The sequence below is a fragment of the Pseudomonas sp. S2_E01 genome, from assembly GCF_054668365.1.
In genome coordinates this window covers 5,311,390-5,368,854 of the sequence record NZ_CP162762.1, presented here as the reverse complement: position 1 = coordinate 5,368,854, position 57,465 = coordinate 5,311,390, and the positions used below count along the sequence as shown (strand labels likewise).

Below are 57,465 nucleotides of genomic sequence, written 5' to 3'. Positions count from 1 at the left end.
CGGCCCGCATCGCCGTTCTCAGGCTCTGCCAGTATTGACAGGTAGGGTATCCCTTCCTCGCTCCGCAGAACGTCTTTGGCGGCGAGCTGGGCGATCTCCTCGCGGCGTGCGCCCGTGTAGTACATCAACAATGGAGCCCAGTACCACGCCTTGCCGAAATTACGGCGGGGAGGGTTCCAGCCCTCCTGAGTAAATGCTTTGCTGTGAAAGATGGTTTTCAGCTCGGCCTGAGTGTAATCCTTTCGACGGCGTGAGCCTTTACCCGTAGCTGACTTACTGGCTGCTTTGGCGATGCCGGATGCTTCGACTGGATTCTCACTAATCCAACCAAGGCGAACGGCGTATCCAAGCACTGCCGAGAGCGCCCGCAGGCGATTTCGAATTGTGGCAGGGGCCAAGCGTTGGAGGCTTTTCGCGTCTGCATTGGCAATCAGTTCCGGGGCTGTCATGTTTCCAGCCCCCTTGGTTTTGACTGGGAGTAGGGCAAGCTTTGCCCGGTACTCCTGCACTTTTCCCCTGCTGATTGTCGAGGTTGGCAGGTCACCGAACAGCTCTATGAATCGTTTGATTGTGCTGCGGAATTCTTCGATGGTTTTTTTGGTGCTGCGTGTGTCCCCATCATCCAGGATTTTGGATTTTGCATAGGCTTCAAAAGCCTCTAGAACGGTTGGGGTTTTGGGTGTCGCATTCTGTTGAGCTGCAAGCGGCTCATGACTCAAGATCTCGACCTTTGCCAGCCAGTCGCCATCGGCACGTTGCTTGGCAAGATTCGAAAGCTTCAGCAGGTGGGTGTAAAACGCCAATTCCAAATCGTCGAGTGTTTTCGATCCCTTGGGAGGCATGGGAATACCCTCAGCTTTGAGCGACCTACGAATATTTACTCTGGCTGTAGCATGCCAATCTGTCTCGTCACCTTCCTCAATGCCCTGCTGAATGCTGAGCATTTCTTGATGCTCCTCCCATCCATAGCGTGTTTCCCAGCCGCTTATGCTTCCCGGTACGAGGTATGTGTTGAATTCACCTGTCCGCTCCATTTCGTCAAGTTGCGATCTGAACCAGCGGGCTGCGAGCTGCTGGACGTCACGAGCACTGAGCCCCTCCACTCCTGAAAGCCGGGCGCGAGCTGCTGAGAAGGCCTCTTCGCTTTTACTCCACTCCGAGGCAAAGCGAGCTTTCGCTTCGTTTGGATCGCGGGTGCTTAAGGAGCGTTTGTATTCCCTGCCAAGTGCTGGGCGCAGTTCGTCAGGGACACGGCGTCGTAGATAGAAAACGCCACTGGTTGGATGCTTGAAGGGTTGAGCCATAAAGGATCGAGGGCGACGTTGGGATGATCGGCTGATCATACCGCTGGAATGTGCCATGTGTACCCACCTTGTGTACCTGTTGGGTGGGCCTAGCAATGTTGCGGAAAACAAAAAACCCCTGACTTCTTTCGAAATCAAGGGTTTAGATGTTTTGGTGCCCAGAGACGGAATCGAACCGCCGACACGGGGATTTTCAATCCCCTGCTCTACCGACTGAGCTATCTGGGCAACGGGGCGCATTAAACGGGTTTTTCAGGGGGTCGTCAAGCAAGTTTTCAAAAAAAATTTAATTATTACCGTCGCTTACGTTCCGACCCCGATGCAATGGGGTTATTCAGCTGGCGGCACGTAGCCTTCAGCCTTGGCGTAATCTTCGCCCGAGAAGTACTTGTCCATTTCGCCCTGCAGGTATTTGCGATCCTCGGCGTTCATCATGTTCAGGCGCTTTTCGTTGATCAGCAGGGTCTGGTGTTTCTGCCAGTCGGCCCAGGCCTTGGCCGAGACGTGGTCGAAAATATCCTGGCCCTTGGCGCCCGGGAATGGAGCGCGCTCCAGGGCGGGCAATTCTTCTTTGTACTTGCGGCACATGATGGTGCGGGTCATGAGGACTCTCCTGCGTTCAATACGGCGGCCGCGCGTTCGAGCAAGGTTTTGACCGGGGCCGCAAGGCCCAGGCGCGGCGGGGTGGCGAGGTTATACCAGAGCCAGTCGGCCTCGGCCACGTGATGGCCGGCTTCCTGGACCTGGACCAGCCAGGGTTCGATGGACAACTGAAAGTGGCTGAAGGTGTGCACCAGGCTGGGCAGCGCCTGTTGCGCACCCAGTTCCAGCGAATGCTGCGAAGCCAGGTGCGGCAGGTCGTCGAGGTCATCGAGTTCCGGCAGGCTCCAGAGCCCGCCCCACAAGCCCGTGGAAGGGCGACGATAAAGCAGGATCGCGCCTTCTTCGTTGGCGAGCATCGGCATCAACGTGCGCTTCTGTGGCACGGCTTTGCGCGGCTTGGGGATGGGGTAACGGGTTTCGAGGCCAAGCATATGCGCTTCGCAGCCCTTCTCCAGCGGGCACAGCAGGCAACTGGGCTTGCTGCGGGTGCAGAGCGTGGCGCCCAGGTCCATCATCGCCTGGGTATAGGCATTGACGCGATCCTGGGGCGTGAAGCGCTCGGCGGCGGCCCACAGTTGTTTCGCGACCTTCGGCTCGCCAGGGTAGCCTTCCTGGGCGGTAAAGCGCGCCAGCACTCGCTTGACGTTTCCGTCGAGGATCGGCGCACGCAGTCCCATGCTGATGCTGGCAATGGCGCCGGCGGTCGACAGGCCAATCCCCGGCAGCTCGACCAGTTTTTCCACATCACGCGGAAATTCGCCGCCGTACTCGGCAACGACGATCTTCGCGGTCTTCTGCAAATTGCGCGCGCGGGTGTAGTAACCCAGGCCGGTCCACAGGTGCAGCACTTCGTCTTCCGGCGCGGCGGCCAGGGCTTCGACGGTCGGCAAGGACGCCATGAACCGGTCGAAGTAATTCAGTACCGTGCTGACCTGGGTTTGCTGCAGCATGATTTCCGAGACCCACACCCGATACGGTGTGATGCCCTGTTGCCAGGGCAGGTCATGGCGACCGTGGCGGTCGAACCAGTCCAGCACCGCCGTTGAAAACTGCTCGGCTCTCATCGCTTGAACAGCCCCTTCAGTGCGTTTTTCAGTTCAGGGCTGACTTTGTCGCCAAGTTTCTCGTCGATTTTTTCGCTGATCTTGTCGCCAGCCAGTTTGCTCGCAACCTGTCCCATGCGTTCGTTATCAAGACGGCAGGCCTTGGCCCCCAGCTCCAGCGGGCCACGGCAACGCAGCGGCCACTCGATGCCGACAAACTTGTCGCCGACCTGGCAGGCGGGATCCGGCATGGCACTGGTGTCGCCCTCGACGACGATGCCGACCCGGTAATCCATGCCCAGGACGCGCAGGTCAATGTCACCGTCGCCGTTAACCGTCATGCCCGGGATGCGCACCTTCAGGTCCGGGTTGCTGGCCACGCCATTACGGAAGGTCAGGTTGCCCTTGAGTTCCTGGAAGGGTGTGTCCTTGCCGCGTGGTTCGCCGCTGAGGGACTTGCGGTTGAGGGTGGCGATGCCTTTGCACAGTTGCTGTTCCAGGTTGGCATTGAGTAGCACGCCGTTATTGATGACGAAACTGGCGTTGCCATTGAGGGTGTCGATCAGTGCTTTCTGGCTGTTACCGGTGCCGGTCACATTGCTGTTGAGCGTGACCAGGCCCTTGACTGGCGGGTTCTTGCCCTGGCTTTCGAGGATTTTTTCCGCTGGTACTCTGCTGATGTTGGTCTGCAAGTTCAGGGTCGGCACGTCAGGGCGCACATCGAGGATGCCCTTGGCCTCAAAGTTGCCGTCGTACAGGTCGCCGCGCAGGTTTTGCAGGGTCAAAAGTCCTTCTTTGCCATTGGCCTTGAGCACGGCGTTCTGGATTGGCAGCTTTTCCAGGGTGAGTTGGCCAAACGTCAGGTCGGCGTCAACGTCGAGTTTGCGCAGGCGCTCAACCGGTAGCAGTCGATCCGTGCTCCAGGCTTGCTTGGTGGGTTTGTCCGGCAGTGGTGTGCTGCCGCTGCCGGCGAGGGCATCGGCTTCGGTGCTGGCCACTTCGGCCTGGCGCACTTGCTTGGCGCTGTTGGCTTCAGCGGATTTTGGCGGCAGATAGCGGTCGACGTTGAACGTGTCGGCCTTGAGCACTGCGCGCAGCGATTGCTTGGCGAAATCCTCGACGGCAATGCGCCCGCTGAAGGTGCTGTCGTCGATTTTCAGGTTGATGTTGTCCAGCGACAGGCTGGTCGGCGTGGCGGCGACTCGGCTTACCAGTTCGACTTTGCTCAGGCTGCCCTCGGCCATGGCCGGCAGTTGCTGGCCAATGCTGTCGACGAACTTCGCCAGGTCCAGTTGCGCAATCGAAATGCCGCCATTGATTTGCGGGGTCTTGTCGAGGTCATTGACCTTCAGCTCCCCCAGGGCGCGCAGCTGATTGGCGGAAATCTTGATGCCTGTCCATTCGGCGACGTTCGCTGCTTTATCCAGCAGCAATTGCCCTTGGGCGGCGAAGGTCACGGTCTTGCCCTGTAGCGGGTCGCCAGCGACTTCGCCGGACAGCTTCATGTCTTCGAATTTGTAGCGTTGCAGCGCGCGTTCAAAGCGCAGCTCGCCATTGAGTTCTGTGCGCACCCGCAGAACGGGTTGATTGCTGCCGAGGAAGGCGGTGAGCTTGACCGGAATATTGGTGGAGTCATGAACGGGGCCGGTGCTCAGCTGGATGCTTTCGGCGCTGAACTGCTTGCCGGTCTGTTCGTCGCTGTATTCGACGCGGGCGTTGTTGACGGTCAGGCTGTCGATGTCCAGGCGAATCGGCTGCGCCGGTTTTTCCGCTTGGGCCGTGGTCGGTTGCGCGGGTGGAGTTTCGCCCGTAGGTGCGGCAGGCGTGGTCGTACTGGCGGTTGCCGGGACCTTGCCGATGTCTTCCCAGTTGCCGTGGCCGTCCTTGTCGCGGTTCAGGCGCAGGTTCAGGCCTTCGACCCGCACGTCACTCATCTGCACTTCACGACGCAGCAACGGCAAGACGCGCACCGACAGGCCGAGCATCTGCAGGTCGGCGAAAGGCTCGGTGGGTTTGGCCAGGGTTGCGACGCTGGCATCGTGCAATTCCAGGCCAAGCCAAGGGAACAGACTCCAGCCAATGTCGCCATTGAGCGTCAGCTCGATGTGGGCCTTGTTGCGGGCAATCTGGCGAATTTCGTCTTTATAGTCGTTGGGATCGAAGAGGTGGGTCAGGGCAAAGCCCAGCGCCACAATGATCAGCAACAGCCCGAGAAGTACCAGACCCAGGATTTTGCCGAACGCTTTCATGGGCGAGTCCTTGTATTAGTCGAATTCGAATTTAGCCGGGGAGTATAGCGCTCCAAAGTGGACGACCGGTCATCGATCAATCCGGCGACACATCCAGCGGCACTTTCAGTTTGGCAGCCAGCGCCTGGGCTTCAAGGTGCCCGGCGGGTGCCAGCAGGCGTAATGCCGCACCCGATTGCGACGCCATTTTCTGCGCTTCGTTCACCAGTCGTTCGGCCACTCCGCGGCGGCGGGTCACTTTTCGCACGCAAAGTTGTGAGAGCTTCCAGACCTCCCCATGTCTCTGCAGGCGTGCCGCGCCCAACAGTCGGTCGTTGAAACGACCGCCGATCAGCGAGCCGTCCTTGAGGCAGCTTTCGATGAGTTGCACATCATCGGCAAACGGGGCGAACAGCCACTCTGGCGCGTCGCGATAGATCTTCTGCAGATCCTGCTGATCCTGGGCGGTGGCCTGTTTCAGCGACTCGATGATGATCGGCATGACGGTTCCTTGAGAGGTACGAAAACAGATGACTTTGCAAAAGTGATATCAGATTGCTTTTTCTGTCACGCGCAAATGTTACCCTCTGCGGGTTCGTCCGTCCTTCTGCGACCCCATGTCGCACCAAAATGGAGCTTCACCCCGCAAAATAACAGTCATGCGTGCGCATAAAGGCTGGGGGTGAGGAGTGGCTGGCGAACCATTCTAATAATTGGGGGATACCTAATGAGCACTAGCACCACGGCGGACGGCTATAGCGCCGACAAGCCCTCGTTCCTGTCCAAGGAACGCATTATCGCCAAGCCCGGTTTCAACCGTTGGCTGGTACCACCGGCCGCTCTGGCCATCCACCTTTGCATCGGCATGGCCTATGGTTTCTCGGTGTTTTGGCTGCCGCTGTCCAAAGCACTGGGCGTCACCAAGGCTGTAGCCTGCGAACCTGACATGAGCTTCATCGCGCAGGTTTTCTCTTCGCAATGCGACTGGCCGATCTCGATGCTCGGCTGGATCTACACCCTGTTCTTCATCTTCCTGGGCTGCTCTGCAGCGATCTGGGGTGGCTGGCTGGAGCACGCCGGTCCACGCAAGGCGGGCGTTGTTTCCGCACTGTGCTGGTGCGGCGGCCTGCTGATTTCGGCGCTGGGCGTATACACGCACCAGATCTGGCTGATGTGGATCGGTTCCGGGGTCATTGGTGGTATCGGTCTGGGCCTGGGCTACATCTCGCCGGTGTCGACCCTGATCAAGTGGTTCCCGGACAAACGAGGCATGGCGACCGGTATGGCCATCATGGGCTTCGGTGGTGGTGCGATGGTCGGTGCGCCACTGGCTGCCGCCCTGATGGGCCACTTCGCTTCGCCAACCAGCGTGGGCGTGTGGCAGAGCTTTTTGGTGATGGCTGCGATCTACTTCGTGTTCATGATCGGTGGCGCGCTGTCCTATCGAGTTCCGCCAACCGGCTGGAAGCCTGAGGGCTGGACCGCGCCGGCAAAAAAAGCCTCGAACGCGATGATCACCCATCGTCACGTGCACGTGAATGTGGCGTGGAAAACCCCGCAATTCCGTCTGGTCTGGCTGGTGCTGTGCCTGAACGTTTCGGCGGGTATCGGCATCCTGGGCATGGCGTCGCCACTGTTGCAGGAAGTGTTCGGCGGCAAGCTGCTAGGCAATGACCTGCCGTTCGGCCAACTGGACGCGGGTCAACTGGCCTCGATCGCGGCCATCGCTGCCGGTTTCACGGGTCTGCTGAGCCTGTTCAACATCGGCGGCCGCTTCTTCTGGGCATCGTTCTCGGACTACCTGGGTCGCAAAAACACCTACTTCGTGTTCTTCGCATTGGGTTTTGCCCTGTACGCGCTGATTCCGAACCTGGGTCACCTGGGCAACGTCGCGCTGTTCGTGGCGGCGTTCTGCATCATCCTGTCGATGTACGGCGGTGGTTTCGCTACCGTTCCAGCCTATCTGGCGGACCTGTTCGGTACGCAAATGGTTGGCGCAATCCACGGTCGACTGCTGACTGCCTGGGCGGCGGCGGGCGTACTGGGTCCGGTGCTGGTGAACTACCTGCGTGAGTATCAGTTGAGCATCGGCGTTGAACGCGCCGCCGCCTATGACATCACCTTGTACATCCTCGCCGGCCTGCTGGTGCTGGGCTTCATCTGCAACATGCTGGTGCGTCCGGTAGCCGACAAGTACTTCATGACCGACGCTGAACTGGCGGCCGAACAGGCGCTGGGCCACGACAAGGGTGCTGACGCCAGCACCGTGCTGGAGTGGAAAGCAGCGCCTGGCACCAAGCCGTTGGCGATCGCTGCCTGGCTGGTGGTGGGCATTCCGTTGGCATGGGGCATCTGGGTGACCCTGCAGAAAACGGCGGTGCTGTTCCACTAAGCGATTTGGCCCGGGCCTTATGGGGTTCGGGCCAGTCCTGTGAACCAAAACCTGTAGGAGCGGGCCTGCCCGCGATAGCGGTCTGACAGTCAAAGAAGAGTTGACTGAAACACCGCTATCGCGGGCAAGCCCGCTCCTACAGTGGTTTTCACATCCCCGGTTCGCAGCTTGTACGCACATGTACATCCCCGACCGACGGGATTTCTATCCGTCAGTGATATCACCTCCCGTGTATCTGTTTGCCGCCCGCGCGCCTATAATGGTTGCCTTTTTCGCCCAATGATTTTGCGGAGCTGGTGATGGCCGAACGTAAGGCGTCTGTCGAGCGCGACACTCTGGAAACCCAGATCAAAGCCTCGATCAACCTGGATGGCACCGGCAAGGCCCGGTTTGACATCGGTGTTCCTTTTCTTGAGCACATGCTCGACCAGATCGCCCGTCACGGGCTGATCGACCTGGATATCGTCAGCAAGGGCGACCTGCATATCGACGACCACCACACCGTGGAAGACGTCGGTATCACCCTGGGCCAGGCGTTCACACAGGCTATCGGTGACAAGAAAGGCATTCGTCGCTACGGCCACGCCTACGTGCCGCTCGATGAAGCGCTGTCGCGCGTGGTCATCGACTTCTCTGGCCGTCCGGGCCTGCAGATGCATGTTCCGTATACCCGTGCCACCGTCGGCGGTTTCGACGTTGACCTGTTCCAGGAGTTTTTCCAGGGCTTCGTCAACCACGCCAACGTCACGCTGCACATCGACAACCTGCGCGGCCACAACACCCACCACCAGATCGAAACCGTGTTCAAGGCCTTTGGCCGCGCCCTGCGCATGGCCGTCGAGCTCGATGACCGCATGGCCGGTCAGATGCCATCGACCAAGGGCGTCCTGTAATGCAGACGGTTGCGGTAATCGATTACGGCATGGGTAACCTGCACTCGGTGGCCAAGGCCCTCGAGCACGTGGGTGCCGGCAAGGTGCTGATCACCAGCGATGCCAACGTCATTCGCGAAGCCGACCGGGTAGTGTTCCCGGGTGTTGGCGCAATTCGCGATTGCATGGCGGAGATTCGTCGCCTGGGCTTCGATACGCTGGTGCGTGAAGTCAGCCAGGACCGCCCGTTCCTCGGTATCTGCGTGGGCATGCAAGCCTTGCTCGACAGCAGCGAAGAAAACGGCGGCGTCGACTGCATCGGTCTGTTTCCCGGTGAAGTGAAGTTCTTCGGCAAGGACCTGCACGAAGACGGCGAGCACCTCAAAGTGCCACACATGGGCTGGAACCAGGTCAAGCAGGCGGTCAATCACCCGCTGTGGCATGACATTCCAGACATGGCGCGGTTCTACTTCGTGCACAGCTATTACATCGCCGCCGCCAACGCGCGTCAGGTGGTGGGCAGCGGTCACTACGGTGTCGATTTCGCCGCCGCGCTGGCCGATGGCTCGCGTTTCGCGGTGCAGTTCCACCCCGAGAAAAGCCATACCCATGGCCTGCAATTGCTGCAGAACTTCGCGGCGTGGGACGGGCGCTGGTAAATGGCCGTCAAGAAGAAGCCGCCGATCCTGACCCTCACGCCCGAACAGGAGCGTGAGGCCAATCAAAAGATCCAGCGCTTCATGGAGGATCGCTTCGAACTGGACCTGGGTTCGTTCGAAGCGGCCGAAATCCTTGAGCTGTTTACCCGTGAAATTGCTCCGCATTATTACAACAGGGCGATTTTCGATGTGCAGGCGAACCTCAAGGAGAGGTTCGAAAGCATCGAAAGCGACTTGTGGGCGCTTGAAAAGAATTAGCAGCTGCAAGCCGCAAGCTTCAAGCTGCAAGAACTTGTGTGCCGCTCGCTTGCAGCTTATGGCTTGCAGCTAGCAGCTCTTTTGACGAAGGAAAAAGCATGCTCATTATTCCCGCTATCGATCTTAAAGACGGTGCCTGTGTTCGTCTGCGCCAGGGCCGCATGGAAGATTCCACGGTGTTCTCCGATGACCCGGTGAGCATGGCTGCCAAGTGGGTGGAGGGCGGTTGCCGCCGTCTGCATCTGGTCGACCTGAACGGCGCCTTCGAAGGTCAGCCGGTCAACGGTGAGGTGGTCACGGCCATCGCCAAGCGCTACCCGAATCTGCCGATCCAGATTGGTGGGGGCATCCGTTCCCTGGAAACCATCGAGCACTACGTCAAGGCAGGCGTGAGCTACGTGATCATCGGCACCAAGGCCGTGAAAGACCCGGCCTTCGTTACCGAAGCCTGCCGTGCGTTCCCGGGCAAGGTGATCGTCGGCCTCGACGCCAAGGACGGTTTCGTCGCCACCGACGGCTGGGCTGAAATCAGCACCGTTCAGGTGATCGACCTGGCCAAGCAGTTCGAAGCCGATGGCGTGTCCGCCATTGTTTACACCGACATTGCCAAAGACGGCATGATGCAGGGCTGCAACGTACCGTTCACCGCCGCGCTGGCCGCTGCCACGAAGATCCCGGTGATTGCGTCCGGTGGCATCCACAACCTGGGTGACATCAAGTCGCTGCTCGACGCCCGCGCACCCGGCATCATCGGCGCGATTACAGGCCGCGCGATTTACGAGGGCACTCTGGATGTCGCTGAGGCTCAAGCGTTCTGTGATGGCTACGCGGCCAGCTCCAAGCTGTAAGCTCCAAGCTGCAAGTTGGAGGCGCGACGCGATCCGCTTCTACTTGTAGCTTGTAGCTTGAAGCTTGCAACTCTTAATCGGAGATTAAGCCTATGGCTTTAGCCAAGCGCATCATCCCCTGCCTGGACGTAGACAACGGCCGGGTCGTCAAAGGTGTGAAGTTCGAGAACATCCGCGATGCCGGCGATCCGGTGGAAATCGCCCGTCGTTATGACGAGCAGGGTGCCGACGAGATTACCTTTCTCGACATCACTGCCAGCGTCGATGGCCGGGACACCACGCTGCACACTGTCGAGCGCATGGCCAGCCAGGTGTTCATCCCGCTGACCGTCGGCGGTGGTGTGCGCACCGTGCAGGACATCCGTAATTTGCTCAATGCGGGCGCGGACAAGGTCTCGATCAACACCGCCGCAGTATTCAACCCGGAGTTCGTCGGCGAAGCGGCGCAGCATTTTGGTTCGCAGTGCATCGTCGTGGCCATCGACGCAAAAAAGGTATCCGGGCCAGGCGAAACGCCGCGCTGGGAGATCTTCACCCACGGCGGCCGCAAGCCGACCGGTCTCGACGCCGTCGAATGGGCGAAAAAGATGGAAGGCCTGGGAGCCGGTGAAATCCTCCTGACCAGCATGGACCAGGACGGCATGAAAAACGGTTTCGACTTGGGCGTAACCCGTGCGATCAGCGATGCGCTGGGTATTCCGGTGATCGCTTCCGGTGGTGTCGGCAACCTGCAACACCTGGCCGACGGTATTCTCGAAGGCCATGCCAGTGCGGTATTGGCGGCCAGCATTTTCCACTTCGGTGAATACACCGTGCAGGAAGCCAAGGCCTATATGGCCCATCGCGGTATCGTCATGCGCTGACTGCCGAAGCCTCGGAACACGATGTTCCGAGGCTTTGCTGTGCAATGAGATCAAAAGGCCAGTAGACAGCGCCACACGCTCAGGGCACTCTTGGGTACGCCATGGATTTCGGTAGCCTGACATGATCAAACGCCTGCTTCTTGCTCTCGCCAGCGTTTCCCTCCTGTTCGTCAATGGAGCTCACTCGGCAGGGAATCCCGATGCCGACCTCGTGTTGCTCACGGAAAACTTCCCGCCCTACAACATGGCCAAAAACGGCAAGAACTTTGCCCAGGACGAGAACATCAACGGCATCGCCGTCGACATCGTTCGCGAGATCTTCAAGCGCGCCGAAATTTCCTACAGTCTGACGCTGCGATTCCCTTGGGAGCGCATCTACAAGCTTGCCCTCGAGAAGCCGGGTTATGGCGTGTTCGTGATGGCGCGGCTGCCCGACCGCGAGAAGCTGTTCAAGTGGGTCGGCCCGATTGGTCCGGACGACTGGATCATGCTGGCCAAGGCAGACAGCAAGATCACCCTGGAAACCCTGGACGATGCGCGCAAGTACAAGATCGGTGCGTACAAAGGTGATGCGATCGCCGAGACCCTGGCCAAGCAGGGACTGAAACCGATTGTCGTACTGCGCGATCAGGACAACGCGAAGAAACTCACCAGCGGCCAGATCGATCTGTGGGCGACCGGTGACCCGGCGGGGCGCTACCTGGCGCGCCAGGACGGCGTGACGGGGCTCAAGACGGTATTGCGCTTCAACAGTGCCGAGTTGTACCTGGCGCTTAACAAGGACGTGCCGGACGAAACCGTCGCCAAGCTACAGGCTGCGCTGGATCAGTTGCGCAAGGATGGCGGCGTCGACGAGATCATGGCGCGGTATCTCTGATTAACTCTGTTCCCTGTGGGAGCGGCGGTGCGACGACTCGACTTGCCCGCTCCCACCTGAAAACAGTATCAAGTAGTCAGCGATAAACCCCATCCTTCCCATGCCCCGCCATTGCCTTGTTGCTGCGTACGCTGATCATCAACTTGATGTCGATCCAGTCAATGCCCTGCGCCTTGAGCTTGGGCAGTTCACGCTCCAGCACCGTCAATGTCTGCGGATAAGGGTGGCCGATCATCACCGCCGAACCCTGCTTGCGCGCCAGACTTATCGCGGTCTGTAGCTGGGTGAAAATCGCCGCCTCGGTGCGTTCATCGTCCAGGAACACATCCCGTGAAACGCTCGCCAGGCCAATCTTCTGCGCCTGGGCCGCCGCCACCGTTTGAGCACTGGTACGGCTGTCGACGAAGAACTTGTGCCGTTGCTGCAAATCCGCCATCAACCAGGCCATGGCCGCAGGTTGTGCAGTCATGCGGCTGCCCATGTGGTTATTGATGCCTGCGGTATAGGGCACCCTCTTGAACGCCGCGTTCAGGCGTTTTTCCAGTTCTTCGATAGGTAACTCGGGATGCCACGCGAACGGGCCGGTGGCTGGGTCCATGGGCATGTGCAGGATGACGGTTTTGCCGGCGCGATGAGCTTCGCGGGCGAATTCGGTGGCATGGGGCGTGTCGGGCATGATCGCCGCCGTCACTGGACCGGGCAGGGCCAGCACACGGCGATCCCGGGGCAGGCTCTGCCCCAGGTCATCGATGATCAGGCTCAGGTAGGCCTTTTGCGGGGTTGGGGTGGCGGGCGTTGCATGGGCAACACCCGCCAGGCAGGCCAACAGGCCGAGGAGCAACTGCAGGCGCATCTCAGCGGCCGGAAGTGATGCTCAGACCTTTGAGCAGGCTCAAGGCCTGTGCCAGCTGGTAATCATCATCCTGCGGCATGGCCTTGGCTTTGCTGCTCGAACCACTTGGCTTGTCCGCGCCGCCGTTGCCATTGCCCAGGTGACCTTGCAGGTCGGCTTCCTTGAAGTACTCGCTGTCCTGCTCGCTGGTGATCTTGGCCTTGCGCACTTCGATGTCTGGCACGATGCCCTGGGCCTGGATCGAGCGACCATTTGGTGTGTAGTACAGTGCCGTGGTGATCTTCAAGGCGCGGTCGTTGTTGAGTGGCAACACGGTTTGTACCGAGCCCTTGCCGAAGCTGTTGGTGCCCATGACCACCGCGCGTTTCTGGTCCTGCAGGGCGCCGGCGACGATTTCCGACGCCGAGGCGCTGCCGCCGTTGATCAGTACCACCATCGGCACTGCTTCGCTTTCGTCTTTGCCGGTGGCGGAGAAGCGCAGTTCGGAGTTGGCGATACGGCCCTTGGTGTAGACGATCAGGCCCTTGGTGATGAAGTGGTCGACGACTTCCACCGCCGCCTGCAGCACGCCGCCCGGGTTGTTGCGCAGGTCCAGGATGATGCCATTGAGCTTCTTGCCGTTGTCCTTGCGCAGCTTGGCCAGGGCCTTGGAGACTTCCTCGCCGGTCTTGACCTGGAACTGGGTGATGCGGATGTAGCCGTAGCCGGACTCCAGCAACTGCGCCTTCACGCTTTTCACCTGGATAATGGCGCGGGTCAGGGTCACGTCGAACGGGGTGCCGCCATCGCGGACCAGGGTCAGGGTGATCTTCTGGCCGATCTTGCCGCGCATCTTGTCCACGGCTTCGGTCATGCTCTGGCCGCGAGTAGGCTGGCCGTTGATCTTGACGATGAAGTCGCCAGCCTGGATGCCCGCTTTGGAAGCTGGGGTGTCATCGATCGGCGAGACCACCTTGATAAAGCCGTCTTCGGCGCCGACTTCGATGCCCAGGCCTCCGAATTCGCCGCTGGTGCTTTCCTGCAATTCAGCGAAGTCTTCCGGGCCCAGGTAGGCGGAGTGTGGGTCTAGATTGCTGAGCATGCCCTTGATGGCGTTTTCCAGCAGTGTCTTGTCGTCCACCGGTTCGACATAGGCCGCCTTGATCCGGTCCATGACCTCGGCAAAGGTGCGCAACTCATCCAGCGGCAATGGCGCTTTGGTGGTTGCAGCAGTGCCTGCAGGCGCGACCGCCGCAGCCGGTTGAGCAGCGAACGCCAGGGGCGCGCCGATCACCAGGGCGATCGTCAGGGCCAGCGAGGTAAGGCGAGACAAATGCAGCATGTCGAACAAACTCCTGAATTAGGCGGCACGCTTATCCTTGCGTGCGGCACCATTGGGCCGGATCACTGGGGTGACCCTGCTGACGAATTGCGAAATACAGCGCTGGTGTGTCCTGCCCGCCACTGTTGCCGACAGTGGAGATGGACTCACCGGCTTTTACCACGTCACCCGCAGACTTGAGCAGCGTCTGGTTGTGACCGTAAAGACTCAAAAAACCATTGCCATGATCCAGGATCACCAGCAGGCCGGCGCCGCGCAACCAGTCGGCGAACACCACCCGCCCGCCGTGTACGGCGTGCACCTGGCTGCCGGCGGAGGCGCTGATCATCACACCATCCCACTTGGTGCGCGAGTCGTCGCCACGGGTTTCACCAAAACGTGCCAGCAATCGACCATCAACTGGCCATGGAAGTTTGCCGCGAGTTGACGCAAAGGGGCCGCCGAAGGTTTCACCTGAACTGGAAACCAGCGCGCCGGGTGTCGATTTGGTTGTTTTGCGTGGGGCGTCGCTGGCATCTGCGTCAGCCTGAGCCTCACGTAAACGCTTTTTTTCGGCTTCCTGCTGGGCGATCAGCGCTTTTTGTCGCGCTTCTTCTGCCTCACGAGCCTGGCGAGCCAGGGTTTCCTCGATGGTTTTAAGGACTTTAGACAGGTCTGCCTGATCCTGCTCGCGGGCAGCGAGTTTCTGGTCTCGCGCCTTTACATCGTCGTTGAGTTTGGCCAGGACTTGCTGGCGCTCCTTGCGGACTTTCTCGAGTTCATCGCGCTGGGTGTCGAGGCTGCTCTTCTGCACCAGCAATTGCGCCTGTTGCAGGCCGATGTCTTTTTCGACATTGGCCAGTTGGCGCAGGGTTTCGTTGAAGTTCTTCAACTGCTCCAGGCGGGCCTGGCTCAGGTAATCGTAATAGGTGAGGGTGCGGGCGAATTTTTCCGGATTTTGCTGGTTGAGCAGCAGTTTCAGGTACTCCTGACGGCCATTCTGGTAGGCCGCGCGGGCCTGGATGGCGATCAGTCGTTGCTGTTCAGTGCGCGCGCTCTGGAGTTTTTTTCTCCGCATCGAGCCGTTGCAGCTCGGTTTCGCTTTTTTTCAGCTCTTTCTGCAAGGTTTCGACCTGCTTCTCGAGCTTGCCCATCTCGGTTTCGGTGCCCTTGAGGTCCTTCTGGACGCCGGACTTTTCTTCCTGCAGCTTGCCCAGCAGTTTTTTCAGCTCGGCAATGTCCTGACGCGTGGCGTCCAACTGTTGTTGGGTTTGCGCGCGCTCGTCGGCGAAAGCCGGTTGGAGCAGGCAAGTCAGAGCAAGAGCTATCAGGACGCGAAGCATAGAGACAGGCGGCACCAGGGTTAGGGACGGCCTAGTATGCCCGCCATACGCTGCAAAAAAAACGCCCAAATGGGGCTGTGTGATAACTGGCCCGAAAAACCCGGAAAACTTTTGCGGAACACCCTGTGGAAGCGGCGGTGCGACGACTCGACTTGCTCGCACCGCCGCTCCCACAAAGTCAGACGAGGATCGAAGTCCCGGTCATTTCCGCCGGTTTTTCCAGGCCCAGCAGTTTGAGCATGGTGGGCGCCACGTCCGCCAGCACGCCACCTTCGCGGACCTTGAGGTCACGCTTGCCGACATAGATGAACGGCACCGGCTCGGTGGTGTGGGCGGTGTGGGCCTGACCAGTGGATTCGTCGGCCATTTGCTCGACGTTACCGTGGTCGGCAGTGATCAACGCTTCGCCGCCGACTTTCTCCAGGGCATCGACGATGCGACCGACGCATTGATCCAGGCACTCGACGGCTTTGACGGCCGCTTCGAACACGCCGCTGTGGCCGACCATGTCACCGTTGGCGTAGTTGACCACGATCACGTCATAACGCTGGTTTTCAATGGCGTCGACGATGCGGTCGGTGACTTCCGGTGCGCTCATTTCAGGCTGCAGGTCGTAGGTGGCGACTTTTGGCGACGGGATCAGGATGCGTTCCTCACCCGGGAACGGTTCTTCGCGCCCGCCGGAGAAGAAGAAGGTGACGTGCGCATACTTCTCGGTTTCGGCAATGCGCAGCTGGGTCTTGCCATTTTTTGCCAGGTAGTCGCCCAGCACGTTATCCAGACTGCCGGCGGCGAAGGCCGATGGCGCAGGAATGCTGGCGGCGTATTGGGTCAGCATGACGAAACCGGCCAGTTTCGGCTGGCGGCTGCGCTCGAATTCCTTGAAATCGTCCTCGACGAACACGCGGGTCAGTTCACGGGCACGGTCGGCGCGGAAGTTCATGAACACCACGGCGTCGCCGTCTTCGACCTTCACCGGTTCTCCGATGGAGGTGGCTTTGACGAATTCGTCGCTCTCGCCTCGTTCGTAGGCCGCCTTCAGGCCGTCCTGGGCGGTGGCAGCGTGGTATTCGCCTTTGCCGTCGGCAATCAGGTTGTAGGCCTGGGCCACGCGATCCCAACGGTTGTCACGGTCCATGGCGAAGTAACGACCAATGATGCTGGCGATGCGGCCCTTGCCGAGGGCCTGGAACGTCGCGTCGAGCAGTTCGATGGACGACTCGGCGCTTTTAGGCGGTGTGTCGCGACCATCGAGGAAGGCATGCAGATAGATTTTCTCGGCGCCACGCTTGAACGCGAGTTCGGCCATGGCCACCAGGTGATCCTGATGGCTGTGCACACCGCCGTCGGACAGCAGGCCCATGAAGTGCACAGCCTTGCCGGCAGCCACGGCCTTGTCCACGGCGGCACAGATGGTCGGGTTCTCGAAGAACTCGCCGTCGCGGATCGATTTGGTCACGCGAGTGAAGTCCTGGTACACCACGCGGCCAGCGCCGAGGTTCATGTGGCCGACTTCGGAGTTGCCCATCTGGCCGTCCGGCAGGCCGACATCCATGCCGCTGCCCGAGATCAGGCCGTTCGGTACCGTAGCCCACAGGCGGTCCAGTACAGGTTTCTTCGCCGCGAACACGGCGTTGGACTCTGGGCTGTCGCTGTGACCGAAGCCGTCGAGAATGATCAGGACCAAAGGTTTAGGCGTGGTAGTCATGGATTCGACTCGTGGCTGAATAAAAGAGGGCGATGCAAAGGAGTCGCAGTTTAAAACGAAGTTCCGGCCGCGTCACCGCCGGACGGGGTTTGGCCCACCATAGTGGCTGTGTATACTGGCCGACATTTTAACGCCCTGGAACCTCCTTCGATGGTTGCTCACCTGATTGAATTTGCCACTAACCACTTCCTGCTCGTCGGTCTTTTCGTCATCCTGCTGGCAGCGCTGATCGCTTATCAGATGCAAGGCGGCGGCCGCAGCCTGAGCACCGCTGAATTGACCGGCCTGGTCAACAAGGACGCCGGCGTCGTCATCGACATCCGTGCCGCCAAGGACTACGCCGCCGGTCACATCGTTGGCGCGCTGAACATTCCCCACGACAAGCTGACCGCACGCATTGGCGAACTGGAAAAGCACAAGGCCAAAACCATCATCCTGGTCGACGCCATGGGCCAGACCGCAGGCACCCATGCCCGCGAGTTGATGAAGTCCGGTTTCACCGCCGCCAAGCTGTCCGGCGGCATCTCCAGCTGGAAAGGCGACAACCTGCCGCTGGTGAAGTGACATGAGCAACGTCGTCGTCTACTCCAGCGATTACTGCCCTTACTGCTCGCGAGCCAAGTACCTGCTCGAGAATAAAGGCGTGGCCTTCGAAGAGATCAAGGTCGATGGCAAGCCACAGGTGCGCGCCGCCATGGCCCAGAAGGCCGGACGTACTTCCGTGCCGCAAATCTGGATAGGCGAGCGACACGTGGGTGGCTGCGATGATTTGTTTGCCCTTGAGCGCGCCGGCAAGCTCGACGCGCTGCTCAAGGCCTGAGTGTTTCCCCTACTAGACCCCGAGATCAGAAAGGATCTGAGATGACTGACCAACAGAACACTGCAGCTGCCGAAGACGATAGCGCACCGCAATTCTCCCTGCAGCGCATCTACGTACGCGACTTGTCCTTCGAAGCCCCGAAAAGCCCGGCGATCTTCCGCCAGCAATGGGAGCCGAGCGTCGGTCTGGATCTGAACACCCGTCAAAAGGCCCTGGAAGCCGACTTCCACGAAGTCGTGCTGACCCTGTCCGTGACCGTGAAAAACGGTGACGAAGTGGCGTTCATCGCTGAAGTACAACAGGCCGGGATCTTCCTGATCAAGAACCTGGACGACGCTTCGATGAGCCACACCCTGGGCGCGTTCTGCCCGAACATCCTGTTCCCGTACGCGCGCGAAACCCTGGACAGCCTGGTGACCCGCGGTTCGTTCCCGGCGCTGATGCTGGCCCCGGTGAACTTCGACGCGCTGTATGCCCAGGAACTGCAACGCATGCAGGCGGCTGGCGAGACGCCGACCGTTCAGTAAGCGGCGCTGCTAAAAATCGCGGGCAAGCCCGCTCCCACAGGGATTTTTGGTGTTCACACAATTTGTGACTCACCTTGTCCACTGTGGGAGCGGGCTTGCCCGCGATTGTTTCTATCAGGCAAGAGTGATTCTGGGCTTACTTGAAGTCGTTCTGCCGCCAGGCTTCATAAACCGCTACGGCCACCGTGTTCGACAGGTTCAGGCTACGGCAGCCCTCGCGCATCGGCAGGCGCAGGCGTTGTTCGCCCGGCAGGGCGTCGAGCACCTCAGCTGGCAAGCCACGGCTCTCCGGACCGAACAGGAATGCGTCGCCCGCAGCGAAGCTGGCGTCGTGAAACGGTCGCGAACCCTTGGTGGTGAAGGCGAACAAGCGCGGATGCCCCAGGCTTTCCAGGCAACTGGCCAGGTCAGCATGGCGTTGCAGAGTGGCATACTCGTGGTAGTCGAGACCGGCCCGGCGCAGGCGCTTATCATCCATCTCGAAGCCCAGCGGTTCGATCAAATGCAGGTGGCAGCCACTGTTGGCGCACAGCCTGATAACGTTGCCGGTATTCGGCGGAATTTCTGGTTGGAAAAGGATGACGTGAAACATGCACGGCTCCGCAAATAAAGATGACGGGCATTCTACGCCGCAAGCAGACCAGCGTTCGAAACTATTCCCGCGGGTGATGGGCTCGCTGGCGATTTTCGGGTTGATGGTGGGCTTGATGATCGGTCGCCTGACCACGCCCGAACCCAGCGAGCTGCAAACGGTCGAGGTGACGAGCGACGGGCTGGTGGTGTGGTTCAACAACGAGCCCAAGACCCATGGCGAGTTCGTGGACGGCAGCCTGGCGTTGTTGTTCGATGCGCAGGGGCGGACGCAAAAAGGCCAGCTCAAGCTCAATGAAAAGAGTGTGAACTGGCGACTGATGTTGAGTAAGGAAGGCTTGTTGCTATCGGTGGTGGCGGCCCGACCGTTACAGGGCGAATGGTCCGGTAGCGAGGTCGATGACCGCTGGCGAGTGGAGATCCATCTCCGTGAGCAATAAAAGAGGGAATCCCCGGCCTGCCTGTACCAAGGTCCCCAAAACGGCAGGGCTCGCGCGTTGCATCGTGAGCCCGGTGTAAAGAAGGAACCCCTGACCTGCCTGTATCAAGGGCCCCAAAAGGGTTGGGCTCGTCGCGATGGCGGTGTGAGCCCGATGTAAAGAGGGGAATCCCCGGCCTGCCTGTACCAAGGTCCCCGAAACCGGGTAGTGAATCTAATCACTGAATGGACTATTGCAGGGGGCGTGCCAGTTTTTAACAGGTTGCAATACAAAGGCTGTTGGAAATGCCGAAAGCCCCGTAGACCGGGGCTTTCGCGTTTTTGTGTGGTAGGGTTTTGTTGGTGTGTGCGCGGATTTTTCCGGTGGGCGGCATGCTCGATTGCAGGTCAGGGTGCTTTGCGGTGGTGCATGCGGCCCCAAAAGCATCGCGGGCAAGCCCGCTCCTACAGGGTTAGCGGTGAACCTGTAGGAGCGGGCTTGCCCGCGATTGGATTTACCTGGCGATGAAGATCCAGAGGCTATTTAGCCCTCATCCCCCTCATCATCATCCCCACCATCGACCTTCATCCCCAACTCCTTGATCTTGCGCGTCAGGGTGTTGCGTCCCCAGCCCAGCAACACCGCCGCATCACGACGACGCCCAGCGGTGTGCTTGAGTGCGGTCTCGATCATGATTCGCTCGAAGGCCGGTACGGCGCTGTCGAGCAGGCTCGATTGACCGCGAGCCAGGGCCTGATCGGCCCACTGGCGCAGCGCCTGCTCCCAATTGGTCACTGGCGCTGAATCCTGCGGCAAGCTCAACAGTTCTGGCGGCAGGTCGCTGATGTGTACCTCGCGACCGGAAGCCATGACCGTGATCCAGCGGCAGGTGTTCTCCAGTTGACGGACGTTGCCGCCCCACGGCAGGTTTTTAAGGTATTCCTCGGTTTCGCTTTTCAGCAGCTTCGGCTCGACGGCCAGCTCCTGTGCGGCGCGGCTGAGGAAATGCTTGGCGAGGGTTGGAATGTCTTCGCGACGGTCCGACAGCCGTGGGATATGGATGCGGATGACGTTGAGACGGTGGAACAAGTCTTCGCGGAATTTCCCGGCGTGTACCAGGGTCTCCAGATTCTGGTGGGTGGCGGCAATGATGCGCACATCCACTTTCACCGGCACATGACCACCGACGCGGTAGAACTCGCCGTCCGCCAGTACCCGCAGCAAACGGGTCTGGGTGTCGGCTGGCATGTCACCGATTTCGTCGAGGAACAGCGTGCCGCCGTCGGCTTGTTCAAAGCGACCGCGACGCAGGTTGGCCGCGCCGGTGAACGCGCCCTTTTCATGGCCGAACAGCTCGGACTCCATCAAGTCCTTCGGGATGGCGGCCATGTTCAACGCGATGAACGGGGATGCCGCGCGCGGGCTGTGTCGGTGCAGGGCGTGGGCCACCAGCTCTTTACCGGTACCGGATTCGCCATTGATCAGCACCGTGATGTTGGAGTGGCTCAAGCGCCCGATGGCGCGAAACACTTCCTGCATGGCCGGCGCTTCACCGATGATTTCCGGGGTGCGGGTCAGGGTTGGAACCACTTCCAGGCCTTGCTGCTCTTGGGCGTGTTGGTTCGCGCGCTTGACCAACGACACGGCTTCGTCGACGTCGAACGGCTTGGGCAGGTACTCGAAGGCGCCGCCCTGATAGGAAGCGACAGCGCTGTCCAGGTCGGAGTGCGCGGTCATGATGATCACCGGCAGCCGCGGGTGTTGTTCGCGAATTCGCGCCAACAGGTCCAGGCCACTGGCGCCGGGCATGCGGATGTCGGAAATGATCACGTCCGGCTGCTGGCGCGCCAGGCGGCTCATTACGCCATCGGCGCTGTCGAAGCTTTGCGTGTTCATGCCTTCCTGTTGCAGGGCTTTTTCCAGGACCCAGCGGATAGAACGGTCGTCATCGACGATCCACACGGTTTCACTACGGCTCATGTCGATGTGGCTCCTTGTTCCAGTGGCAGAAAGATCGAGAACGTGGTGTGGCCTGGATGGCTGTCACATTCGATCAGTCCCTGGTGCTGGCTGATGATGTTCTGGGTAATGGCCAGGCCGAGTCCGGTACCGTCCGGACGACCGCTGACCATGGGAAAGAAAATGGTTTCCTGGAGTTCCGCAGGAATGCCCGGTCCGTTGTCGGTGATCTCGATCTTGGTCACCAGGCGATGGCGCACATGGCCAATGGTGAACTGGCGCATGGCGCGAGTGCGCAGGGTAATGCGGCCCAGGCGCAGCTCGTTCTGGCCGCTGATGGCCTGCATGGCATTGCGCACGATGTTCAATACGGCCTGGATCATCTGTTCGCGGTCGATCAAGACGTCCGGAATACTTGGATCGTAGTCGCGCACCAGCGTGATGCAGCCTTGGCTTTCTGCCTCGACCAGTTGGCTGACGCGCTCCAGCACTTCGTGAATGTTGCACATGGCCAGCGACGGCAGCTTGTTGGAACCGAGCATGCGGTCGACCAGGTTGCGCAGGCGGTCGGCTTCTTCAATGATGACGTTGGTGTAGTCGCGCAGGCTTTCTTCCGGGAGCTCCCGGGCCAGCAGTTGCGCGGCGCCACGAATACCGCCCAGGGGATTCTTGATTTCATGGGCAAGGCCGCGCACCAGCATCTTGCTGGTTTCCTGCTTGGACAGTTGCGCTTCTTCCTTGGTGATCCGCAACAAGCGGTCGCGGGGATGAACTTCCAGCAGCAACAGGGTGGCGCCGTTGGCCAGGATGGGCGTCACCGCGTAGTCGACGGTCAGGGTCTGGCCAGTGAGGGCGGTGAGCATCGCTTCGCGCTTGGTAAACGGGTGGGCTTGTTCGACTGCCTGGCGCAGGGAGTTCAGCGCTTCGGCGGATTCGGTGAACAGTTCGCTGATGAACTGTCCATGGCTCCGCTGGCCGCTGATCGCCAGCAGCATCTCCGCCGCAGGGTTCATGTACTCGAGGCGTAGTTGGTCGTCGAGCAGAATGGTTGCCGTGGTCAAGTTGTCGAGTAGCAATCGATGCAGTGCGTCGCTAATGGTCATCAGGACCTCTTTTGGAGCAGGGCGCGCGCGTGAATAAGCGCTGATTACCGAGAAAATGCAAAAACCAAACCAAGGCTCCGAAAAGAAGCGTTAAAGGCCTGAAACGTGCGTTCGACGCTCAATGTTGTGGCGTTATGCCAGCTTTCGCGGGTATTTTCGAACCAAAATGGGCTGACATCCGGGCGCCGTGCATGCATTTGCACCATTGTAGTGCGCGAACCTGAACGGCGTCAGAAGAAGCGAAGGAAGGGATTTTTTTCCTGTTCCGGTTTGTCCTTCAGGGGGCATTCCGGTCGCTGGCCGTAGTCGGTGAGCGTGCAGGGCTGGACTTTGCGTTTCTGCGCAAGGGAGATGCGCTGCATGTGAAAGGGTTGATTGGGGGTTCGCTCCACCGTGCGACCCTGCGCATCGAGGATCTCAATGGACAGTTGATGGCTGCCGCGGTCGATGTTGTTCAGGGCGAACACCGGACTTTGGCCGGGTTCGGCGGTGGGTTGTCCATCGAGGAACAAGCGGTAGCGGTGACCCGGTTGCAGGCCGGGTTCATGGGTGATGCTGACGATCAGCTCACCGGTACTGCTGCGAATCGTGGCATCGGGCTCCGGCACCAGTACCCTTAACATGTCATAGCGCAATGGTGGCTTTGCGTCGGCTTTTGCACTGGGCTTCACCGGCGCCGCGCCGGTCGGATTGGCGGACATGCGGTTGCTCGTTGCCAGAGGCACACGCTTGGCGTTTCCAGCACCGGGTTGATCGGTGAAGACTCGATTGCCCTGGGCATCGATGTAAGTGAACACCTCGGCTGATGCCGGCAGCGCGATCAAGCAGGCTATCAGTAGCCACGCATTCACGGCGTGTGCACCCGCTGCAGGGTGAAGGTCACGCTGGGGCTCTGCTGGATGACTTTCTCGCCGTCGATCACCTGAACGGCCAAGCTGTGGGTGCCGCGATCGATGTTGACCAGTTGCAGGATCGGCACGTTACTCGGTTGGCCATAGGGCTGATCGTCCAGCAACAGCCTGAATAAGTGTGCGCCTTGCAGCTTGGGCTTGATCAGCACATTGACGGTGAAGGTGCCATTGTTGGCGCGCAGGGCTTCGGTGGTCGGCAGATGGGTCAGCTCCAGCACCTCGTACGTACTGAGCGGTCGTTCGCTGCTCGACGCCTCGGCTGATGGCGCGACTGGCGCCTGGCGCTCGACGCGATTGAGGGGCGGCAGTTCGACCGGCTGTGCCTTCACGCCATCGGGCGGTTGATTGCTGTAGGCGGTGTTGCCGGCAGCATCGGTGTACTTGTAGATCTGCGCTGCGGCGGGCAGGGCGATCAACAGCAGGATGCAAAAGAAACCACGACCCATGAGCTCGACCAGAAATGAAAGCATTGGGTTGCAGCATAGGTCAGGGTGGGTGGTTATCTCAAACCGTTAACACTGTGAAGTGATTTCCCGAATCACACGCAGATAAAAACTGTGGGAGCGGGCTTGCCCGCGATGGCGTCGGCAAATCCAGCGTCTTCTGTGTGAGGCAGGTCGCAATCGCGGGCAAGCCCGCTCCCAGAGGGTTCTCCATGTGCCATTGAATAGCGGGCATAAAAAAGGCCTCCCGAAGGAGGCCTCTCTTTTTTCGTCACGCCGCTTGCGCAGGCGCTACCGGATCAGCAGCTGTAGTACAGCTCGTATTCCAGTGGGTGTACGAAGGTGCGAACCTTGATTTCTTCTTCGCTTTTCAGGGCGATGTAGGCGTCGATGAAGTCGTCGGAGAACACGCCGCCTTTGGTCAGGAACGCGCGACCTTTATCCAGCTCTTCAAGGGCTTCTTTCAGGCTGCCGCAAACTTGTGGGATCTCTTTGGCCTCTTCAGGCGGCAGGTCGTACAGGTTTTTGTCAGCTGCGTCGCCAGGGTGGATCTTGTTCTGGATGCCGTCCAGGCCAGCCATCAGCAGTGCAGCGAACGCCAGGTACGGGTTGGCTGCCGGATCCGGGAAGCGTGCTTCGATACGGCGGGCTTTCGGGCTCGACACGTAAGGAATACGGATCGAAGCGGAACGGTTGCGAGCCGAGTAGGCCAGCATGACCGGAGCTTCGAAACCTGGAACCAGACGCTTGTAGGAGTTGGTAGCCGGGTTGGTGAAGCCGTTCAGGGCCTTACCGTGCTTGATGATACCGCCGATGAAGTACAGGGCGGTGTCGGACAGGCCGGCATAACCTTCACCTGCGAAGGTGTTCTTGCCTTCTTTCCAGATGGACATGTGTACGTGCATGCCCGAGCCGTTGTCGCCGTACAGAGGCTTCGGCATGAAGGTGGCGGTGCGACCGTAAGCGTCGGCAACGTTGTGCACGACATACTTCAGGGTCTGGGTTTCGTCGGCTTTCTTCACCAGGGTGTTGAACTTGACGCCGATTTCGTTCTGGCCGGCAGTCGCCACTTCGTGGTGGTGAACTTCGACGGTCAGGCCCATTTCTTCCAGCGCGTTGCACATGGAAGTACGGATTTCGTGGTCGTGGTCGAACGGTGGAACCGGGAAGTAGCCGCCTTTGATGCCAGGACGGTGACCCTTGTTGCCGCCTTCGATGTCCTGGTCGGACATCCACGAACCTTGCTCGGAGTAGATCTTGAACATCGAGCCGGAGATGTCGGACTTGAACTTCACCTGGTCGAAGATGAAGAACTCTGGCTCCGGACCTGCGAACGCGGTGTCACCGATACCGGTAGACTTCAGGTACTCTTCGGCGCGCTTGGCGATCGCACGTGGGTCGCGGTCGTAGCCTTGCATGCTCGAAGGTTCGATGATGTCGCAGACCAGGATCAGGGTCGGCTCTTCGGTGAACGGGTCCAGGACGGCGGTTTCATCATCCGGCATCAGGATCATGTCGGAAGCTTCGATGCCTTTCCAGCCGGAGATGGAGGAGCCGTCGAACATCTTGCCGACTTCGAAGAAGTCTTCATCCAGCGCATCGCGAGCTGGCATGGTCACGTGGTGCTGGGTGCCTTTGGTGTCCGTGAAGCGCAGATCAATCCACTTGACGTCATGATCTTTAATGAGTTGAACCGACTTCGACATACTGTCCTCCGGGGTGGCTTAGGGCGGGTAGTGGATGCCCATAATGTTTGTGATGCCGGCGCGAATACTCTGCCAAGGCAACCTGCCTCACAAGGGAGCAAATTGCATGCCAGTGCCCCAGCATGGGTTTTTTGCCCCAAATTCACGCTTATCAAGGCTTCAAGCCGCCAAATCGGAAAAATATCGCCCTACAATGTGGCGCCTTCAATCGAAAACGACCTGTTTTGGTGCGCGCAAAACCTTCTGCACATTAACTGGTTAAACCTTGAGCAATTTCCGCTATAATCCGCGCCCCCCTTTTTCGGCTGGCCCTGCGCGCGCTGTTTTCATGAAACTAATCGTAAAAGTCTTTCCCGAGATCACCATCAAGAGCCGACCTGTCCGGACGCGTTTCATCCGTCAGTTGGCCAAAAACATCCGTGCCGTGCTCCGTGACCTGGACCCGGCTGTGGTGGTGAACGGCGTGTGGGACAACCTCGAGCTGGACACCCGCGTAGAAGACCCAAAGGCCCTGAAAGAGATGGGCGAGCGCCTGAGCTGCATGCCGGGCATCGCGCACTTCCTGCAGATTGACGAATATCCACTGGGCGATTTCGACGACATCGTCGAAAAGTGCAAGCAGCACTACGGTGATGCACTGGCCGGGAAAATCTTCTCGGTGCGCTGCAAGCGCGCCGGCAAGCACCCGTTCAGCTCGATCGATATCGAAAAATATGTCGGCAGCCAGTTGCGCCGTCAGTGCGGTGCCGCCGGCATCGACCTGAAAAAGCCGGAAATCGAAGTCCGTATCGAAGTTCGCGACCAACGGTTGTTTGTCATCCACAGCCAGCACACTGGCATCGGTGGTTATCCGCTGGGTGCGCTGGAGCAGACGTTGGTGCTGATGTCCGGCGGTTTCGACTCCACGGTTGCGGCCTACCAGATCATGCGTCGTGGGCTGATGGCCCACTTCTGCTTCTTTAACCTGGGCGGTCGTGCCCACGAATTGGGCGTCATGGAAGTCGCGCATTTCATCTGGAAGAAGTACGGCAGCTCGCAACGCGTGTTATTTGTCAGTGTGCCGTTCGAGGAAGTGTTGGGCGAAATTCTCGGCAAAGTCGATAACAGTCATATGGGCGTAGTATTGAAGCGTATGATGTTGCGCGCTTCCTCGCAGATTGCTGATCGACTGCATATCGACGCCCTGGTCACGGGCGAGGCGATCTCCCAGGTGTCGAGCCAGACGTTGCCGAACCTGTCCGTGATCGACTGTGTCACCGAAAAGCTGGTGCTGCGCCCGCTGATCGCCAGCCACAAGCAGGACATCATCGATACCGCCAACGAAATCGGCACCGCTGATTTCGCCAAGCACATGCCGGAGTACTGCGGGGTCATTTCGGTCAATCCGAAGACGGCTGCCAAGCGCCACCGTGTAGAGCACGAAGAGAAAGAGTTCGACATGGCCGTGCTTGAGCGCGCCCTTGAGAACGCCAAGCTGGTCCCGATCGATCGTGTGATCGATGAACTGGGCCAGGACGTACAAATTGAAGAAGTCAGCGACGCGCTGGCCGGTCAGATCGTGATCGACATCCGCCATCCGGATGCCGCCGAGGATGACCCGCTGCAACTGGCTGGCATCGAGGTACAAACGATGCCGTTTTATGCTCTGAACGCTCGTTTCAAGGAACTGGACCCTACTCGCCAGTACCTGTTGTATTGCGACAAAGGCGTGATGAGTCGCCTGCATGCCCACCATTTGCTCAGTGAGGGGCATGCCAATGTGCGCGTTTATCGACCGAGCTAAGTGCCCGGGGCTGTTTGCCTGTGGCTTGCGTCACCGGCCCCCCGACGCCACCGTAAAGCTGTAAAGGCTTTCACGGACGCTACTGTTAATCGCTGCCAAGACTTGTCAGCACACCGAATCCTCTGATCGAGATACACAAGTGATCGAAAATCTACGCAACATCGCCATCATTGCCCACGTTGACCATGGTAAAACCACCCTGGTAGACAAACTCCTGCGTCAATCCGGCACCCTGGAGCGCAACGAGCTCAACGACGAGCGCGTGATGGACTCCAACGACCAGGAAAAAGAGCGCGGTATTACCATTCTGGCGAAAAACACCGCCATCAACTGGAACGGCTACCACATCAACATCGTGGACACCCCGGGCCACGCCGACTTCGGCGGCGAAGTAGAGCGCGTAATGTCGATGGTCGACTCCGTTCTGTTGCTGGTTGACGCTCAAGACGGCCCTATGCCGCAAACCCGTTTCGTCACCAAGAAAGCGTTCGAAGCTGGCCTCAAGCCAATCGTCGTGATCAACAAGGTTGACCGTCCGGGCGCGCGTCCTGACTGGGTTCTGGACCAGATCTTCGACCTGTTCGACAACCTGGGTGCTACCGACGAACAACTGGACTTCCAGGTTGTTTACGCCTCGGCCCTGAACGGCATCGCCGGTCTGGATCACACCGCCATGGCCGAAGACATGACCCCGCTGTACCAAGCGGTCGTCGACCACGTTCCAGCGCCGAAAGTTGACCGTGACGGTCCTTTCCAGATGCAAATCTCGGCACTGGACTACAACAGCTTCCTGGGTGTTATCGGTGTTGGCCGTATCGCTCGTGGTCGCGTCAAGCCGAACACTCCGGTTGTCGCCATCGACGCCGACGGCAAGCGCCGCAACGGTCGTATCCTGAAGCTGATGGGTCACCACGGTCTGCACCGCATCGACGTTGAAGAAGCTGCGGCCGGCGACATCGTCTGCATCAGCGGTTTCGACGAGCTGTTCATCTCCGACACCCTGTGCCACCCGGACACCGTCGAGGCGATGAAGCCTCTGACCGTCGACGAGCCAACCGTTTCCATGACCTTCCAGGTAAACGACTCGCCTTTCTGCGGTAAAGAAGGCAAGTTCGTGACCTCCCGTAACATCAAGGATCGTCTGGACAAAGAGCTGCTGTACAACGTTGCACTGCGCGTTGAAGAAGGCGACTCGGCTGACAAGTTCAAGGTTTCCGGCCGTGGTGAGCTGCACCTCTCGGTACTGATCGAAACCATGCGTCGCGAAGGCTTCGAACTGGCCCTGGGCCGTCCGGAAGTGATCATTCGTGAAGTCGACGGCGTCAAGCAGGAACCGTTCGAAAACGTCACCATCGACATCCCTGAAGAATCCCAGGGCAAGGTGATGGAAGAGATGGGTCTGCGTAAAGGCGACCTGAGCAACATGGTGCCGGATGGCAAAGGCCGTGTGCGTCTGGAATACAACATCCCTGCTCGTGGTCTGATCGGTTTCCGTAACCAGTTCCTGACCCTGACCAACGGTGCTGGCATCCTGACCTCGATCTTCGATCGTTACGCTCCAGTGAAGTCCGGCCACATGTCCGGTCGTCAGAACGGCGTACTGGTTTCGGTTGAAACCGGCAAGGCACTGACCTACTCCCTGGAAACCCTGCAGGCTCGTGGCAAGCTGTTCGTAGAACACGGCCAGGAGATCTACAACGGTCAAATCGTTGGTCAGAACAGCCGTGACAACGACCTGGGCGTCAACCCTACCAAGGGCAAGAAGCTCGACAACATGCGTGCTTCGGGTAAAGACGAAACCATCGCTCTGGTACCACCTGTTCGTTTCACCCTGGAACAGGCTCTGGAATACATCCAGGAAGACGAGCTGTGTGAAGTCACTCCTAAGTCCATCCGTCTTCGCAAGAAGATCCTGGACGAAAGCGAGCGTACCCGCGCTGCCAAGAAAGCCAAGGCTAACTAAGCCCGGCTGAATAAAAACGCCCCCGGTCGAAAGGCCGGGGGCGTTTTTGTTTGTCTGGGGTTCTGCTTTGTCTGTGCTGGCCTCATCGCGAGCAGACGCCGCAAAAAGTCAGCAGTCAGACATCAAACCACCGAAACGCCAAATAGGCCTCTGCTATCTGGCGCAACAAAACCTTGTCCGCCTTGGTGGCAATCCCATCGCCATCCACATCGCCATTGGTAAAGGAGTCCAGCTCGCCGTCATTGTCATCGTCGTACGCCGCAGCAGGTCGGATGCGAATGGCCGTGCCGGGCGAACCGTCGTCTTCGCTGAATTGAAGCCTGACGACGTCGGGAGAGCCGTCCTGGTGGTCAGTGGCAGCGATCTTCAGATACCGCTCCCAGTTATCACCCTCGTTGAACCAGTTGAGCTTCAGGAAGACCTCGGCAAACCGAGTCAGCAGCAATTGATCCTGAAAATCCTGCTTGCCGTCGCCGTCGATGTCACCGGCGAAGCCGAACTCGATCAGGCCGTCGGCGGACATGTCCAGGGCGAAGGCTTCGTGAACCTGATTGGCCGGGCCATTGTGAAAGTGCAGGAGCACGGCATCAGCCTTGCCGTTGCCGCTACGATTCTGGGCGGTTGCCTTTAAATAACGCATGAGCATCTTCTCAAGAGAAATGATGCTCCACACTAATGACTGCGTGAGGTTTGTTCTGTCGGGCGGGAGTTTGCGGCGTATAGGAATTGGCGACGCGGACCCATGGCCAAGTTACCCTGGCCATGTCGGAGCAATCGGCAGATCAGAACCGCTCGATGCTGCGCGAACCCCGCTCCCGCTCCACTTCCTTGGGCTTGTACGCGCAATACCCTGGCCGCGGGCCGATTTTGGGGTGGTTGCGGCAGGTGTCCGGGCGCTTGTCATAAATGGTGCACAGGCGGCTCTTACGATCCAGGTAGTAGCAATCATTGTTGCTCATGCGTTGCAGCGTGAAGATGCCCGATTTCTGATTGAAGCGCTCCACCAGCCCTTCCTTTTGCAGGCGCTTGGCGATGTTCTTCGGCGGGTCGCCCAACTCGAATTCGTCGACGATGCCAATGCGGATCAGGTCCTTGATCTTGACCTCCACTGGCAAAGTGCAACAGCTGGACATGCACGAGCCGCACATCGGGGCGGTGTACTTGGCCCAGGTATCGAGGCGATCGATCTCGGCGGCGGCGATCAGGTTGGGCTTCATCATCGGTTGTTACCAGGCATGTGCATCAGGGCGCGCGATCATACCGGGACTGGTGGATTTTTGAACAACCTTTCGCCAGATTTTTTCTGTGCTGCCCCATCAACGGTGTTATCCGGCACGGCCCCTGCATTCATTCAGGTACATGACAAAGTAATGCCGAGCTATCTCACGCTTCCTGGAAAAAACTGCCGAACCAGAGCCTCTGCCGTCTGTCAGACCGTCTAGGCTCAACAATTCCCGCTCGCTCGAGGTCCTATCGATGACTCAAGAACCACTTGTTCGCGAAGCAGAGGTGGCCGCATTTCGCGACGCCGTCTTGACCAAGCTCACTTATGCGGTGGGCAAAGACCCGGATCACGCCTTCGACCACGACTGGTTCGAAGCCATTGCGCTGGCGGCGCGCGATCACATGGTCGAGCACTGGATGGACCACACCCGGCAGATCTACCGCAAAGGTCAGAAGCGGGTTTACTACCTCTCCCTGGAATTTCTCATCGGCCGGCTGCTCTACGACAGCCTGAGCAATCTCGGCCTGCTGGATGTCGCCCGCGAGGCCCTGACCGAACTGGGTGTCGACCTGGAGCGTATCCGCCTGCTGGAGCCCGACGCCGCATTGGGCAACGGCGGCCTTGGTCGCCTGGCGGCGTGCTTCATGGAAAGCATGTCGAGCCTGGGCATTGCCGGCCACGGCTACGGCATTCGTTACGAGCACGGTTTGTTCCGCCAGGCGATCGTCGATGGCTGGCAGCAGGAGCAGACCGAGCACTGGCTGGATTTCGGCAACCCCTGGGAGTTCGAGCGTCCAGAGGTGGTGTACCCGATTGGTTTCGGCGGCAGCGTCGAAACCGTCACTGATGAAACAGGCAAGTCCAAGCAAGTCTGGTCGCCGGGCGAGACTGTGCGCGCCATTGCCTACGACACCCCGGTGGTCGGCTGGCGTGGGGCGAGCGTTAACACCCTGCGCTTGTGGCGGGCCCGGGCCGTCGAAGACCTGCATCTGGAGCGCTTCAATGCTGGCGACCATCTGGGTGCGGTCGCTGAAGTAGCGCGTGCGGAAAGCATTTCCCGTGTGCTCTACCCGGCGGACAGCACTGAAGCTGGCCAGGAGCTGCGCCTGCGCCAGGAGTATTTCTTCGTTGCCGCTTCCCTGCAGGATCTGCTGCGGCGTCATCGCAACATGCACACCTCGGTGCTGACCCTGGGCGATCATGCGTCGATCCAGCTCAACGACACGCACCCCTCGATTGCCGTGGCCGAGCTGATGCGTCAGTTGGTGGATGTCTATGATGTCGCCTGGGATGCTGCATGGCAGGTGACCGTCGACACGCTTTCCTACACCAACCACACACTTCTTCCGGAAGCACTGGAAACCTGGCCGGTCGGCCTGATGGAGCGCATGCTGCCACGGCACATGCAGATCATTTACCTGATCAACGCCCAGCACATCGACTCGCTGCGTGCCAAGGGCATCCATGATTTCGACGTGTTGCGCGCGGTGTCGCTGATCGAGGAAGACAACGGTCGGCGCGTTCGCATGGGCAACCTTGCGTTTCTCGGCTCCCACAGCGTCAACGGGGTGTCCGGTCTGCACACGCAGTTGATGCGCAAAACCGTGTTTTCCGAGCTGCATAAACTCTATCCGACGCGGATCAACAACAAGACCAACGGCATCACCTTCCGCCGCTGGCTCTATCAGGCCAACTCGGAACTGACGTCGATGCTGGTCGATGCGCTTGGCGCGGACCTGCTCGATCACCCGGAAGAACGCTTGCAGGACCTGGAGCCGTTCGCCGAGAAGTCGGCATTTCGCAAGGCTTTCGCCGAACAGCGCCTGCACAGCAAAAAAGCCCTGGCGTACCTTATTCACGAGCGGTTAGGGGTAGCAATCAATCCGGCGGCGATGTTCGACGTGCAGGTCAAACGCATTCACGAATACAAACGTCAGTTGCTCAATCTGTTGCACACCGTCGCGCTGTATCAGGCCATTCGCGCCGAGCCGGAAGTCGACTGGGTGCCCCGAGTGAAGATCTTTGCTGGCAAGGCAGCGGCCAGTTATCACCAGGCCAAACTGATTATCAAACTGACCAACGACATCGCCCGGGTGGTCAACAACGACCCAACCGTGCGCGGCTTGCTCAAGGTGGTATTCCTGCCCAACTACAACGTCAGCCTGGCAGAAAGCATCATTCCGGCGGCGGATTTGTCGGAGCAGATTTCCACCGCCGGTTTCGAAGCGTCCGGGACCAGCAACATGAAATTTGGCCTCAACGGCGCGCTGACCATCGGCACGCTGGACGGTGCCAACGTGGAGATGTGCGAGCGCATCGGTGCCGAGCATATGTTCATCTTCGGCCTCAGCGCGCAGCAAGTGGAGGCGCGCAAGCAGAATCACGAGTTCAACGCCACGCCGGATATTGCCGCGTCCCATCGCTTGGGTGATGTGCTGCAAGCGATTCGCGGCGGTGTGTTCTCGCCGGATGATCCGTCGCGTTATACCGGGTTGATTGATTCGTTGATTGAGCATGACCGCTTCCTGGTCTGCGCGGACTTCGATGCCTACTGGGATGCGCAAATGCGTGTTGAAGCCCATTGGCATGACACCAATGCCTGGTGGCGTTCGGCAGTGTTGAACACCGCGCGGATGGGCTGGTTCTCTTCCGATCGGACCATTCGCGAGTACGCCACGGACATTTGGAAAGCCCTGGAGTAACTTTGAGCAATAATTGCGAGGCAGGCCCGGTGGTCAACGGGCCTGATCGATATACTAGGCAGCGGTTAAACCGGGCGGCAGGCTAGACTCTGGCCAATGCCACTTCGCCCGGATTCGCCCCACATCGGGGCTGCTTAGGGATATCGACCATGCAATGGATGTTCATGTTGATTGGGCTTGTGCTGGGCTGGATGCTCGACGAGTCGTTCAGTGACGCGCTATTGGGCGCGCTGTTCGGGTTGGGAATTGGCCAGGCCATTCGTATCGCCCGTCTGGGCTCGCAAGCCGCTGAACAGCGCGTGCTGTTGGAGCAGGCGCAGGCAGCGTTGAATGCGGTTCAACAACGTCTGGCGGTGCTGGAAACCACGGGTGTCGAAGTGCCGCAGCCAGCGGTTGATCAACCCTTGGCCAGGGAGTCGAATTTTTCCCTTGAGCTCTCGCTTGAAGAAGCATCCGTCGCGACACCTGAATTGGTGTGGGAGCTTCCGCCTGAGCCTGAGCCTGAGCCCCTATCACAACCTCGTCAGCCACTGTCCGACGATGCCTGGACAGCCGAGCCACCCGTGCGCGAGCCTGTCGCTGACCGTGGTCCGAACGTCATCGAGCGTGCCCTTGCCGGTGCGCGTAATTGGTTGCTGGGCGGTAATACAGTGCTGCGCGTTGGCGTGGTTCTGTTGTTTTTCGGCCTGGCGTTTCTGTTGCGTTACGCCACTGAAGGCATGGTGGTGCCGCTTGAGCTGCGTTACGCCGGGGTAGCGGCCGCCGCATTGGCCTTGCTCGGGCTGGGTTGGTGGCTGCGCCAACGCAATCGCAACTATGCGTTGATGCTGCAAGGCACCGGGATTGGCGTGTTGTACCTGACGGTGTTTGCCGCGATGCGCCTGCACCCGTTGCTGGACCCCACCGCAGCGCTCGGCCTGCTGGTGGCGGTGACGGTGTTCTCGGCTATTTTGGCCATCACCCAGGATTCCCTGGCGCTGGCCTGCGCCGCTGCACTGGGCGGTTTCGCCGCGCCGATCCTCACGTCCACCGGCGCTGGCAGCCATGTCGCGCTGTTCAGTTATTTCGCCCTGCTCAACGCCGGCATCCTTGGCATTGCCTGGTTCAAGGCGTGGCGCCCCCTCAACGTGATCGGCTTTGTCGGCACCTTTGGCATCGGCTTCACCTGGGGCCTGCGGTCCTATACACCGGAACTGTTGTGGAGCACCGAACCGTTCCTGATCCTGTTTTTCCTCATGTACCTGGCCATCGGCCTGTTGTTCGCGCGGCGCAAGTTACGGGAAATGGGCGACGCACCGGAAGACGATAACCGCGAGGCGCTGCTGCATTGGTCGGCGCGCAGAGGCGACTATGTCGACGGCACGCTGCTGTTTGGTCCACCGCTGGTGGGCTTCGGCTTACAGTTCGCATTGGTGCAGCATCTGCCTTTCGCCGCCGCATTCAGCGCTTTGGCGCTCGGCGTTGTGTACATGGCGTTGACGCGGGCGTTGTTCAGCGGGCGCACGATGCTGTTGGGGGAAACCTGCCTCGCGCTGGGCGTGATTTTCACCAGCCTGGCGATTCCGCTGGGGCTCGATGCGCGCTGGACGACCGCCGCCTGGGCCGTTGAAGGTGCGGGTATCTTCTGGCTCGGCCTGCGGCAGAAACGGTCATTGGCCCGCGCCTTCGCGTTGCTGCTGCAAGTGGGCGCGGCGCTGGCGTTCGTCGGCGAACTGCGGGCCGGCGACTTCAGCCTGGTTTCAGGTGCACCGCTGGGCGCGTTGCTGCTCGGCGTGGCCTTGTTGTTCAGCTTCTACCATTTGCGCAAGGCCCCGCCAGATGTTGCCTCGTCCTGGGAGCGTCGGGCACTGCCGGTGTTAGCATGTCTGGGGCTGGCCTTTCTCTATCTGCTGGCGCCTTTGTTCTTTCTCGTATACGGCACCGCGATCGCCTGGGCGCTGGCCGGTACGGCGACGATATTTATGGGGCTGCATCTGCAATCTCGCACCTTCGCGCTCAGCGGGTTTGCCGTGCAGTTGCTGGGTGGTGGGTTGTTCCTGGTGGCTGGCTCGGACTTTCTCGCATCGCTGTCCAGCGAAGGCGTGCGGCCGTTGGCGCATTACCGATTCTGGACGCCTTTGGTGTTGGGTCTGGCAGGTTTACTCGGGGCCTGGCGCTTGCAGCAAGACCGTCCGGTTGCGCTGTTGAACCAGCGTCTGTCCGATGGGCTGCTGGTCTGGGGCGCGACTTGGTGGGCACTGGCATGGGGCAGCGAAGTACTGCGGTTCGCCTCATTCGAGGCCCAAACCGTCTTGTTGCTGACGGTGGCGGCGTTGAACGCAGCCCTGTGGACGGTGTTGGCGGTGCGCCTGAAGTGGCCGGCGCTGGGTTTGCTCTGCACGGCGCTGATACCGACGGCAGGATGGGTGTTGCTCGCCGCGTGGCACTCGCGTTATCACCCGGCAGCCAACTTCGGCTGGCTGGCCTGGGCGGCGGTGTTCGTCGTGCACTTGATCTCGTTGCGCCGATTGGCGCCGATGCTCTCGGTGCGGGTCTTGAGCGTTGCCCACGTGCTCGGTTGCTGGTTGTTGATCGGCGTGCTGGCGCTGGAATTGCGTTTCGGTATGTTGCTGCTTTCCGAGCAGTACAACGCCTGGCGCTGGCTGGGTTGGGCGATTCTGCCGAGCCTGTACCTGGTGTTGATGGCCAGTCCCCGCAACTGGCCTTGGCCGGTGGCTGCATATCCGCGTGAGTACAGGCTTTATGCGGCGGCGCCGCTGGCATTGCTGATGCTCGGTTGGTTCTGGCTGGCGAACTGCTTCAGCAGCGGCGCTGCCGATCCGTTGCCCTACGTGCCGTTGCTCAATCCTCTGGAGTTGGGTCTGCTGTTTTCGTTGTTCGGCATTTATGTGTGGGCCCGCAGTGCGGCGACGCAATGTGCTCTGAACAAGGACGTTATTGATCGCGCCACGCAACTGACCGTTGGCATCTTGCTGTTCGCGTTTTTCACCGCACTGGTGAACCGCACCGCGCACCATTGGGGTGGCGTCCCGTTCGAGCTGGATTCGCTGCTTGCGTCGATGCAGGTACAGGCTGGCCTGTCGATCATCTGGACCCTGATGGCCCTGAGCCTGATGATCGGCGGCCACCTGCGCCGACGTCGCGAGGTCTGGTTGATTGGTGCGGCGTTGATCGGCGTGGTGGTCGCGAAACTGTTCTTTGTCGAATTGAGCAACCGTGGCGGGCTTGCCCGGATCGTCTCGTTCATCGGCGTCGGTGTATTGCTGTTGGTCGTGGGCTATTTCGCCCCGTTGCCGCCCAAACGTGCCGAGGCTGCGCCGGACCCTGAAAAACCTGCCCCGCAAACCGAAGGAGTGTCGTCTTGAGTCAGAAGTTGAACCGGGTCTGGTCAGGCGCTTTTGCCATGGGGCTCGCTTTTTCGGTCAACGCGCTGGAACAGCCGTCGGACTTTGCCACGCAGTTACCCTTGACGCTGAGCGGCGAGGGCCCGTGGTATCGCCTCGAATTGCCTCTGGCCGTGCAACTGAGCGCGCGGCAGACCGACCTGAGCGACGTGCGGGTGTTCAACGCGAACGGCGAGCCACAGGCCTATGCGCTGGCGCGGGAAAACGCCCAGGCAGGGGAAACCCGTCTCTTGACCGACGTGAAGTGGTTTCCGTTGTACAACGATGCGGACGACAACGAGCGCGCGCCGAGTGTGCGGGTGCAATCGAATGCCAATGGCGCGTTGGTCGAGGTGCAGCCATCGAGTCAGCTGGAAGCCGGTGAAGAAGTGCTGCGCGGCTGGCTGCTCGATGCCAGTGCGATCAAGGCGCCGTTGCAGCAGTTGATCCTTGACTGGACCAGCGAGCGCGACGGTTTCCAGCGTTTCAGCATTGAAGCCAGCGACGACCTGCAGCATTGGCAGTCCTGGGGTGAGGGGCAGGTGGCGCGGCTGACGTTTGCTGACGAGCGGGTCGAGCAGCATGAAGTGGGTTTGCCGGGGCAATCGGCGCGTTACCTGCGCCTGTTGTGGAGCACGCCGAGTTCGGCACCCACGCTGACCTCGGCGCAATTGCAAAGCGCAACCTCGCGCAGCCTGTCGTTGCCGTTGATGTGGTCGCAGTCCTTGGCGGGCACCCGCGAGAAGGCCGGCGAATACACTTGGCAATTGCCGGTGGGCGTGAATGTCGAACGCTTGCAGGTCGAGCTGGACCAGCCGAACAGCTTGGCGCCGGCGACCCTGGCCGGACGGCTGGACAGTCGGCGGCCATGGCAGCCGCTTGGCGGTGGCTTGCTCTATCGCCTGACGCAGAACGGCCAGGAGGTGGTGCAGAACGAATTGCAGTTGCCGGGGCGAACCGTACAGCAGTTGAAATTGACGGTGGACGAGCGGGGCGGTGGCCTCGGTGAACAGGCGCCGAAGGTGAAATTTGCCGTACGCGCCACGCAACTGGTGTTCCTCGCCCGTGGTGCCGGGCCTTATACCCTGGCGGTGGGTAACGCGACGGCGAAGACGGCGAACCTGCCGTTGACCACGCTGATTCCCGATTACAGTGCGGCGAAGTGGGCAGCGCTGGGGCGGGCGACGGTGGATGCCGAGGTGGTGAGCACACCCGCCTCAACGGCTGTGGGCGCGGCGACCTCGAACACCGATTGGAAGAAATTCGGTTTGTGGGCAGTGTTGCTGCTCAGCGTGTTGTTCCTGGGGGCGATGGCGTTCAGTTTGTTGCGCAAGCCTCCGGCCAGTTCTTAAAGTCGGTGCTGCACACCGATCGCGGGCAAGCCCGCTCCTACAGCGATGAGGGCATATCGGCCAGTGAAAATGCCGGATTCGAACTACGCTAAACCCCGCGCATGAACTCTATTGGGCGTATCACGTCTGATAGGAGGAAATGCGCCTCGACTCGCGCTAAACTGCGCGGGTTTTTAGCCCCCCCCCATTCTCCGGAGCCGTCCATGTCCCGCGTTACCCTGAGTCGCTATTTGATTGAGCAGACCCGCAGCAACAACACTCCTGCCGATCTGCGCTTCCTGATCGAAGTGGTGGCGCGTGCCTGCAAGGAGATCAGCCACGCCGTGTCCAAAGGCGCCCTGGGTGGTGTTCTAGGTAGCATGGGCACTGAAAACGTCCAAGGCGAAGTGCAGAAAAAACTCGATGTGATCTCCAACGAGATCCTGCTCGAAGCCAACGAATGGGGCGGTCACCTGGCCGGCATGGCGTCCGAAGAAATGGACAATGCCTACCAGATCCCTGGCAAATACCCGAAAGGCGCCTACCTGCTGGTGTTCGACCCGCTGGACGGTTCGTCGAACATCGACATCAACGCTCCGGTCGGCACCATCTTCTCGGTTTTGCGTTGCCCGAGCGAATACCTGAGCCAAAACGAAGCCTTGAATGAAAAGGCCTTCTTGCAGCCAGGCACCCAGCAGGTCGCTGCCGGCTACGCGATCTATGGTCCGCAGACCATGCTGGTGCTGACCTTGGGCGATGGCGTGAAGGGCTTCACCCTGGACCGTGAAATGGGCAGCTTCGTCCTGACCCACGAAAACATCACCATTCCTGAGTCCACCCAGGAATTTGCCATCAACATGTCCAACCAGCGTCACTGGGAAGCCCCCGTGCAACGCTACGTCGACGAGTTGCTGGCGGGCGAAGAAGGTCCTCTGAAGAAAAACTACAACATGCGCTGGGTGGCCGCGATGGTGGCGGACGTGCACCGCATCCTGACCCGTGGTGGCCTGTTCATGTACCCACGTGACAGCCGCGAGCCATCCAAGCCAGGCAAACTGCGCCTGATGTACGAAGCCAACCCGATGTCTTTCCTGGTCGAGCAGGCCGGTGGTGCATCCACCAACGGCCACCAGCGCATCCTCGACATCCAGCCGGAAGGCCTGCACCAGCGTTGCGCGGTGTTCCTGGGCTCGAAAGAAGAAGTGGCCCGCGCCACGGCCTACCACAAGGAATAACCCGTGACCGCGCCCTGGCAGCCGTTGCTCGAATGGTGGTTCGGGACATCCGAATCAGCAAAGGAAGTGGCGGCGCAGAAGGGCGGGTTGTGGTTCGGCAAGCGCGACAGCCAGGACCTCGAGGCGCGTGAGCGTTTCGGGGAACGGGTGGAGCAGGCACTGGCCGGCGGATTGACTGAATGGGCGCAACGCCCTGAAGGTTGGCTGGCCCTGGTGCTGTTGCTCGATCAATTGCCGCGCATGCTGTTTCGCGAGACCCCCAAAGCCTTTTCCGGTGACAGCAGAGCCCAGGCTCTGGTGGCGCAAGGTATCGCTGCGGATTTAGACCGGCAATTGCTGCCGATCCAGCGGGTGTTCATCTACCTGGTATTGGAACACTGCGAACACCTGGCGGTGCAGAACGAGTGCATCTCGCGTTACATCGACCTGATGGAGCAACAGCCGGAAAGTGATCGAGCGTTGTTTGCCGACTACCTGGGCTATGCCGAGAAGCATCAGAAGGTGATCGCGCAGTTTGGGCGGTTTCCTCATCGCAATGAGGTGCTGGGACGCGAATCTACGGCTGAGGAGTTGCTGTTTTTAAATAAGCCAGGTTCGCGCTTTTAAGGTTCTTCAGCTTCACGCATTCCCTTGAACAAGCCGTTTCAGCAACAATGCAAGCAGGCTTTTTCGGGTATCGACAATGATGTGAACGAAGACTGTCTGTCCGCGAACCTCATAAATCACTCGATTCATTCCAACAAGAATTTGTCGGTACTGACTGAGATTGAGCTTGTCGATTTCTTCGGGGGTCGACCCTGCATAGGGTTGTTCTCCCAGGTTGCGAATAGCGGTCTTCAGGTTGGCAAAAGTGTTCTGCCAAGTCTGATTCGAGAGCTGTCGGGTGAGGTAGGTACGAAGCTCTTTGAGGTCTGTTTCGGCTGACTGAAGAATGACGACCTTTAAACTCATTGATTGTCAGCCCTGTCGAGGTCAGTGAAGACATCCTCGGCATCACGGAAGTTGCCCTGCTCTATCTCCCGATTACCCATCGCCAGGAGTTTGAGCAGTGCCATCGTTTCTTCTTGCTCCTCAAAGCTTTTTACATCCATGACCACCAGTTTCGCTTCACCGTTTTGGGTGATTACCAGAGGCTCGCGGCTCTCCGTGATTGTTTTGACTATCTCGGCAGCATGGCTTTTAAGGTAGCTGATCGGCTTGATTTGGGATGAGAGTTTCATGAAATGAAGTGCTCGGAGGAATAGATAGGACTGAGTTTAGTCCTAATTCAGTCCTGCGTCAGGCTGAGCTGATCAATGAGCGTCTGAATTACTTGATGTCGCCGATAGCGCAATCGCGAGCAAGTCATATTGTCTCACCGCCACTCCCACAGGGATCACATCGAACCTGTGGGAGCCTGCTCGCGATTGCGTCGGTGGTCGCGCCCTAGATCCGGAAGCTACCCACCAGATGCTTCAACCGAGCTGCCTGCTGCTCCAGATCCGCGCAGGCGCGCAGTGTCGCCTGCAGGTTCTCGACACCTTCCTGGTTCAGCGTGTTGATCTCGTTGATGTCGACGTTGATCGACTCCACAACGGCGGTCTGTTCTTCGGTCGCGGTGGCGACTGACTGGTTCATTCCGTCGATTTCACCGATGCGCTGGGTCACGCTGCCCAGGCGCTCGCCGGCCTGGTTGGCAATGCCGACGCTGCTCTCGCTCTGACGCTGGCTGTCGGTCATCGTGCTGACCGCTTCGCGGGCGCCGATTTGCAGTTCTTCGATCATCTTCTGCACTTGCTGCGCCGAATCCTGAGTGCGGTGCGCCAGGTTGCGCACTTCGTCGGCGACCACGGCAAAGCCACGACCCGCTTCACCGGCACGGGCGGCTTCGATGGCCGCGTTCAGCGCCAGCAGGTTGGTCTGCTGAGAGATGCTGGTGATCACTTCCAGAATCTGTCCGATGTTCACGGTGTTGCTGTTGAGCGTCTCGATGTTGCCGCAGGAATCACTGATCTTCGCCGACAGCTGATGCATGGCGCTGATGGTTTTTTCCACGGTTTGCTGGCCGTCTTCTGCCAGCGCGCGGGCATCGCTGGAGTGCTGCGAGGCGAGGGCGGCGTTTTGGGCGATTTCCTGTGCGGCAGCGCCGAGCTGGTTGATCGCCGCCGCGACGCTGTTGGTGCGCGAGGCCTGCTGGTCGGAGTTGAACATCGACGAGTTGGAGGCCGCCACGACCCGCAACGCCACTTCGTTGACCTGGCCGGTGGCCGATGACACTTCGCGGATCGAGGTGTGGATGCGCTCGACGAAGCGGTTGAACGACAACCCCAGCGCGCCGAACTCGTCATGGCCGTGAATGGTCAGGCGTTTGGTCAGGTCGCCTTCGCCTTCGGCGATGTCATGCATGGCGCGGCCCATGGTCAGCAGCGGTTGCATCAGAAAGCTGATCAGTATGCCCAGCAAGGTGATGATGATCACCACGGCGATCACCATGGCGATGAACGCCGAGGTGCGGAACTCGCTGAGCATTGCGAACGCTGTGTCCTGGTCGAGTACCAAGGCTACGTACCAGTCAGCCGAGGGTACGCCGTTGACGTGGGTGAAGGAGATGAACTGGCGCTTGCCGTCGATCTCGACTTCTTTCATGCCTGGGCTGACCTTTGGCGTGTCGTTGGGATAGGCCTCGGCCAGGCTCTTGAGCACCAGCTTGCTGTCCGGGTGAATGAGAATCTTGCCGTCGGCGCCGACGATGAACGCGTGGCCATGGCCGCCGAAGTTCAGCGAGTTGATGATCGCGCTGACGCTGGACAGGTCGATGTCGGCGCCAGCGACGCCGATCATCTGGCCTTGGCGCTGCACCGGAGTGGCGACGGTAATCACAAGCTTGCCGGAGGAAGCGGCAATGTAGGGTTCGGTCACGATGGTCTGTTGTGCGGTGTTGGCCGCCTTGTACCAACCACGGGCGCGGGGGTCGTAATCTGCCGCACGGTTACCCGCCGGGACCGAGAACATCACGCCATCGGTGCCGCCGAAGTAACTGAGTTGAAAGTTGCCAGTGTAGGCGGGCAGGTCGATCACGCGCTTCAGGCTGCTCAATGCGCTGCCGTCGGCGGAAACCTGCTGCGACATCGATTGCAGCAACTGGATGCGGCTTTCCAGCCAGGTCTGGATGTTACTGGTGGTCAGGCTGCCGAGTTCCTGCATCGATGTTTCAGTGCTGCTGCGCAGGGTCTGGCGCTGTCGGTAGTCGTTGAACAGGATGAAACAGGCAAATGCGACGGCCACCACGAGGGCAGCAGCCAACAGAATTTTGTGGCTGAACTTGATGTTTCTGGTCATTAAATGAACTACCGCAGAAGGGCTGGTCAACGAGGGCGCCAATGTGCCACAAAATGGTGCGTGGCGTTGGTCATTATGTCGACTCAAAGGCGCCAAAGATTAGGCGCATTTGGCCAAAGCCGACGAAATGCACAACGGCGGCGCAAAGTGGCTGATTTTTCGGACAAAGGCAGACGAGCGGCCCGATAAATAGACGGGGGATGAGGGAACCAGACAACGATTTTCACTTCTAAGCTTCTGCTTGGCAATCTGCCATTCCCCCTACGCTCCAGGAGTTTCACCATGTCGTTGCGCTCCGTCGCCCTGCTTTCGTTCTGCGTGTTGTTGGTCGCGTGCGGCAAGGTCAATCAGGAAAACTACTCCAAATTGTCGACAGGCATGCCCAAGGCTGAGGTAGAAACCTTGCTGGGCAAGCCTACCGACTGTTCAGGCGCATTTGGTCTGTCCAGTTGCACCTGGGGCGACAAGAACAGCTTTATCAGCGTGCAGTACGCCGGTGACAAAGTGATGATGTTTTCCGGCCAAGGCCTGAAGTAATCCGGGGCGCTGTGCCCGCGGGAGAAAAACAATGAAGCAGTTTTTGATCCTCCTTTTTGCCAGCCTGGTATTGGCTGGCTGCGCGACCTCTGGTGAAGATCCGCTGGCGCCGAAAACCGTCAATAGCGTCAATCTGAAGAAGTACCAGGGGACCTGGTACGAGTTGGCGCGTCTGCCGATGTACTTCCAGCGCAACTGCGCACAATCGGAAGCGCATTACACCCTCAAGCCCGACGGCAATATCCTGGTGCTCAATCGTTGCCTGACCGCGGACTGGCAATGGGAAGAAGCCAAGGGTACGGCTTATCCACAGGTGCCCGGCAAGACCGACAAGCTGTGGGTCGAGTTCGATAACTGGTTTTCTCGGCTGATCCCGGGTGTGGCGAAGGGCGAATATTGGGTGTTGTTCGTCAGCGATGACTACAAGACGGCCATCGTCGGCGATCCGAGCCGGCGTTACCTGTGGTTGCTGTCGCGGACCCCGACGGTCAACGGGGTGGTCCGTGAGGAATTGCTCAGCAAGGCACGCCAGCAGGGTTACGACACTACGCGGCTGATCTGGCGGGCAACGGATACGCAGATGGCGAAGACGTCGAACTAACTGTAATTGCCCTGTAGGAGCGAGCATGCTCGCTCCTACAGGCGTAGTTTTTTTGTCAGCTGAGTAGTTCACGCAAAACTTGGGCAAACGCCCGACTACTTTCCTCTTCCCCCGCATGCCGTCCCTCGCGCACGACCCACTGGCCATTGACCAGCACATCGCGTACCTGTCGGTCGCCGCCGGCGAATAGCCAGCGATTGAGAATCCCGTCGCCGCTTGCTGTCGCCAGGTACGGATCGTTGCCGTCCAGCACCAGCCAATCCGCACGCTTTCCCACTTCCAGGGCGCCAATCGGTTGCCCCAACGCCTGGGCACCGCCTTCCAGCGCCGCGTCGTAGAGCGTGCGACCGACCATCGGCTGATCCGCGCCATACAAGCGGTTACGCCGCTGATCGCGCAGACGCTGGCCATATTCCAGCCAGCGTAATTCTTCCACCACGCTCAACGACACGTGGCTGTCGGAACCAATGCCCATGCGCCCGCCCTGGGCGAGGAAATCCACCGCCGGGAAAATCCCGTCGCCAAGGTTGGCTTCAGTGGTCAGGCACAGGCCGGCGATGGCGCGACTGCGGGCCATCAGCGAGACCTCTTCCGGGTTGGCGTGGGTGGCGTGAACCAGGCACCAGCGCTGATCGACCTCGACGTTCTCATACAGCCATTGCAGGGGGCGACGGCCGCTCCAGTTCAGGCAGTCATCGACTTCCTTCTGCTGCTCGGCGATGTGAATGTGCACCGGGCATCGCTGGTCGCTGGCGGCCAGCACTTCGCTGATTTGCTGTGGGGTCACGGCGCGCAGCGAGTGGAAGCACAGGCCCAGCGACTGGGCCTTCTGTTGGGCCAGAAGAGGTTGCAGTCGCGATTGCAGGTTCAGGTAGTTTTCGGTGCTGTTGATAAAGCGTCGTTGGCCATCGTTGGGCGCCTGGCCACCGAAACCTGAATGGCTGTAGAGCACGGGCAGCAGAGTCAGGCCGATGCCCGCGGCGCTGGCGGCCTGGCTGATGCGCAGCGCCAGTTCGGCCGGGTCCGCATAGGGATGGCCATCGATGTCATGGTGCACGTAATGAAATTCGGCGACCGAGGTGTAGCCGGCCTTGAGCATTTCGATGTACAGCTGACGGGCAATCACGCCAAGTTGTTCGGGGCTGATTTTTCCGACGAGGCGATACATCAGGTCGCGCCAGGTCCAGAAGCTGTCATTCGGATTACCCGCCACTTCCGCCAGCCCGGCCATCGCCCGCTGAAAGGCGTGGGAATGCAGGTTGGGCATGCCCGGTAACAGCGGGCCGCTCAGCCTTTCGGCGCCATCTGCATTGGAATCGGCCTGGATTTGGGTCAGCACGCCGTCGGCGCTGACCTCAAGACGTACATTGTTGGCCCATCCACTAGGCAGCAGCGCGCGTTCGGCAAAGAAGGCGGACATGGTTCATCACCCCATCGTGTGTTATTTGTATATACATATACAGACGTTTGCCTGCCCGGTAAACTCCGGCAAGCTAGCAACCTATATCAAATGAACAGGGATCAACCGTGCCGACTCCGCCTCCAGTCTCTCCGTTGGCCGCGAACATGGGCGACAGTCCGGCGCCTTTGTACGCTCGCGTCAAACAGATGATTACCCAGCAAATCGACAGCGGTGCCTGGCCGCCTCACTATCGCGTTCCGTCGGAAAGTGAGCTGGTCAGCCAACTTGGCTTCAGCCGCATGACCATCAACCGGGCATTGCGCGAGATGACCGCCGACGGCCTGCTGGTGCGCATGCAAGGCGTCGGCACGTTCGTCGCCGAACCGAAAAGCCAGTCCGCCCTCTTTGAAGTGCACAACATCGCTGACGAAATCGCCTCCCGTGGCCATCGCCACACTTGCACGGTCATCACCCTGGAAGAAGAGGCGGCCGGGTCCGAGCGCGCCGTGGCCCTGGACATGCGCGAGGGGCAGAAGGTCTTTCATTCGCTGATCGTGCATTTCGAAAATGATATTCCGGTACAAATCGAAGACCGTTTCGTCAACGCGCTGGTGGCCCCGGAATACCTGAAGCAGGATTTCACCCTGCAAACGCCTTATGCCTACCTCAGCCAGGTTGCGCCGCTGACCGAAGGCGAGCACGTGGTCGAAGCGATCCTGGCCGAGGCATCGGAGTGCAAGTTGTTGCAGATCGAAAAGGGCGAGCCGTGCCTGTTGATTCGTCGTCGCACCTGGTCCGGTCGTCAGCCCGTGACCGCAGCCCGTTTGATCCACCCCGGTTCCCGTCATCGTCTCGAAGGTCGGTTTCACAAATGAATCAGCTCAAGGTTCTACGCGCCACGGATTACCCGCGCATGCCGTGGAAAAACGGCGGTGGCAGCACTGAAGAAATTACCCGCGACGCCGGCACTGGACTGGATGGTTTTGGCTGGCGCCTCTCCATAGCCGACATTAGCGAGTCGGGTGGGTTTTCCATGTTTGCCGGTTACGAGCGCATCATCACCGTGTTGCAGGGCGACGGTATGGTCTTGTCGGTGGATGGCCAGGACACGCGGTCACTGTTACCGATCGATCCGTTCGCCTTCAGTGGTGAGAGTCATGTTTCCTGCACCTTGCTGGGTGGAGCGATCCGCGATTTCAACCTGATCTATGCACCAAAGCGTTACCGCGCGCGGTTGCAGTGGCTGGACGGGGAGCAGCGGTTTTTCAGCGAAGCCGGCACCGTGCTGGTGTTCAGTGTCAGCGAAGTGCTCGAGGTGAAGGTCGGTAACACGGTTTCGCAACTGGCGCGACATGATTGCCTGCAACTGGACGGTAACAGCGATTTGCTGGAAATCTCGAGCCAGGGTGCCTGCTGCGTTATCGAACTGACCGCACGCTAAAACCACATCCCCCCTGTAGGAGCGAGCATGCTCGCGATGGAGTCGCAGGCACCGCGGGGTCTCAGGTAGCCAGCGTCATCGTTGACGACCATCGCGAGCATGCTCGCTCCTACAGTGAAGCAAGACCGTTTCCTGTTGCGCACCACTTTGTTACCGAACGCCCCATCACAGCGCAAAACCCCGCTCCCGTAACAAACCCCACCTCCTGCAAAAATTCCCCCCGGAAAATTTCATCTACGCCAGACCCCTTGATCCAGGCGCTCTCCAGCTTTTTCCGAATTTTTCTCGAATGCCCATTCAACAAGTTGGCCGCTTGATTGCATATGCTTGTATGTACAAGTAAAGACGTATGCGTATGAGTCCAATGAGACTCCTCGCAACGTCCACCTGATTCGCCTGTGGCGCAACGATGCGCACAGGCTGGCTTACCCACTGCCAGGGTTGGTTTGGATTGATCGCTGAGGAGTCTTTTTCGTGACTGACAACAAAACTACCACCGCCTCTTCTACTAAGCACCGTGACGTTGAAATCCGTGCCCCGCGCGGCAACAAGCTGACCGCCAAGAGCTGGCTGACCGAAGCGCCGCTGCGCATGCTGATGAACAACCTCGACCCGCAAGTGGCCGAGAACCCTAAAGAATTGGTGGTGTACGGTGGTATTGGCCGGGCAGCACGTAACTGGGAATGCTACGACAAGATAGTCGAGAGCCTGACCAACCTGAATGACGACGAGACCCTGCTGGTGCAATCCGGCAAGCCGGTCGGCGTGTTCAAGACCCACAGCAACGCCCCACGCGTATTGATCGCCAATTCCAACCTGGTGCCCCACTGGGCGACTTGGGAGCACTTCAACGAACTCGACGCCAAAGGCCTGGCCATGTACGGCCAGATGACCGCCGGGAGCTGGATCTACATTGGCAGCCAGGGCATCGTTCAGGGCACCTACGAAACCTTCGTCGAAGCCGGTCGCCAGCACTACAACGACGACCTGACCGGCAAGTGGGTCCTGACCGCTGGCCTGGGCGGCATGGGCGGCGCCCAGCCGCTGGCCGCGACCTTGGCCGGTGCCTGCTCGCTGAACATCGAATGCCAGCAGATCAGCATCGATTTCCGCCTGAAAACCCGCTACGTCGACGAGCAAGCCAAAGACCTCGACGACGCCCTGGCGCGCATTGCCAAGTACACCGCCGAAGGCAAGGCGATCTCTATCGCCCTGTGCGGGAACGCCGCTGAAATCCTTCCGGAGCTGGTACGTCGGGGCGTGCGTCCTGACATGGTCACCGACCAGACCAGCGCCCACGACCCGCTCAACGGCTACCTGCCGGCCGGCTGGACCTGGGACGAATACCGCGCTCGCGCCAAGACCGAGCCAGCTGCCGTGGTCAAGGCCGCCAAGCAATCGATGGCCGTACACGTCAAGGCGATGCTGGACTTCCAGAAAATGGGCGTACCGACTTTCGACTACGGCAACAACATCCGTCAGATGGCCCAGGAAGAAGGCGTGGAAAACGCTTTCGACTTCCCAGGTTTCGTCCCTGCTTACATCCGTCCGCTGTTCTGCCGCGGTATCGGTCCGTTCCGTTGGGCTGCTCTGTCGGGCGACCCACAGGACATCTACAAAACCGACGCCAAGGTCAAGGAACTGATCCCGGACGACGCCCACCTGCACAACTGGCTGGACATGGCGCGTGAGCGCATCAGCTTCCAGGGTCTGCCGGCGCGTATCTGCTGGGTTGGCCTGGGCCTGCGCGCCAAGCTCGGCCTGGCATTCAACGAAATGGTACGCAGCGGCGAGCTGTCGGCGCCTATCGTCATCGGTCGTGACCATCTGGACTCCGGTTCGGTGGCGAGCCCGAACCGCGAAACCGAGTCGATGCAGGACGGTTCCGATGCCGTGTCCGACTGGCCACTGCTCAACGCCCTGCTCAACACCGCGAGCGGCGCGACCTGGGTTTCCCTGCACCACGGCGGCGGCGTCGGCATGGGCTTCTCCCAGCATTCGGGCATGGTGATTGTCTGCGACGGGACTGACGAAGCGGCCGAGCGTATCGCTCGCGTCTTGCACAACGACCCAGCGACCGGCGTCATGCGTCATGCCGATGCCGGTTACCAGATCGCCATCGACTGCGCCAAGGAACAAGGGCTGAACCTGCCGATGATTACCGGCAAGTAAACGCAACACCGCTTCCCTGTAGGAGCGAGCTTGCTCGCGAGAGCGTCGGCACATCCAGCATGAATGTGACTGATCTACCGTCATCGCGAGCAAGCTCGCTCCTACAGGGGGGCGAAAGCCAACTCCCATAACAATCCACAGAGGTTGAATCATGGCTGTCAAAGACGCACGTGCAGGCAACAAACCGTTGATCGAGAAACGCTCGATTGACTACATCCCGGAAGCGGAAAGACACGGTCGTCTCTTCAGCCAGTTCACCTTGTGGATGGGGGCCAATCTGCAGATCACCGCGATTGTCACCGGGGCCCTGGCCGTGGTGCTGGGCGGTGATGTGTTCTGGTCGTTGATCGGCTTGTTTATCGGTCAGTTGCTCGGCGGCGGGGTGATGGCGTTGCACGCGGCGCAAGGGCCCAAGTTGGGCCTGCCGCAGATGATCTCCAGCCGGGTGCAGTTCGGTGTTTATGGCGCGGCTATCCCGATTGTCCTGGTTTGCCTGATGTACCTGGGCTTCACCGCGACGGGCACAGTGCTGTCCGGCCAGGCGCTGGGTCAGTTGTTCGGGGTCAGCGACACCCTCGGTATTCTCATCTTCGCCAGTGTCATCGTGCTGGTGACGGTGCTTGGCTATCGGGTGATCCATTTTATTGGCCGCGTCGCCAGCATCATTGGCGTGATTGCCTTCGTTTACCTGTTCAGCCGCCTGATGACCCAGACGGATGTGGGCGCGCTGTTGCAGATTCGCCATTTCAGCTGGAGCAGTTTCCTGCTGGCGGTGTCGCTCGCGGCCTCCTGGCAGATCGCCTTTGGTCCCTATGTGGCTGACTACTCGCGATACCTGCCGAGCAATACGTCTTCGGTGAAAACCTTCTTCGCCGCCGGCGCAGGTTCGGTGATCGGCGCACAAGTGGCGATGATTCTCGGTGTGTTTGCCGCCGCCTCCGCCAATGGCCAATACGCCGGGCATGAAGTGGCCTACATCGTGGGTTTCGCCGGCAGTGGTGCGACCGCTGCGCTGCTGTACTTCAGCATTGCGTTCGGCAAGGTCACCATTTCCACGCTTAACTCGTACGGCAGCTTCATGTGCATTGCGACCATCATCAGCGGCTTCCGCGGCCGCCTGGAAGTGACCCGCTTGCAGCGTTTGGTTTTTGTCCTGGTAATTGTCGGTGCGGCAACCCTGATCGCATTGCTCGGTCAGCACTCGTTCCTGGGGGCGTTCAAGTCCTTCATCCTGTTCCTGCTGGCGTTCTTCACGCCATGGAGCGCAATCAACCTGGTGGACTACTACTGCATCACCCGCGAGCGCTATGACGTACCGGCGCTGGCTGATCCCAATGGTCGTTACGGCCGCTGGAACATGCTGGGCATCAGCATCTACGTGTTCGGCGTACTGGTGCAGTTACCGTTCATCTCCACCAAGTTCTACACCGGTCCGCTGGTAGCGGCGCTGGGTGACGTGGATATTTCCTGGATTATCGGCCTGGTGCTGCCTGCTGCGCTTTACTACGTATGCGCAAAAAAATGGCACGGTTCGGTACCTGATCAACTGATTCTGCCGGTCGAGCAGGACAGCGTCGTACAACCAAAAACAAGCGGGAATGGTCGCGCTGCGGCGCAGGCCTGATTGGACGTGGACAGGGCTGGATGCCTCTTGACTGCCGTAAGCCAATTCATGATTAGGAGCGTCACAACAATGAAATCGAACAAGACCCTGCTGACCACATTGCTTTCCATGGGCCTGTTGGCCAGTGCAGGCGCCACCCAGGCAGCCGGTTGGTGCGAGTCAGGCAAGCCTGTGAAATTCGCAGGACTGAACTGGGAAAGCGGCATGCTGCTGACCGACGTCCTGCAAGTGGTGCTGGAAAAAGGCTACGGCTGCAAGACTGACAGCCTGCCGGGCAACTCCATCACCATGGAAAACGCCCTGAGCAGCAACGACATCCAAGTGTTTGCCGAAGAATGGGTCGGTCGCAGCGAGGTCTGGAACAAGGCCGAAAAGGCCGGCAAGGTGGTGGGTGTCGGCGGCCCGATCCTGGGAGCGGTCGAGGGTTGGTACGTGCCTCGCTATGTGATCGAAGGTGATGCCAAACGCAAACTGGAACCCAAGGCACCAGACCTGAAAAACATCGCTGACCTGTCCAAGTACTCGGCGGTGTTCAAAGATGCCGAAGAGCCGACCAAGGGGCGTTTTTACAACTGTCCGGCCGGTTGGACCTGCGAGCTGGACAACAGCGAAATGCTGAAAAGCTACGGCCTGGAAAGCACCTACACCAACTTCCGCCCTGGCACCGGCCCGGCGCTGGATGCAGCCGTACTGTCGAGCTACAAGCGTGGCGAGCCGATCCTGTTCTACTACTGGTCGCCGACTCCGCTCATGGGCCAGGTCGACGTAGTCAAACTCGAAGAAAAACCAGGCGTAGACAAGACCGTGACCATCAAGGTCGGCCTGTCCAAGACCTTCCACGACGAGGCGCCGGAGCTGGTGGCCGTGCTGGAAAAGGTCAACCTGCCGATCGACCTGCTGAACCAGAACCTGGGCCGCATGGCGAAGGAACGTATCGAGTCGCCAAAACTGGCGAAAATCTTCCTCAAGGAACATCCTGAAGTCTGGCATCAGTGGGTCAGCGAAGACGCTGCCAAGAAAATCGATGCGGCTTTGTAGGTCGAGCTTCTCCGGCTGCTGGCAACGGCAGCCGGACGCTTGATCGCAACCCCTTGATTGAGAGTCTCTTATGTTTCCCGAAAGCTTTACCTTTTCCATCGCCGACTGGGTCAACGGTTGGGTCGATTCGCTGGTCACCAACTATGGCGACGTGTTCCGGCACATCTCCGACACCCTGTTGTGGGCCATCGTCAATCTTGAAGGGCTGCTGCGTGCGGCGCCCTGGTGGCTGATGTTGGCCATCGTCGCGGGTGTGGCCTGGCATGCGACCCGTAAAGTGGTGACCACTGCGGTCATCGTCGGCCTGTTGTTCCTGGTGGGCGCGGTCGGGCTCTGGGACAAGCTGATGCAAACCCTGGCGCTGATGCTGGTGGCGACGATCATTTCGGTGCTGATCGGCGTGCCCCTGGGGATTCTATCGGCGCGCAGCAATCGCCTGCGTTCGGTGCTGATGCCGCTGCTGGACATCATGCAGACCATGCCAAGCTTCGTGTACCTGATCCCGGTATTGATGCTGTTCGGCCTGGGCAAGGTGCCGGCGATTTTCGCCACGGTGATCTATGCCGCTCCACCGTTGATCCGACTGACTGATCTGGGTATCCGCCAGGTCGACGGAGAAGTGATGGAGGCGATCAACGCCTTCGGTGCCAACCGCTGGCAACAACTGTTCGGCGTGCAACTGCCGCTGGCCCTGCCGAGCATCATGGCCGGGATCAACCAGACGACCATGATGGCGCTGTCGATGGTCGTGATCGCCTCGATGATCGGTGCACGTGGTTTGGGTGAAGACGTGCTGGTGGGCATCCAGACCCTCAACGTCGGCCGTGGCCTGGAAGCGGGTCTGGCGATCGTGATTCTGGCCGTGGTGATCGACCGCATTACGCAGGCGTATGGTCGTGCGCGGCATGAGGTGAGCAAATGAACAATGCAAGCGTAAGCAAGATCGAAGTCAAAAACGTCTTCAAGATTTTCGGCAACCGCGCCAAGGATGCGCTGGGCCTTATCGGCCAAGGCAAGACCAAGGACCAGGTGCTGGCCGAAACCGGTTGTGTGGTCGGCGTGAATGACCTGTCGCTGAGCATCGGCAGCGGCGAGATCTTCGTGATCATGGGCCTGTCGGGTTCCGGAAAGTCGACACTCGTGCGCCATTTCAATCGTCTGATCGACCCTACCAGTGGCGCGATTCTGGTGGATGGCGAAGACATCCTGCAGTACGACATGGAAGCCCTGCGCGAATTTCGCCGGCGCAAGATCAGCATGGTGTTCCAGAGCTTCGGCCTGCTGCCGCACAAGACCGTGATGGAGAACGTCGCCTACGGCCTGAAAGTGCGTGGCGAGAGCAAGCAGATGTGCTCGGAGCGTGCGCTGCACTGGATCAACACCGTGGGCCTCAAAGGCTACGAAAACAAATTTCCGCACCAGCTCTCTGGCGGCATGCGTCAACGTGTTGGCCTGGCCCGTGCCCTGGCGGCCGACACTGACATCATCCTGATGGACGAAGCCTTCAGCGCCCTCGATCCACTGATCCGCGCCGAGATGCAGGACCAATTGCTGGAGCTGCAAAAGACCCTGCACAAGACCATCGTTTTCATCACTCACGACCTTGATGAGGCTGTGCGCATCGGCAACCGCATCGCGATCCTCAAGGACGGACGCCTGATCCAGGTCGGTACGCCGCGCGAGATTCTGCATTCGCCAGCGGATGAGTATGTCGACCGATTCGTGCAGCGGCGGGCGGCGGTGGTTTGAGAAACTTGCGGTGCTTGTGCCGGCCCTATCGCGGGCAAGCCCGCTCCCACAGGGGTTGTGTGAACACCGATAAACCTGTGGGAGCGGGCTTGCCCGCGATGAGGCCGGTAAAGCTGCATCAATATTGGCTAGAGGTAAAAGATGTCCCAGGCTGAAAAAATCGTAATCGCCGATGCCCCGTTGCGTTGGCAGGATGTGGTCGCGGTAGCCCGCCATGGCGCGCAGCTTGAGCTGTCACCGCAGGCCTGGGCACGCATCGAAAACGCCCAGGCTATCGTCCAGCGCATCGTCGCCAGCGGCGAGCGTGCCTATGGCGTCAACACCGGCCTGGGCGCGTTGTGCAACGTGTCGCTTGAAGACGAGCAACTCAGCCAGTTGTCGCGCAACACCTTGCTCAGTCACGCCTGTGGCGTCGGTGCGCCGCTGGCCGACGAGCAGACCCGTGCGATCCTGTGCGCCGCCATCCGCAATTACAGCCAGGGCAAGTCCGGCATCCATCGCCGCGTGGTCGAGGCCCTGCTGGCGTTGCTCAATCGCGGCATCACTCCACAAGTGCCGTCCCAGGGCTCGGTGGGTTACCTGACCCACATGGCGCACATTGGCATCGCGTTGCTGGGCGTTGGCAATGTCAGCTACCGGGGGCGAGTCGTCTCTGCACAGCAGGCGCTGGCCGAAGAGGGCTTGCAGCCGGTGCAACTGGGCGCCAAGGATGGATTGTGCCTGGTCAACGGCACGCCGTGCATGACCGGTCTCAGTTGCCTGGCGCTTGCCGATGCCACGCGTTTGTTGCAATGGGCCGATGTCATCAGCGCCATGAGCTTTGAAGCCCAGCGCGGACAGATCGCTGCGTTCGATGCCGAGATCATCGCGCTCAAGCCGCATCCAGGCATGCAACAGGTCGGCACGAACCTGCGCGGGCTGCTCGAAGGCAGTGAAGTGATCGCGTCGAGCAAAGGCATCCGCACCCAGGATGCGTTGAGCATTCGCTCCATCCCTCAGGTTCACGGCGCTGCCCGGGATCAACTGGCACACGCCGTTGCCCAGATCGAAACCGAACTCAACGGCTGCACCGACAACCCCTTGCTGCTGGGGACGCCGGACAATTTCCGCATCATGTCCCAGGCCAATCCGCACGGTCAGTCAGTGGCCATGGCCGCTGACTTGCTGGCCATCGCCCTGGCAGAAATCGGCTCCATCGCCGAGCGTCGACTCGACCGCCTGATCAACCCGCACGTCAGCGGACTGCCAGCGTTCCTGGTGGCGAATCCGGGGGTGAACTCCGGGATGATGATCGTGCAATACGTCGCCGCATCCCTGTGTGCGGAAAACCGTCAACTGGCGCAACCGGCGGTACTCGACAACTACGTCACCTCGGGCCTGCAGGAAGATCACCTGAGCATGGGCACAAACGCTGCGCTGAAGCTGCATCGGACGCTGGAAAACTGCACGCAGATTCTTGCCATCGAGTACCTGCTGGCGGCCCAGGCCTTCGAGTTCCTCAAAGAACAACGCTTCGGCGCTGGCACCGACGCTGCCTGGCATCTGCTGCGTGAACGGGTCCCAGCCTATGACCAGGATCGCTGGCTGGCGCCAGATATCGCGGCGGCAGCCGAGGTACTGAAAGACCCGGCATTGTTGCGCAATACGTTACCGAATTTGCACTGATTTCCCGACACCAGCGTGCCAAGGCGCGGCTCCCCAAAAGGCGAGACGCGACGGACAACGGATATCTCCGGAGCGTCTGGTGAGTTAATAAAAAACTCTCAAAAGGAGCATGAAATGACTGCGCTCAACCTGATTCCCGGCCAACTGAGCCTGGCCCAACTGCGTGATGTCTATCAACAACCGGTCCAACTGACCCTCGACAGCAGTGCCTCGGCCCAGATCGAAGCCAGCGTTGCCTGCGTGGAACAGATCCTCGCCGAGAACCGTACCGCCTACGGCATCAATACCGGTTTCGGCCTGCTGGCTTCGACTCGCATCGCGAGCGAAGACCTGGAAAACCTGCAACGCTCGCTGGTGTTGTCCCACGCCGCCGGCGTCGGCGAGCCCATCAGCGACGCGCTGGTGCGTCTGATCATGGTGTTGAAGGTCAATAGCCTGAGCCGTGGTTTCTCCGGGATTCGCCGTGTGGTCATCGACGCGCTCATCGCCCTGGTCAACGCCGAAGTCTACCCGCACATTCCGTTGAAGGGCTCGGTAGGGGCTTCCGGCGACCTGGCACCCTTGGCGCACATGTCGCTGGTGCTGTTGGGCGAAGGCAAGGCGCGCTACAAGGGCGAATGGATGGAAGCCACCGAGGCGCTGAAAATCGCTGGCCTGACCCCGCTGACCCTGGCAGCGAAAGAAGGCCTGGCTTTGCTCAACGGTACGCAGGTTTCCACCGCGTTTGCCCTGCGCGGCTTGTTCGAAGGTGAAGACCTGTTCGCCGGTGCCTTGTCCCTGGGCGCGCTGACCGTTGAAGCGGTACTGGGTTCGCGCTCGCCATTCGATGCACGCATCCACGCCGCCCGTGGCCAGAAAGGCCAGATCGACGCCGCTGCCGCCTACCGCGATTTGCTGGGCGATCGCAGCGAAGTCTCCGATTCCCACGAGAACTGCGAGAAGGTGCAAGACCCGTATTCCCTGCGCTGCCAGCCACAGGTCATGGGCGCCTGCCTGACTCAGTTCCGTCAGGCCGCCGAAGTGCTGGCCGTCGAAGCCAACGCAGTCTCCGATAACCCGTTGGTGTTTGCCGCTGAAGGCGATGTGATTTCCGGCGGTAACTTCCACGCCGAACCCGTCGCCATGGCTGCCGACAACATGGCCCTGGCCATCGCTGAAATCGGTTCGCTGAGTGAGCGCCGTATCTCGCTGATGATGGACAAGCACATGTCTCAACTGCCGCCGTTCCTGGTGGCCAATGGCGGCGTGAACTCCGGCTTCATGATCGCCCAAGTGACGGCGGCCGCGCTGGCCAGTGAAAACAAGGCACTGTCCCATCCGCATTCGGTGGACAGCCTGCCGACCTCGGCCAACCAGGAAGATCACGTGTCCATGGCCCCAGCTGCAGGCAAGCGTTTGTGGGAAATGGCTGAAAACACCCGTGGCATTCTCGCTGTTGAATGGCTAGCGGCGGCTCAGGGCCTGGACCTGCGCAACGGTCTGAAGACTTCCCCTAAACTGGAGAAAGCCCGCGCCATCCTGCGCAACGAAGTGCCGTTCTACGAGAAGGACCGCTTCTTCGCGCCGGACATCAATGCAGCGACCGAACTGCTGGCTTCGCGGTGCCTGACCGAGCTGGCGCCGGGCAGGTTGTTGCCAAGCCTCTGAGGGCCCCATCGCGGGCAAGCCCGCTCCCACAAGGAATAGCGCAACACCTGTAGGAGCTGGCTTGCCAGCGATTCGATTTTGAATACTCTGGAGATTAGAGATGAAAACGCTCTGGCAACACTGCCACGTCGCAACCATGGCGCAGGGCGTCTACTCGATCATCGAGGACGCGGCCATCGTGACGTCCGGTGCGCTTATTGAGTGGATCGGCCCACGCGCCGAACTGCCGTCCGGCGAGTACCCGGCGGTCAACGATTTGAACGGGGCCTGGGTTACTCCGGGCCTGATCGACTGCCACACCCACACGGTGTTCGGCGGTAACCGCAGCGGTGAGTTCGAGCAGCGTCTGCAAGGCGTCAGCTATGCGGAAATCGCCGCCGCCGGTGGCGGCATCGCCAGCACCGTGCGCGCCACGCGTGCGGCCAGTGAAGATGAGCTGTTCGCCAGCGCCGCCAAAAGGCTGAACAGTCTGATACGCGACGGCGTCACCAGCATCGAGATCAAGTCCGGCTACGGCCTGGACCTGGCCAGCGAACGCAAGATGCTGCGAGTTGCCCGTCGCCTGGGTGAAAAACTGCCGATCAGCGTGCGCAGTACCTGTCTGGCGGCGCACGCCTTGCCGCCGGAGTACAAGGATCGCGCCGACGATTACATCGAGCACATCTGCACCGAGATGCTTCCGTCCCTGGCGGCTGAAGGACTGGTGGATGCGGTGGATGCCTTTTGCGAATACCTGGCGTTTTCCCCGGCGCAAGTCGAGCGGGTATTTATCACGGCGCAGCAACTGGGCCTGCCAGTGAAATTGCATGCCGAGCAATTGTCATCGCTGCACGGTTCGACGCTCGCGGCGCGTTACCACGCTCTGTCCGCCGACCACCTGGAATTCATGACCGAAGACGATGCCATCGCCATGGCGACCTCCGGCACCGTCGCCGTGTTGCTGCCCGGCGCGTTCTACTTCCTGCGTGAAACCCAATTGCCACCGATGGATGCGCTTCGTAAACACGGAGTGAAAATCG

At 59.9% G+C, this 57,465-nt stretch carries 50 protein-coding genes, 1 tRNA gene and 2 pseudogenes (2 of these 53 cut by a window edge); 30 read left to right on the top strand and 23 right to left on the bottom strand.

Annotation, left to right across the window (positions count from 1 at the left end; all coding sequences use genetic code 11):
• The 6 genes from AB4O36_RS24725 to panM form a co-directional block, all read right to left on the bottom strand.
• A protein-coding gene (locus AB4O36_RS24725) for a DUF6538 domain-containing protein (RefSeq protein ID WP_460140475.1) crosses the window boundary here: on the bottom strand, positions 1-1,361 show its 5' portion. It extends 391 nt beyond the left edge of the window; the window shows 1,361 of its 1,752 coding nt (coding positions 1-1,361); its start codon is at positions 1,359-1,361; its stop codon lies beyond the left edge, outside the window.
• A gap of 95 nt (positions 1,362-1,456) precedes the next feature.
• Positions 1,457-1,532: transfer RNA gene (locus AB4O36_RS24720), tRNA-Phe, on the bottom strand.
• Positions 1,533-1,634: 102 nt separating this feature from the next.
• Complete coding sequence (locus AB4O36_RS24715) at positions 1,635-1,907, bottom strand: oxidative damage protection protein (RefSeq protein ID WP_003220737.1); 273 nt, start codon at positions 1,905-1,907, stop codon at positions 1,635-1,637.
• Positions 1,904-2,971, bottom strand: a complete 1,068-nt coding sequence (mutY, locus tag AB4O36_RS24710; RefSeq protein ID WP_460118956.1) for an A/G-specific adenine glycosylase — start codon at positions 2,969-2,971, stop codon at positions 1,904-1,906. Before mutY ends, AB4O36_RS24715 begins: the two co-directional genes overlap by 4 nt.
• Complete coding sequence (locus tag AB4O36_RS24705) at positions 2,968-5,199, bottom strand: AsmA family protein (RefSeq protein WP_460140474.1); 2,232 nt, start codon at positions 5,197-5,199, stop codon at positions 2,968-2,970. The genes mutY and AB4O36_RS24705 overlap by 4 nt, the downstream gene beginning before the upstream one ends.
• Positions 5,200-5,275: 76 nt before the next feature.
• A complete protein-coding gene (panM, locus tag AB4O36_RS24700; RefSeq protein ID WP_460118952.1) occupies positions 5,276-5,680 on the bottom strand; it encodes an aspartate 1-decarboxylase autocleavage activator PanM in 405 nt (134 codons plus the stop codon).
• 225 nt (positions 5,681-5,905) lie between these two features.
• Between panM and AB4O36_RS24695 the strand changes: the two genes are divergently transcribed.
• From AB4O36_RS24695 to AB4O36_RS24665, 7 genes are all read left to right on the top strand, one after another.
• Positions 5,906-7,570 (top strand): OFA family MFS transporter, encoded by a 1,665-nt coding sequence (locus tag AB4O36_RS24695; protein WP_460140473.1) that lies wholly within the window; start codon positions 5,906-5,908, stop codon positions 7,568-7,570.
• 299 nt (positions 7,571-7,869) lie between these two features.
• On the top strand, positions 7,870-8,463 hold the full coding sequence (hisB, locus tag AB4O36_RS24690) for an imidazoleglycerol-phosphate dehydratase HisB (RefSeq protein WP_024778052.1): 594 nt from the start codon (positions 7,870-7,872) through the stop codon (positions 8,461-8,463).
• Positions 8,463-9,101 carry an imidazole glycerol phosphate synthase subunit HisH gene (gene hisH / locus AB4O36_RS24685; protein WP_460118948.1) on the top strand — a complete coding sequence of 213 codons (639 nt, stop codon included), beginning with the start codon at positions 8,463-8,465 and terminating at the stop codon, positions 9,099-9,101. Before hisB ends, hisH begins: the two co-directional genes overlap by 1 nt.
• Positions 9,102-9,359 (top strand): DUF2164 domain-containing protein, encoded by a 258-nt coding sequence (locus AB4O36_RS24680; RefSeq protein WP_460140472.1) that lies wholly within the window; start codon positions 9,102-9,104, stop codon positions 9,357-9,359.
• A 98-nt stretch (positions 9,360-9,457) separates the two neighbouring features.
• Positions 9,458-10,207 carry a 1-(5-phosphoribosyl)-5-[(5-phosphoribosylamino)methylideneamino]imidazole-4-carboxamide isomerase gene (gene hisA / locus AB4O36_RS24675; protein ID WP_460118945.1) on the top strand — a complete coding sequence of 250 codons (750 nt, stop codon included), beginning with the start codon at positions 9,458-9,460 and terminating at the stop codon, positions 10,205-10,207.
• Positions 10,208-10,299: 92 nt separating this feature from the next.
• Positions 10,300-11,070 carry an imidazole glycerol phosphate synthase subunit HisF gene (hisF, locus tag AB4O36_RS24670; protein WP_007897430.1) on the top strand — a complete coding sequence of 257 codons (771 nt, stop codon included), beginning with the start codon at positions 10,300-10,302 and terminating at the stop codon, positions 11,068-11,070.
• 121 nt (positions 11,071-11,191) lie between these two features.
• Positions 11,192-11,947: a substrate-binding periplasmic protein gene (locus tag AB4O36_RS24665; RefSeq protein ID WP_460118943.1), complete on the top strand. Its 756-nt coding sequence runs from the start codon at positions 11,192-11,194 to the stop codon at positions 11,945-11,947.
• A 76-nt stretch (positions 11,948-12,023) separates the two neighbouring features.
• Here the strand turns inward: AB4O36_RS24665 and AB4O36_RS24660 are convergent, their stop codons facing one another.
• The 4 genes and pseudogenes from AB4O36_RS24660 to gpmI form a co-directional block, all read right to left on the bottom strand.
• Entirely contained in the window at positions 12,024-12,800 is a 777-nt protein-coding gene (locus AB4O36_RS24660; protein ID WP_460140471.1) for a divergent polysaccharide deacetylase family protein, read from the bottom strand.
• Position 12,801: 1 nt separating this feature from the next.
• Positions 12,802-14,121 (bottom strand): S41 family peptidase, encoded by a 1,320-nt coding sequence (locus AB4O36_RS24655; RefSeq protein WP_460118939.1) that lies wholly within the window; start codon positions 14,119-14,121, stop codon positions 12,802-12,804.
• 31 nt (positions 14,122-14,152) lie between these two features.
• Positions 14,153-15,443, bottom strand: a pseudogene (locus AB4O36_RS24650) (murein hydrolase activator EnvC family protein).
• Positions 15,444-15,621: 178 nt separating this feature from the next.
• Positions 15,622-17,151: a 2,3-bisphosphoglycerate-independent phosphoglycerate mutase gene (gene gpmI, locus AB4O36_RS24645; protein ID WP_460118938.1), complete on the bottom strand. Its 1,530-nt coding sequence runs from the start codon at positions 17,149-17,151 to the stop codon at positions 15,622-15,624.
• A 150-nt stretch (positions 17,152-17,301) separates the two neighbouring features.
• Here gpmI and AB4O36_RS24640 point away from each other — a divergent pair, with 150 nt between their 5' ends.
• The 3 genes from AB4O36_RS24640 to secB are packed head-to-tail and all read left to right on the top strand — an operon-like array spanning position 17,302 to position 18,498.
• Positions 17,302-17,715, top strand: coding sequence for a rhodanese-like domain-containing protein (locus AB4O36_RS24640; protein WP_460118936.1), 414 nt, complete (start codon positions 17,302-17,304; stop codon positions 17,713-17,715).
• A gap of 1 nt (position 17,716) precedes the next feature.
• On the top strand, positions 17,717-17,971 hold the full coding sequence (gene grxC / locus AB4O36_RS24635) for a glutaredoxin 3 (RefSeq protein ID WP_192307535.1): 255 nt from the start codon (positions 17,717-17,719) through the stop codon (positions 17,969-17,971).
• 41 nt (positions 17,972-18,012) lie between these two features.
• Positions 18,013-18,498 (top strand): protein-export chaperone SecB, encoded by a 486-nt coding sequence (gene secB, locus AB4O36_RS24630; RefSeq protein ID WP_460118934.1) that lies wholly within the window; start codon positions 18,013-18,015, stop codon positions 18,496-18,498.
• Positions 18,499-18,634: 136 nt separating this feature from the next.
• Here secB and trmL read toward each other — a convergent pair whose 3' ends face one another.
• Positions 18,635-19,090, bottom strand: a complete 456-nt coding sequence (trmL, locus tag AB4O36_RS24625; RefSeq protein ID WP_460118932.1) for a tRNA (uridine(34)/cytosine(34)/5-carboxymethylaminomethyluridine(34)-2'-O)-methyltransferase TrmL — start codon at positions 19,088-19,090, stop codon at positions 18,635-18,637.
• Between trmL and AB4O36_RS24620 the strand changes: the two genes are divergently transcribed.
• The gene (locus AB4O36_RS24620) at positions 19,089-19,529 is read left to right on the top strand and encodes a hypothetical protein (protein ID WP_460118930.1); all 441 of its coding nucleotides are present in this window, start codon (positions 19,089-19,091) and stop codon (positions 19,527-19,529) included. The two genes, trmL and AB4O36_RS24620, sit on opposite strands and share 2 nt — an antisense overlap.
• A 522-nt stretch (positions 19,530-20,051) precedes the next feature.
• On the opposite strand, the gene ntrC is transcribed toward AB4O36_RS24620, so the two are convergent.
• The 5 genes from ntrC to glnA all read right to left on the bottom strand — a co-directional run bounded on the left by ntrC (position 20,052) and on the right by glnA (position 25,630).
• Positions 20,052-21,488: a nitrogen regulation protein NR(I) gene (gene ntrC / locus AB4O36_RS24615; protein WP_460118927.1), complete on the bottom strand. Its 1,437-nt coding sequence runs from the start codon at positions 21,486-21,488 to the stop codon at positions 20,052-20,054.
• Positions 21,485-22,570, bottom strand: coding sequence for a nitrogen regulation protein NR(II) (glnL, locus tag AB4O36_RS24610; protein ID WP_460118926.1), 1,086 nt, complete (start codon positions 22,568-22,570; stop codon positions 21,485-21,487). Before glnL ends, ntrC begins: the two co-directional genes overlap by 4 nt.
• 230 nt (positions 22,571-22,800) lie before the next feature.
• Positions 22,801-23,421 carry a DUF4124 domain-containing protein gene (locus AB4O36_RS24605; RefSeq protein WP_460140470.1) on the bottom strand — a complete coding sequence of 207 codons (621 nt, stop codon included), beginning with the start codon at positions 23,419-23,421 and terminating at the stop codon, positions 22,801-22,803.
• Positions 23,418-23,927 carry a DUF4124 domain-containing protein gene (locus AB4O36_RS24600; protein WP_460142174.1) on the bottom strand — a complete coding sequence of 170 codons (510 nt, stop codon included), beginning with the start codon at positions 23,925-23,927 and terminating at the stop codon, positions 23,418-23,420. Before AB4O36_RS24600 ends, AB4O36_RS24605 begins: the two co-directional genes overlap by 4 nt.
• 296 nt (positions 23,928-24,223) lie before the next feature.
• Entirely contained in the window at positions 24,224-25,630 is a 1,407-nt protein-coding gene (glnA, locus tag AB4O36_RS24595) for a type I glutamate--ammonia ligase (RefSeq protein WP_460118922.1), read from the bottom strand.
• 328 nt (positions 25,631-25,958) lie between these two features.
• Here glnA and thiI point away from each other — a divergent pair, with 328 nt between their 5' ends.
• Positions 25,959-27,413: a tRNA uracil 4-sulfurtransferase ThiI gene (gene thiI, locus AB4O36_RS24590; protein WP_460140469.1), complete on the top strand. Its 1,455-nt coding sequence runs from the start codon at positions 25,959-25,961 to the stop codon at positions 27,411-27,413.
• 139 nt (positions 27,414-27,552) lie between these two features.
• Positions 27,553-29,376, top strand: coding sequence for a translational GTPase TypA (typA, locus tag AB4O36_RS24585; protein ID WP_460140468.1), 1,824 nt, complete (start codon positions 27,553-27,555; stop codon positions 29,374-29,376).
• 115 nt (positions 29,377-29,491) lie between these two features.
• Here typA and AB4O36_RS24580 read toward each other — a convergent pair whose 3' ends face one another.
• Both AB4O36_RS24580 and AB4O36_RS24575 read right to left on the bottom strand, forming a co-directional pair.
• Positions 29,492-30,016, bottom strand: coding sequence for a hypothetical protein (locus AB4O36_RS24580; RefSeq protein ID WP_460140467.1), 525 nt, complete (start codon positions 30,014-30,016; stop codon positions 29,492-29,494).
• A 142-nt stretch (positions 30,017-30,158) separates the two neighbouring features.
• A complete protein-coding gene (locus AB4O36_RS24575; protein ID WP_460118914.1) occupies positions 30,159-30,596 on the bottom strand; it encodes a YkgJ family cysteine cluster protein in 438 nt (145 codons plus the stop codon).
• A 256-nt stretch (positions 30,597-30,852) separates the two neighbouring features.
• Between AB4O36_RS24575 and AB4O36_RS24570 the strand changes: the two genes are divergently transcribed.
• The 5 genes from AB4O36_RS24570 to AB4O36_RS24550 all read left to right on the top strand — a co-directional run bounded on the left by AB4O36_RS24570 (position 30,853) and on the right by AB4O36_RS24550 (position 39,858).
• Positions 30,853-33,303, top strand: a complete 2,451-nt coding sequence (locus AB4O36_RS24570) for a glycogen/starch/alpha-glucan phosphorylase (RefSeq protein WP_460140466.1) — start codon at positions 30,853-30,855, stop codon at positions 33,301-33,303.
• Between the two features lie 149 nt (positions 33,304-33,452).
• The gene (locus AB4O36_RS24565; protein WP_460140465.1) at positions 33,453-36,668 is read left to right on the top strand and encodes a DUF2339 domain-containing protein; all 3,216 of its coding nucleotides are present in this window, start codon (positions 33,453-33,455) and stop codon (positions 36,666-36,668) included.
• Positions 36,665-38,038: a DUF3999 domain-containing protein gene (locus AB4O36_RS24560; RefSeq protein WP_460140464.1), complete on the top strand. Its 1,374-nt coding sequence runs from the start codon at positions 36,665-36,667 to the stop codon at positions 38,036-38,038. The genes AB4O36_RS24565 and AB4O36_RS24560 overlap by 4 nt, the downstream gene beginning before the upstream one ends.
• A gap of 203 nt (positions 38,039-38,241) precedes the next feature.
• Entirely contained in the window at positions 38,242-39,252 is a 1,011-nt protein-coding gene (locus AB4O36_RS24555) for a class 1 fructose-bisphosphatase (RefSeq protein ID WP_460118909.1), read from the top strand.
• A gap of 3 nt (positions 39,253-39,255) precedes the next feature.
• Positions 39,256-39,858, top strand: a complete 603-nt coding sequence (locus tag AB4O36_RS24550) for a DUF924 family protein (RefSeq protein WP_460118907.1) — start codon at positions 39,256-39,258, stop codon at positions 39,856-39,858.
• Between the two features lie 12 nt (positions 39,859-39,870).
• Here AB4O36_RS24550 and AB4O36_RS24545 read toward each other — a convergent pair whose 3' ends face one another.
• The 4 genes and pseudogenes from AB4O36_RS24545 to AB4O36_RS24530 form a co-directional block, all read right to left on the bottom strand.
• Complete coding sequence (locus tag AB4O36_RS24545) at positions 39,871-40,203, bottom strand: type II toxin-antitoxin system RelE/ParE family toxin (RefSeq protein ID WP_460140463.1); 333 nt, start codon at positions 40,201-40,203, stop codon at positions 39,871-39,873.
• Entirely contained in the window at positions 40,200-40,472 is a 273-nt protein-coding gene (locus AB4O36_RS24540) for a type II toxin-antitoxin system Phd/YefM family antitoxin (RefSeq protein ID WP_460140462.1), read from the bottom strand. The genes AB4O36_RS24545 and AB4O36_RS24540 overlap by 4 nt, the downstream gene beginning before the upstream one ends.
• Positions 40,473-40,677: 205 nt before the next feature.
• Entirely contained in the window at positions 40,678-41,442 is a 765-nt protein-coding gene (locus AB4O36_RS24535) for a methyl-accepting chemotaxis protein (RefSeq protein WP_460142173.1), read from the bottom strand.
• A gap of 93 nt (positions 41,443-41,535) precedes the next feature.
• Positions 41,536-42,570: pseudogene (locus tag AB4O36_RS24530) on the bottom strand (HAMP domain-containing protein); the annotation flags it as partial.
• A 282-nt stretch (positions 42,571-42,852) separates the two neighbouring features.
• Between AB4O36_RS24530 and AB4O36_RS24525 the strand changes: the two are divergent.
• Together AB4O36_RS24525 and AB4O36_RS24520 are read left to right on the top strand one after the other, a co-directional pair.
• Positions 42,853-43,107, top strand: a complete 255-nt coding sequence (locus AB4O36_RS24525) for a hypothetical protein (RefSeq protein ID WP_460118901.1) — start codon at positions 42,853-42,855, stop codon at positions 43,105-43,107.
• Positions 43,108-43,138: 31 nt separating this feature from the next.
• Entirely contained in the window at positions 43,139-43,708 is a 570-nt protein-coding gene (locus AB4O36_RS24520; RefSeq protein ID WP_460118899.1) for a lipocalin family protein, read from the top strand.
• Between the two features lie 55 nt (positions 43,709-43,763).
• On the opposite strand, the gene AB4O36_RS24515 is transcribed toward AB4O36_RS24520, so the two are convergent.
• Positions 43,764-45,128 (bottom strand): formimidoylglutamate deiminase, encoded by a 1,365-nt coding sequence (locus tag AB4O36_RS24515; RefSeq protein ID WP_460140461.1) that lies wholly within the window; start codon positions 45,126-45,128, stop codon positions 43,764-43,766.
• Positions 45,129-45,274: 146 nt separating this feature from the next.
• Between AB4O36_RS24515 and hutC the strand changes: the two genes are divergently transcribed.
• The 10 genes from hutC to hutI form a co-directional block, all read left to right on the top strand.
• Positions 45,275-45,985, top strand: coding sequence for a histidine utilization repressor (gene hutC, locus AB4O36_RS24510; protein ID WP_460126849.1), 711 nt, complete (start codon positions 45,275-45,277; stop codon positions 45,983-45,985).
• Positions 45,982-46,551: a HutD/Ves family protein gene (locus tag AB4O36_RS24505; protein WP_460118896.1), complete on the top strand. Its 570-nt coding sequence runs from the start codon at positions 45,982-45,984 to the stop codon at positions 46,549-46,551. Before hutC ends, AB4O36_RS24505 begins: the two co-directional genes overlap by 4 nt.
• Before the next feature lie 474 nt (positions 46,552-47,025).
• Positions 47,026-48,723, top strand: coding sequence for a urocanate hydratase (gene hutU / locus AB4O36_RS24500; protein WP_460140460.1), 1,698 nt, complete (start codon positions 47,026-47,028; stop codon positions 48,721-48,723).
• A gap of 151 nt (positions 48,724-48,874) precedes the next feature.
• Positions 48,875-50,347, top strand: coding sequence for a purine-cytosine permease family protein (locus tag AB4O36_RS24495; protein WP_460140459.1), 1,473 nt, complete (start codon positions 48,875-48,877; stop codon positions 50,345-50,347).
• A gap of 69 nt (positions 50,348-50,416) precedes the next feature.
• Positions 50,417-51,385, top strand: coding sequence for an ABC transporter substrate-binding protein (locus AB4O36_RS24490; protein ID WP_460140458.1), 969 nt, complete (start codon positions 50,417-50,419; stop codon positions 51,383-51,385).
• Positions 51,386-51,455: 70 nt separating this feature from the next.
• Positions 51,456-52,307, top strand: coding sequence for an ABC transporter permease (locus tag AB4O36_RS24485; protein ID WP_368556598.1), 852 nt, complete (start codon positions 51,456-51,458; stop codon positions 52,305-52,307).
• On the top strand, positions 52,304-53,134 hold the full coding sequence (locus AB4O36_RS24480) for a quaternary amine ABC transporter ATP-binding protein (RefSeq protein ID WP_460118887.1): 831 nt from the start codon (positions 52,304-52,306) through the stop codon (positions 53,132-53,134). The genes AB4O36_RS24485 and AB4O36_RS24480 overlap by 4 nt, the downstream gene beginning before the upstream one ends.
• Before the next feature lie 141 nt (positions 53,135-53,275).
• Positions 53,276-54,799, top strand: coding sequence for a histidine ammonia-lyase (hutH, locus tag AB4O36_RS24475; protein WP_460118885.1), 1,524 nt, complete (start codon positions 53,276-53,278; stop codon positions 54,797-54,799).
• Between the two features lie 114 nt (positions 54,800-54,913).
• Entirely contained in the window at positions 54,914-56,446 is a 1,533-nt protein-coding gene (hutH, locus tag AB4O36_RS24470) for a histidine ammonia-lyase (protein ID WP_460140457.1), read from the top strand.
• A gap of 100 nt (positions 56,447-56,546) precedes the next feature.
• A protein-coding gene (gene hutI / locus AB4O36_RS24465) for an imidazolonepropionase (RefSeq protein WP_460118881.1) crosses the window boundary here: on the top strand, positions 56,547-57,465 show its 5' portion. The gene runs 305 nt beyond the window's last position; 919 of the gene's 1,224 nt are visible here — the first part of the coding sequence; the start codon lies at positions 56,547-56,549; its stop codon lies beyond the right edge, outside the window.

Bases quoted from the DNA above. Each gene is read 5' to 3' on its own strand.
- AB4O36_RS24715 (WP_003220737.1), bottom strand. From the start codon at position 1,907: ATGACCCGCACCATCATGTGCCGCAAGTACAAAGAAGAATTGCCCGCC.
- mutY (WP_460118956.1), bottom strand. From the start codon at position 2,971: ATGAGAGCCGAGCAGTTTTCAACGGCGGTGCTGGACTGGTTCGACCGC.
- AB4O36_RS24705 (WP_460140474.1), bottom strand. From the start codon at position 5,199: ATGAAAGCGTTCGGCAAAATCCTGGGTCTGGTACTTCTCGGGCTGTTG.
- panM (WP_460118952.1), bottom strand. From the start codon at position 5,680: ATGCCGATCATCATCGAGTCGCTGAAACAGGCCACCGCCCAGGATCAG.
- AB4O36_RS24695 (WP_460140473.1), top strand. From the start codon at position 5,906: ATGAGCACTAGCACCACGGCGGACGGCTATAGCGCCGACAAGCCCTCG.
- hisB (WP_024778052.1), top strand. From the start codon at position 7,870: ATGGCCGAACGTAAGGCGTCTGTCGAGCGCGACACTCTGGAAACCCAG.
- hisH (WP_460118948.1), top strand. From the start codon at position 8,463: ATGCAGACGGTTGCGGTAATCGATTACGGCATGGGTAACCTGCACTCG.
- AB4O36_RS24680 (WP_460140472.1), top strand. From the start codon at position 9,102: ATGGCCGTCAAGAAGAAGCCGCCGATCCTGACCCTCACGCCCGAACAG.
- hisA (WP_460118945.1), top strand. From the start codon at position 9,458: ATGCTCATTATTCCCGCTATCGATCTTAAAGACGGTGCCTGTGTTCGT.
- hisF (WP_007897430.1), top strand. From the start codon at position 10,300: ATGGCTTTAGCCAAGCGCATCATCCCCTGCCTGGACGTAGACAACGGC.
- AB4O36_RS24665 (WP_460118943.1), top strand. From the start codon at position 11,192: ATGATCAAACGCCTGCTTCTTGCTCTCGCCAGCGTTTCCCTCCTGTTC.
- AB4O36_RS24660 (WP_460140471.1), bottom strand. From the start codon at position 12,800: ATGCGCCTGCAGTTGCTCCTCGGCCTGTTGGCCTGCCTGGCGGGTGTT.
- AB4O36_RS24655 (WP_460118939.1), bottom strand. From the start codon at position 14,121: ATGCTGCATTTGTCTCGCCTTACCTCGCTGGCCCTGACGATCGCCCTG.
- gpmI (WP_460118938.1), bottom strand. From the start codon at position 17,151: ATGACTACCACGCCTAAACCTTTGGTCCTGATCATTCTCGACGGCTTC.
- AB4O36_RS24640 (WP_460118936.1), top strand. From the start codon at position 17,302: ATGGTTGCTCACCTGATTGAATTTGCCACTAACCACTTCCTGCTCGTC.
- grxC (WP_192307535.1), top strand. From the start codon at position 17,717: ATGAGCAACGTCGTCGTCTACTCCAGCGATTACTGCCCTTACTGCTCG.
- secB (WP_460118934.1), top strand. From the start codon at position 18,013: ATGACTGACCAACAGAACACTGCAGCTGCCGAAGACGATAGCGCACCG.
- AB4O36_RS24620 (WP_460118930.1), top strand. From the start codon at position 19,089: ATGCACGGCTCCGCAAATAAAGATGACGGGCATTCTACGCCGCAAGCA.
- trmL (WP_460118932.1), bottom strand. From the start codon at position 19,090: ATGTTTCACGTCATCCTTTTCCAACCAGAAATTCCGCCGAATACCGGC.
- ntrC (WP_460118927.1), bottom strand. From the start codon at position 21,488: ATGAGCCGTAGTGAAACCGTGTGGATCGTCGATGACGACCGTTCTATC.
- glnL (WP_460118926.1), bottom strand. From the start codon at position 22,570: ATGACCATTAGCGACGCACTGCATCGATTGCTACTCGACAACTTGACC.
- AB4O36_RS24600 (WP_460142174.1), bottom strand. From the start codon at position 23,927: ATGGGTCGTGGTTTCTTTTGCATCCTGCTGTTGATCGCCCTGCCCGCC.
- glnA (WP_460118922.1), bottom strand. From the start codon at position 25,630: ATGTCGAAGTCGGTTCAACTCATTAAAGATCATGACGTCAAGTGGATT.
- thiI (WP_460140469.1), top strand. From the start codon at position 25,959: ATGAAACTAATCGTAAAAGTCTTTCCCGAGATCACCATCAAGAGCCGA.
- AB4O36_RS24580 (WP_460140467.1), bottom strand. From the start codon at position 30,016: ATGCGTTATTTAAAGGCAACCGCCCAGAATCGTAGCGGCAACGGCAAG.
- AB4O36_RS24575 (WP_460118914.1), bottom strand. From the start codon at position 30,596: ATGATGAAGCCCAACCTGATCGCCGCCGCCGAGATCGATCGCCTCGAT.
- AB4O36_RS24570 (WP_460140466.1), top strand. From the start codon at position 30,853: ATGACTCAAGAACCACTTGTTCGCGAAGCAGAGGTGGCCGCATTTCGC.
- AB4O36_RS24565 (WP_460140465.1), top strand. From the start codon at position 33,453: ATGCAATGGATGTTCATGTTGATTGGGCTTGTGCTGGGCTGGATGCTC.
- AB4O36_RS24555 (WP_460118909.1), top strand. From the start codon at position 38,242: ATGTCCCGCGTTACCCTGAGTCGCTATTTGATTGAGCAGACCCGCAGC.
- AB4O36_RS24545 (WP_460140463.1), bottom strand. From the start codon at position 40,203: ATGAGTTTAAAGGTCGTCATTCTTCAGTCAGCCGAAACAGACCTCAAA.
- AB4O36_RS24540 (WP_460140462.1), bottom strand. From the start codon at position 40,472: ATGAAACTCTCATCCCAAATCAAGCCGATCAGCTACCTTAAAAGCCAT.
- AB4O36_RS24535 (WP_460142173.1), bottom strand. From the start codon at position 41,442: ATGTTCAACTCCGACCAGCAGGCCTCGCGCACCAACAGCGTCGCGGCG.
- AB4O36_RS24525 (WP_460118901.1), top strand. From the start codon at position 42,853: ATGTCGTTGCGCTCCGTCGCCCTGCTTTCGTTCTGCGTGTTGTTGGTC.
- AB4O36_RS24520 (WP_460118899.1), top strand. From the start codon at position 43,139: ATGAAGCAGTTTTTGATCCTCCTTTTTGCCAGCCTGGTATTGGCTGGC.
- AB4O36_RS24515 (WP_460140461.1), bottom strand. From the start codon at position 45,128: ATGTCCGCCTTCTTTGCCGAACGCGCGCTGCTGCCTAGTGGATGGGCC.
- hutC (WP_460126849.1), top strand. From the start codon at position 45,275: ATGGGCGACAGTCCGGCGCCTTTGTACGCTCGCGTCAAACAGATGATT.
- AB4O36_RS24505 (WP_460118896.1), top strand. From the start codon at position 45,982: ATGAATCAGCTCAAGGTTCTACGCGCCACGGATTACCCGCGCATGCCG.
- AB4O36_RS24495 (WP_460140459.1), top strand. From the start codon at position 48,875: ATGGCTGTCAAAGACGCACGTGCAGGCAACAAACCGTTGATCGAGAAA.
- AB4O36_RS24490 (WP_460140458.1), top strand. From the start codon at position 50,417: ATGAAATCGAACAAGACCCTGCTGACCACATTGCTTTCCATGGGCCTG.
- AB4O36_RS24485 (WP_368556598.1), top strand. From the start codon at position 51,456: ATGTTTCCCGAAAGCTTTACCTTTTCCATCGCCGACTGGGTCAACGGT.
- AB4O36_RS24480 (WP_460118887.1), top strand. From the start codon at position 52,304: ATGAACAATGCAAGCGTAAGCAAGATCGAAGTCAAAAACGTCTTCAAG.
- hutH (WP_460118885.1), top strand. From the start codon at position 53,276: ATGTCCCAGGCTGAAAAAATCGTAATCGCCGATGCCCCGTTGCGTTGG.
- hutH (WP_460140457.1), top strand. From the start codon at position 54,914: ATGACTGCGCTCAACCTGATTCCCGGCCAACTGAGCCTGGCCCAACTG.